52 protein-coding genes, 1 pseudogene and 1 riboswitch (1 of these 54 only partly in view) are annotated in these 56,706 nt (G+C 63.2%); of the genes and pseudogenes, 28 read left to right on the top strand and 25 right to left on the bottom strand.

The genetic code is table 11. The features are described from left to right. Window positions 1–332, top strand: a pseudogene (locus B9A19_RS12415) (IS4 family transposase); the annotation flags it as partial. Window positions 333–389: 57 nt separating this feature from the next. On the opposite strand, the gene B9A19_RS12420 reads toward B9A19_RS12415, so the two are convergent. From B9A19_RS12420 to B9A19_RS12430, 3 genes are all read right to left on the bottom strand, one after another. Continuing rightward, on the bottom strand, window positions 390–1,931 hold the full coding sequence (locus B9A19_RS12420) for a patatin-like phospholipase family protein (protein WP_084091123.1): 1,542 nt from the start codon (window positions 1,929–1,931) through the stop codon (window positions 390–392). A gap of 77 nt (window positions 1,932–2,008) precedes the next feature. Continuing rightward, window positions 2,009–2,911, bottom strand: a complete 903-nt coding sequence (locus B9A19_RS12425; protein ID WP_084091124.1) for an LpxL/LpxP family acyltransferase — start codon at window positions 2,909–2,911, stop codon at window positions 2,009–2,011. Beyond that, window positions 2,908–3,786: a lysophospholipid acyltransferase family protein gene (locus B9A19_RS12430; RefSeq protein WP_084091125.1), complete on the bottom strand. Its 879-nt coding sequence runs from the start codon at window positions 3,784–3,786 to the stop codon at window positions 2,908–2,910. The genes B9A19_RS12425 and B9A19_RS12430 overlap by 4 nt, the downstream gene beginning before the upstream one ends. A 78-nt stretch (window positions 3,787–3,864) precedes the next feature. Here B9A19_RS12430 and metK point away from each other — a divergent pair, with 78 nt between their 5' ends. Beyond that, a complete protein-coding gene (gene metK / locus B9A19_RS12435) occupies window positions 3,865–5,034 on the top strand; it encodes a methionine adenosyltransferase (protein ID WP_084091126.1) in 1,170 nt (389 codons plus the stop codon). Between the two features lie 57 nt (window positions 5,035–5,091). Further along, window positions 5,092–5,418 carry a rhodanese-like domain-containing protein gene (locus B9A19_RS12440; protein ID WP_084091127.1) on the top strand — a complete coding sequence of 109 codons (327 nt, stop codon included), beginning with the start codon at window positions 5,092–5,094 and terminating at the stop codon, window positions 5,416–5,418. Here B9A19_RS12440 and speD read toward each other — a convergent pair. The 5 genes from speD to B9A19_RS12460 form a co-directional block, all read right to left on the bottom strand. Then, window positions 5,412–5,789: an adenosylmethionine decarboxylase gene (speD, locus tag B9A19_RS23070; protein WP_139798816.1), complete on the bottom strand. Its 378-nt coding sequence runs from the start codon at window positions 5,787–5,789 to the stop codon at window positions 5,412–5,414. The genes B9A19_RS12440 and speD overlap by 7 nt on opposite strands. A gap of 16 nt (window positions 5,790–5,805) precedes the next feature. Next, window positions 5,806–5,970 (bottom strand): hypothetical protein, encoded by a 165-nt coding sequence (locus B9A19_RS23075; protein ID WP_176216912.1) that lies wholly within the window; start codon window positions 5,968–5,970, stop codon window positions 5,806–5,808. Beyond that, the gene (locus B9A19_RS12450; protein WP_084091129.1) at window positions 5,970–7,424 is read right to left on the bottom strand and encodes a DUF4178 domain-containing protein; all 1,455 of its coding nucleotides are present in this window, start codon (window positions 7,422–7,424) and stop codon (window positions 5,970–5,972) included. Before B9A19_RS12450 ends, B9A19_RS23075 begins: the two co-directional genes overlap by 1 nt. Before the next feature lie 6 nt (window positions 7,425–7,430). Next, window positions 7,431–8,480 carry an SPFH domain-containing protein gene (locus tag B9A19_RS12455; protein ID WP_084091130.1) on the bottom strand — a complete coding sequence of 350 codons (1,050 nt, stop codon included), beginning with the start codon at window positions 8,478–8,480 and terminating at the stop codon, window positions 7,431–7,433. A gap of 94 nt (window positions 8,481–8,574) precedes the next feature. Then, the gene (locus tag B9A19_RS12460; RefSeq protein ID WP_084091131.1) at window positions 8,575–8,964 is read right to left on the bottom strand and encodes a DUF350 domain-containing protein; all 390 of its coding nucleotides are present in this window, start codon (window positions 8,962–8,964) and stop codon (window positions 8,575–8,577) included. A gap of 66 nt (window positions 8,965–9,030) precedes the next feature. Between B9A19_RS12460 and B9A19_RS12465 the strand changes: the two genes are divergently transcribed. Both B9A19_RS12465 and B9A19_RS12470 read left to right on the top strand, forming a co-directional pair. Beyond that, the gene (locus B9A19_RS12465; protein ID WP_084091132.1) at window positions 9,031–10,539 is read left to right on the top strand and encodes a polyamine aminopropyltransferase; all 1,509 of its coding nucleotides are present in this window, start codon (window positions 9,031–9,033) and stop codon (window positions 10,537–10,539) included. Further along, window positions 10,536–12,119, top strand: coding sequence for an NAD(P)-binding protein (locus B9A19_RS12470; protein WP_084091133.1), 1,584 nt, complete (start codon window positions 10,536–10,538; stop codon window positions 12,117–12,119). Before B9A19_RS12465 ends, B9A19_RS12470 begins: the two co-directional genes overlap by 4 nt. A gap of 46 nt (window positions 12,120–12,165) precedes the next feature. Here B9A19_RS12470 and B9A19_RS12475 read toward each other — a convergent pair whose 3' ends face one another. Next, window positions 12,166–12,777, bottom strand: a complete 612-nt coding sequence (locus tag B9A19_RS12475; RefSeq protein ID WP_176216913.1) for a lipid-binding SYLF domain-containing protein — start codon at window positions 12,775–12,777, stop codon at window positions 12,166–12,168. A gap of 176 nt (window positions 12,778–12,953) precedes the next feature. On the opposite strand from B9A19_RS12475, the gene paeA reads away from it, so the two are divergent. The 3 genes from paeA (at window position 12,954) to metF (ending at window position 16,825) form a co-directional block, all read left to right on the top strand. After that, complete coding sequence (paeA, locus tag B9A19_RS12480; RefSeq protein ID WP_084091135.1) at window positions 12,954–14,261, top strand: polyamine export protein PaeA; 1,308 nt, start codon at window positions 12,954–12,956, stop codon at window positions 14,259–14,261. A 38-nt stretch (window positions 14,262–14,299) separates the two neighbouring features. Next, window positions 14,300–14,401: riboswitch (S-adenosyl-L-homocysteine riboswitch) on the top strand. A gap of 67 nt (window positions 14,402–14,468) precedes the next feature. Then, window positions 14,469–15,869: an adenosylhomocysteinase gene (gene ahcY, locus B9A19_RS12485; protein ID WP_444541716.1), complete on the top strand. Its 1,401-nt coding sequence runs from the start codon at window positions 14,469–14,471 to the stop codon at window positions 15,867–15,869. A 125-nt stretch (window positions 15,870–15,994) separates the two neighbouring features. Further along, window positions 15,995–16,825: a methylenetetrahydrofolate reductase [NAD(P)H] gene (metF, locus tag B9A19_RS12490; protein ID WP_084091136.1), complete on the top strand. Its 831-nt coding sequence runs from the start codon at window positions 15,995–15,997 to the stop codon at window positions 16,823–16,825. A gap of 201 nt (window positions 16,826–17,026) precedes the next feature. Here metF and B9A19_RS12495 read toward each other — a convergent pair whose 3' ends face one another. Continuing rightward, window positions 17,027–17,809, bottom strand: coding sequence for an AraC family transcriptional regulator (locus B9A19_RS12495; RefSeq protein WP_084091137.1), 783 nt, complete (start codon window positions 17,807–17,809; stop codon window positions 17,027–17,029). An 89-nt stretch (window positions 17,810–17,898) separates the two neighbouring features. On the opposite strand from B9A19_RS12495, the gene B9A19_RS12500 reads away from it, so the two are divergent. Further along, complete coding sequence (locus B9A19_RS12500) at window positions 17,899–18,792, top strand: DMT family transporter (protein WP_084091226.1); 894 nt, start codon at window positions 17,899–17,901, stop codon at window positions 18,790–18,792. Between the two features lie 63 nt (window positions 18,793–18,855). Here the strand turns inward: B9A19_RS12500 and B9A19_RS12505 are convergent, their stop codons facing one another. The 5 genes from B9A19_RS12505 to B9A19_RS12525 form a co-directional block, all read right to left on the bottom strand. After that, a complete protein-coding gene (locus B9A19_RS12505; RefSeq protein ID WP_176216914.1) occupies window positions 18,856–19,368 on the bottom strand; it encodes an outer membrane lipoprotein in 513 nt (170 codons plus the stop codon). A 73-nt stretch (window positions 19,369–19,441) separates the two neighbouring features. Next, window positions 19,442–20,035, bottom strand: a complete 594-nt coding sequence (locus B9A19_RS12510) for a 2OG-Fe(II) oxygenase (protein WP_084091138.1) — start codon at window positions 20,033–20,035, stop codon at window positions 19,442–19,444. Beyond that, complete coding sequence (locus tag B9A19_RS12515) at window positions 20,025–22,040, bottom strand: site-specific recombinase (RefSeq protein WP_084091139.1); 2,016 nt, start codon at window positions 22,038–22,040, stop codon at window positions 20,025–20,027. Before B9A19_RS12515 ends, B9A19_RS12510 begins: the two co-directional genes overlap by 11 nt. A 179-nt stretch (window positions 22,041–22,219) precedes the next feature. After that, window positions 22,220–22,678, bottom strand: a complete 459-nt coding sequence (locus tag B9A19_RS12520) for an ExbD/TolR family protein (protein WP_084091140.1) — start codon at window positions 22,676–22,678, stop codon at window positions 22,220–22,222. Window position 22,679: 1 nt separating this feature from the next. After that, window positions 22,680–23,411: a MotA/TolQ/ExbB proton channel family protein gene (locus tag B9A19_RS12525; RefSeq protein ID WP_084091141.1), complete on the bottom strand. Its 732-nt coding sequence runs from the start codon at window positions 23,409–23,411 to the stop codon at window positions 22,680–22,682. A 410-nt stretch (window positions 23,412–23,821) separates the two neighbouring features. Between B9A19_RS12525 and B9A19_RS12530 the strand changes: the two genes are divergently transcribed. The 4 genes from B9A19_RS12530 (at window position 23,822) to B9A19_RS12545 (ending at window position 27,001) form a co-directional block, all read left to right on the top strand. Next, complete coding sequence (locus B9A19_RS12530) at window positions 23,822–24,127, top strand: antitoxin Xre/MbcA/ParS toxin-binding domain-containing protein (RefSeq protein ID WP_084091142.1); 306 nt, start codon at window positions 23,822–23,824, stop codon at window positions 24,125–24,127. Between the two features lie 56 nt (window positions 24,128–24,183). Then, on the top strand, window positions 24,184–24,462 hold the full coding sequence (locus tag B9A19_RS12535) for a hypothetical protein (RefSeq protein WP_084091143.1): 279 nt from the start codon (window positions 24,184–24,186) through the stop codon (window positions 24,460–24,462). Window positions 24,463–24,981: 519 nt separating this feature from the next. Then, window positions 24,982–26,592, top strand: a complete 1,611-nt coding sequence (locus B9A19_RS12540; protein WP_084091144.1) for a methyl-accepting chemotaxis protein — start codon at window positions 24,982–24,984, stop codon at window positions 26,590–26,592. Window positions 26,593–26,707: 115 nt separating this feature from the next. Then, entirely contained in the window at window positions 26,708–27,001 is a 294-nt protein-coding gene (locus tag B9A19_RS12545) for a cupin domain-containing protein (RefSeq protein ID WP_084091145.1), read from the top strand. A 5-nt stretch (window positions 27,002–27,006) separates the two neighbouring features. Here B9A19_RS12545 and B9A19_RS12550 read toward each other — a convergent pair whose 3' ends face one another. Beyond that, window positions 27,007–27,288, bottom strand: a complete 282-nt coding sequence (locus tag B9A19_RS12550) for a YkgJ family cysteine cluster protein (RefSeq protein WP_084091146.1) — start codon at window positions 27,286–27,288, stop codon at window positions 27,007–27,009. 239 nt (window positions 27,289–27,527) lie between these two features. Here B9A19_RS12550 and B9A19_RS12555 point away from each other — a divergent pair, with 239 nt between their 5' ends. The 7 genes from B9A19_RS12555 (at window position 27,528) to B9A19_RS12585 (ending at window position 38,250) form a co-directional block, all read left to right on the top strand. Continuing rightward, window positions 27,528–29,510, top strand: a complete 1,983-nt coding sequence (locus tag B9A19_RS12555; protein WP_176216915.1) for a DUF2298 domain-containing protein — start codon at window positions 27,528–27,530, stop codon at window positions 29,508–29,510. Between the two features lie 28 nt (window positions 29,511–29,538). Then, window positions 29,539–31,536, top strand: a complete 1,998-nt coding sequence (locus B9A19_RS12560; RefSeq protein WP_084091148.1) for a DUF2298 domain-containing protein — start codon at window positions 29,539–29,541, stop codon at window positions 31,534–31,536. Next, complete coding sequence (locus B9A19_RS12565; RefSeq protein ID WP_176216916.1) at window positions 31,533–31,931, top strand: GtrA family protein; 399 nt, start codon at window positions 31,533–31,535, stop codon at window positions 31,929–31,931. Before B9A19_RS12560 ends, B9A19_RS12565 begins: the two co-directional genes overlap by 4 nt. Window positions 31,932–31,935: 4 nt before the next feature. After that, window positions 31,936–32,871: a glycosyltransferase family 2 protein gene (locus B9A19_RS12570; RefSeq protein WP_139798817.1), complete on the top strand. Its 936-nt coding sequence runs from the start codon at window positions 31,936–31,938 to the stop codon at window positions 32,869–32,871. Window positions 32,872–32,884: 13 nt separating this feature from the next. Continuing rightward, entirely contained in the window at window positions 32,885–34,885 is a 2,001-nt protein-coding gene (locus tag B9A19_RS12575; RefSeq protein ID WP_084091149.1) for a hypothetical protein, read from the top strand. Between the two features lie 563 nt (window positions 34,886–35,448). After that, complete coding sequence (locus B9A19_RS12580) at window positions 35,449–36,528, top strand: acyltransferase family protein (RefSeq protein ID WP_084091150.1); 1,080 nt, start codon at window positions 35,449–35,451, stop codon at window positions 36,526–36,528. A 279-nt stretch (window positions 36,529–36,807) separates the two neighbouring features. After that, complete coding sequence (locus tag B9A19_RS12585; protein WP_176216917.1) at window positions 36,808–38,250, top strand: ArnT family glycosyltransferase; 1,443 nt, start codon at window positions 36,808–36,810, stop codon at window positions 38,248–38,250. Window positions 38,251–38,467: 217 nt separating this feature from the next. Here the strand turns inward: B9A19_RS12585 and B9A19_RS12590 are convergent, their stop codons facing one another. The 5 genes from B9A19_RS12590 to B9A19_RS12610 form a co-directional block, all read right to left on the bottom strand. Next, window positions 38,468–39,799, bottom strand: a complete 1,332-nt coding sequence (locus B9A19_RS12590) for an NAD(P)/FAD-dependent oxidoreductase (RefSeq protein ID WP_084091152.1) — start codon at window positions 39,797–39,799, stop codon at window positions 38,468–38,470. Continuing rightward, window positions 39,796–40,800, bottom strand: a complete 1,005-nt coding sequence (locus tag B9A19_RS12595; RefSeq protein ID WP_084091153.1) for a lysylphosphatidylglycerol synthase transmembrane domain-containing protein — start codon at window positions 40,798–40,800, stop codon at window positions 39,796–39,798. The genes B9A19_RS12590 and B9A19_RS12595 overlap by 4 nt, the downstream gene beginning before the upstream one ends. 40 nt (window positions 40,801–40,840) lie before the next feature. Then, on the bottom strand, window positions 40,841–41,827 hold the full coding sequence (locus B9A19_RS12600; protein WP_245804339.1) for a glycosyltransferase family 2 protein: 987 nt from the start codon (window positions 41,825–41,827) through the stop codon (window positions 40,841–40,843). A 192-nt stretch (window positions 41,828–42,019) separates the two neighbouring features. Continuing rightward, window positions 42,020–42,436: a GtrA family protein gene (locus tag B9A19_RS12605; protein WP_084091154.1), complete on the bottom strand. Its 417-nt coding sequence runs from the start codon at window positions 42,434–42,436 to the stop codon at window positions 42,020–42,022. 163 nt (window positions 42,437–42,599) lie between these two features. Next, window positions 42,600–42,992, bottom strand: a complete 393-nt coding sequence (locus B9A19_RS12610) for a YidB family protein (protein WP_084091155.1) — start codon at window positions 42,990–42,992, stop codon at window positions 42,600–42,602. A 266-nt stretch (window positions 42,993–43,258) separates the two neighbouring features. Between B9A19_RS12610 and B9A19_RS12615 the strand changes: the two genes are divergently transcribed. After that, complete coding sequence (locus tag B9A19_RS12615) at window positions 43,259–43,801, top strand: hypothetical protein (protein ID WP_084091156.1); 543 nt, start codon at window positions 43,259–43,261, stop codon at window positions 43,799–43,801. A 130-nt stretch (window positions 43,802–43,931) separates the two neighbouring features. Here B9A19_RS12615 and B9A19_RS12620 read toward each other — a convergent pair whose 3' ends face one another. Together B9A19_RS12620 and B9A19_RS12625 are read right to left on the bottom strand one after the other, a co-directional pair. Then, a complete protein-coding gene (locus tag B9A19_RS12620; RefSeq protein WP_176216918.1) occupies window positions 43,932–45,998 on the bottom strand; it encodes a putative bifunctional diguanylate cyclase/phosphodiesterase in 2,067 nt (688 codons plus the stop codon). Continuing rightward, window positions 45,995–47,020: an HDOD domain-containing protein gene (locus B9A19_RS12625; protein ID WP_084091158.1), complete on the bottom strand. Its 1,026-nt coding sequence runs from the start codon at window positions 47,018–47,020 to the stop codon at window positions 45,995–45,997. Before B9A19_RS12625 ends, B9A19_RS12620 begins: the two co-directional genes overlap by 4 nt. 228 nt (window positions 47,021–47,248) lie before the next feature. Between B9A19_RS12625 and B9A19_RS12630 the strand changes: the two genes are divergently transcribed. The 7 genes from B9A19_RS12630 (at window position 47,249) to B9A19_RS12660 (ending at window position 54,538) form a co-directional block, all read left to right on the top strand. Then, on the top strand, window positions 47,249–48,847 hold the full coding sequence (locus B9A19_RS12630; protein WP_084091159.1) for an ABC transporter substrate-binding protein: 1,599 nt from the start codon (window positions 47,249–47,251) through the stop codon (window positions 48,845–48,847). 185 nt (window positions 48,848–49,032) lie between these two features. Further along, window positions 49,033–50,043, top strand: a complete 1,011-nt coding sequence (locus B9A19_RS12635) for an ABC transporter permease subunit (RefSeq protein WP_084091160.1) — start codon at window positions 49,033–49,035, stop codon at window positions 50,041–50,043. A gap of 3 nt (window positions 50,044–50,046) precedes the next feature. Continuing rightward, window positions 50,047–50,940 (top strand): ABC transporter permease subunit, encoded by an 894-nt coding sequence (locus B9A19_RS12640; protein ID WP_084091161.1) that lies wholly within the window; start codon window positions 50,047–50,049, stop codon window positions 50,938–50,940. 4 nt (window positions 50,941–50,944) lie between these two features. Beyond that, complete coding sequence (locus B9A19_RS12645; protein WP_084091162.1) at window positions 50,945–51,916, top strand: ABC transporter ATP-binding protein; 972 nt, start codon at window positions 50,945–50,947, stop codon at window positions 51,914–51,916. Continuing rightward, window positions 51,909–52,913, top strand: coding sequence for a peptide ABC transporter ATP-binding protein (locus tag B9A19_RS12650; RefSeq protein ID WP_084091163.1), 1,005 nt, complete (start codon window positions 51,909–51,911; stop codon window positions 52,911–52,913). The genes B9A19_RS12645 and B9A19_RS12650 overlap by 8 nt, the downstream gene beginning before the upstream one ends. A 46-nt stretch (window positions 52,914–52,959) precedes the next feature. After that, window positions 52,960–53,853: a pseudouridine synthase gene (locus B9A19_RS12655; protein WP_084091164.1), complete on the top strand. Its 894-nt coding sequence runs from the start codon at window positions 52,960–52,962 to the stop codon at window positions 53,851–53,853. A gap of 187 nt (window positions 53,854–54,040) precedes the next feature. Further along, window positions 54,041–54,538 (top strand): YfbM family protein, encoded by a 498-nt coding sequence (locus B9A19_RS12660; RefSeq protein ID WP_084091165.1) that lies wholly within the window; start codon window positions 54,041–54,043, stop codon window positions 54,536–54,538. Window positions 54,539–54,573: 35 nt separating this feature from the next. Here B9A19_RS12660 and B9A19_RS12665 read toward each other — a convergent pair whose 3' ends face one another. Beyond that, on the bottom strand, window positions 54,574–55,860 hold the full coding sequence (locus B9A19_RS12665; protein ID WP_084091166.1) for an anaerobic sulfatase maturase: 1,287 nt from the start codon (window positions 55,858–55,860) through the stop codon (window positions 54,574–54,576). 9 nt (window positions 55,861–55,869) lie between these two features. After that, window positions 55,870–56,706, bottom strand: the 3' portion of a protein-coding gene (locus tag B9A19_RS12670; protein ID WP_139798818.1) for a YkgJ family cysteine cluster protein. It continues 78 nt past the right edge of the window; the window shows 837 of its 915 coding nt (coding positions 79–915); its start codon lies off the right edge, out of view; the stop codon is at window positions 55,870–55,872.

Raw genomic sequence — 56,706 nt, forward strand, 5'->3', positions numbered from 1 at the left:
TGTTGCGCAGCAAGCAACCGGCCTTGGTGCGTCAGGAGTTGTGGGGCGTGTTGATTGCCTACACCTTGTTGCGACGGCTGATGCGTCTGATGGCGGAGCAGCTGCAGGTGGCCCCGCAGCGAATCGGCTTTCATGTTGCAGCGATGGCGATCATCGATCTACTGCGCTTTGCGCCCTTGGAGTCTGCTGGAAACCTGCCTAAACGACTGGCATTGCTCTTTGAACAGGCACGGTTATTCGTGCTGCCGCCTCGGCGCGAGGGGCGGACTTATCCTCGAGTGGTCAAACGGCGTTCGGCGAAATACCCAAACAAAAATGCCAGTCAGGCTTAACTGACTGGCATTACGGCATGGCCGGGTTTTTTGTTGCTACGCCAGTGCTTGCCTCCCTCAAACCGCTTCAGGATCGGCTTCCTTGCGTGTGCCATCTGCCGCAGCGGCAGGCGGCCTGGCTGCTGCCGGCTGGCGTGCGGTGGCCGTCTTGGCGCGGGCGGGTTTGGCTGCCGGGGTCTTGGGAGCTGCGGGCTTTGCCGCCGCCGGTTTTGCGGCGGTGGGTCTCGGGGCCGGCTTGACTGCAGCCGATGGCTGCGCAGCGGCGGTGGCCGCAACCGGCTTCGCCGCTGCAGTACTGGCACTTACAGTCTTGCCAGCCGCTGCCTTGGGTGCAGCCGCCTTCGGCGCCGCAGCTTTCGCCGCCACCGGTTTGGCTGCTGCGGGTTTTGCCGCAGCAGGTTTGGCGGCCACGGCTTGCGCTGCCGGCGCGGGCCGGACTGCGGCACCAGGTTGGGGCTTGGCCGGCGACCTGGCCGCGTCGGCCGGGCCGACCACGTCGGCAGTTACCCAGCCTTCCGGCAACGGCTGCACCGAGGGGTCGTAGCTGATGTCCAAGCGCTGGGCATGCTCCTGCGCGAACTTGAGGCCGACATCGAAGCCGATGCGGAACAGCGTGTGCATATTGGAATACGACCAGTCGAACATCTGCTGCCAGCGCTCGGCCGGCAGGTCCTTGCTCAGCAACGGTACCTTCAGCAGCGCGCGTTTGGCGCTACCGTCCGGCTTGCGGTTGTGCACCAGCTCGAACAGCTTGAGGTCATCGCGGGCGATTTCGGTCAGCGGGGTGATGATGGACATCACCCATGCGTCGTACAGGCTGGTCGGCGCACGCAGCAATTGCTCGGCGCCCAGCACGTCGAACACGATCAGCGTATCGACATCGCTGCACGGGCCATGATCGGCCAGCAGCGCCTTGAAGTTGAGCGTGTCGATGGCGGCGCCCTCGATGTAGCGCTCGATCTTGCCGTCCTTGCCCGGCAGCTCGGTCGGCGGGTACAGGAAGGGGAAGGACAGCGCGGCGCGGAAATGCGTGGCATCGACATCCTTGCCGTGCCAGATGGTCATTTCGTGGCGATCAAGGTTGTAGGCATTCAGGTAGAAATGACCATTGAAGTCGCGCATCCTGGCGAAATCGACCACCTCTTCGACAAAGGGCACATGCGCGCAGAGGCCCAGGCTATCGGCGCTCAGGTCACTCGGCGTGGCAATGGCCCACATCAGTTGCTGCCAGTCGCTCCAGATGCGAAAGCCCGGGCTGATGGCATGCAATTGCTCGACCAGCTGCGCATAGGGCGATGCATTGAGCTGCTGGCGGAACAGGTCGGCCAGCACGCCGGGCTTGTTGAATATCTTGTAGTTGATCGGGTAGGCGTTGTAGATCGGATCGGCCACGCCCATCTGCACGATGTTGGCGAGCGCTTCGATCGGCGTGCCGCCCTTGGGTGCGGCATAGAGCAGGCCGATCAACGCGCCGGCGCCGGAGGTGGAAATCACGTCGAAGTCGACCTTCTGGCGCAGCATGGCCGCCAGCGCGCCAGCCATCAGCGGCATGTTCGGGGCGCCACCGCCGATCACCAGCGCCTTCTTGTGTTGCGACATCGCATGATCCTTGTTGTTTGCACTGCAACAAGAATAGCCACGCTTGCATGAAATTCCAGTGAAACACGGCCTTGGCGTCAGTAGAACGGCGCTTCGCCCTCCGGCCGTGTCTTGAAACGGCGGTGCAGCCAGTAATACTGGCTGGGAAATGCGCGCACCTGCGCTTCGATAAAGGCATTCATGCGCGCGGTATCCACCACGTCATCCCCGGCAGGAAAATCCTGCCACGCCGGATAGAAGCGGCAGACAAAGCGATTGCCCTCCAGGGTCGTGATCATGGGCACCACCGCCGCCCCGGACAAACGTGCCAGCTTGCCCATGGCTGGCACCGTGGCCGTCGGCACGCCAAAGAACGGCACAAAGATCGATTCGCGCGGCCCCAGATCCTGGTCGGGCAGGTAATAGAACGAGATATCATCGCGCAGCGCCTTGACGATGGGGCGGATGCCATCGTTGCGGCGCACCAGCAGCGTCTGGCCAAAGCGGCTGCGCCCGGCCAGCAACAGCTCGTCGAACGGGTTCTCATGCGAGGCCGAATACATGCTGCAACCCCACACATCGTGGCTCAAGCGGATACCCCCGGCATCCAGCCCGAGAAAATGCGGCGCCAGCAAGATGACGGGCTGCTTGCCGTGCACCGCCTTGTAGTGCTCGTAACCCTCGTAATGCACCAGCTTTTCCAGACTGCGCGCACTACCGAACCACAACTTGCCGTAACTCAGCACACAGCTGACCAGCTCGCGATAATGCCGGCGCAACAGGCTGCGATGGGCCGCGTCATCAAGCCCGGGAAAGCAGATGCGCATATTCACCAGCCCGATCTGGCGACGGCGCTTGACCAGCAGATACAACAACTCGCCACAGAGCGCTGCAACCGTGCGCAGCACCGGCATGGGCAGCCAGGCCAGCACGCGGAACGGCAACGCCAGCAGCCGCGCGCGCCAACTGAGTACCGGCGCGGGTAGCAACGCGCGCGTCATGTGCGCAGCTCCGGCGCCGCCGGTGCACCCGCTGGCTGTTTATAACGGTTGTAGCTCCACAGATATTGCGTGGGTGCCAACCGGATCAGGTTTTCGATCTGCGCGTTCATCCGTGCGGCATCAGCTGCCGCATCGCCGTCGAACTCGCACTGCATGGGCAACACATGCAGGCGATAGCCCCGCCCCCAGCCCAGACGTTCGGCAAAACAGAACAGCACGGTGGCATTGAACTGGCGCGCCAGCCTCGGCAACAAGGTCATGGTGTAGGCCGGCCGCTCGAAGAACGGCGCCCAGACGCCATCGCCGCCGCCCGGCGCCTGATCGGGTAGCAGATAGACGGTCTGACCGGCCTTGAGCGTTTTGAGCAACAGGCGTACACCCTTGGCGTTGGCCGGTGCGGCCAATCCCTTCTCGCGGTCGCGCGAGGCCAGCATCAAGGGCTCCAGCGATTTGATCTTGGGCGGGCGATATAACGCAGCCAGCTGCCGGTCGATGCTCATGCTGATGTGGATGCCGCAGGCTTCGATGCCCCCCAGATGCGGCGATACGAAGATGATGGGCTCGGGTCGCGCCAGCGCCGCCTCGACATGCTCCCAACCCCGCCGCTCGGTCACCAGATCGGCCACGCGCTGCGCCGGGCGCAGCCAGTGCACCGGCATTTCCAGCGCCGCCTTGCCCAGCTCGGACACACTGCGCCGCAACAACCGGTTATAATCTACGCCATTTTTAGCAAGTTTCGACTGCCCGAGGTTCTCGGCCAGGCGCCGGCGATAGGCTGGGTCCAGCACCCAGGCCAGCCAGCCCAGCAAGGTGCCCAGTGCGTGGTACAGCCACAGCGGCAACCAGGCCAGCGGTCGAAGCAAGCGAACAAGCATGTTGTATCCATGAATAGGCAGCAGGCAGGATTTTATCGGCTTTGCGCCCGTCAAGACACTTAGGAGCCCCGCGCGCCCATGAAAGAATTCCTGTTTACCTCCGAATCGGTTTCCGAAGGCCATCCGGACAAGGTTGCCGACCAGATTTCCGATTCCATTCTCGACGCCATCCTGAGTCAGGACAAAAATGCGCGCGTGGCGGCCGAGACCCTGGTCAATACCGGTCTGGTGGTGCTGGCGGGTGAAATCACCACCACAGCCAATATCGACTACATCCAGATCGCGCGCGACACCATCAAGCGCATTGGCTACGACCACAGCGACATCGGCTTCGACTACAAGACCTGCGCCGTGCTGGTGGCCTATGACAAGCAAAGTCCGGACATCGCTCAGGGCGTGGACGAAGGCGCGGGGCTGGATCTGGATCAGGGTGCGGGCGACCAGGGCCTGATGTTCGGCTATGCCTGCGACGAAACCCCGCAACTGATGCCGGCCGCGATCTACTACGCGCACCGCCTGATGCAGCGCCAGTCCGAACTGCGCAAGGACGGCCGCCTGCCGTGGCTGCGCCCCGACGCCAAGTCGCAAGTCACGCTGCGCTACGACGCCGAAACCGGCAAGGTGCTGGAAGTCGACACCATCGTGCTGTCCACCCAGCACCACCCGGATGTGTCGCACGCACAATTGTCCGAAGCCGTGATTGAAGAAATCATCAAGCCGGTGCTGCCGGCCGAATGGCTGAAGAACCCGAAGTATCTGGTCAACCCGACCGGTCGCTTCGTCATCGGCGGCCCGATGGGCGATTGCGGTCTTACCGGCCGCAAGATCATCGTCGATACCTACGGCGGTGCTGCACCGCACGGCGGCGGCGCGTTCTCGGGCAAGGACCCGTCCAAGGTCGACCGCTCGGCGGCCTACGCTGGCCGCTATGTCGCCAAGAACATCGTGGCTGCCGGTATTGCCAAGCAATGTCTGGTACAAGTGTCCTACGCGATCGGTGTATCGAAGCCGGTGTCGATCATGGTCGATACCTGGGGTACCTCGAAGCTGACCAACGAGCAGATCGTCGGCCTGATCGAGCGCCATTTCGACCTGCGCCCGAAGGGCATCGTGCAGATGCTGGACCTGCTGCGCCCGGTGTACACCCGCACCGCGTCGTACGGCCACTTCGGCCGCGAAGAGCCGGATTTCAGCTGGGAACGCACCGACAAGGCCGAAGCACTGCGCGCCGACGCGGCCAAGCTGTAAGAGCCGCATGCAACGATACGGGGTGGCTTGCCACCCCGTTTTTCATGGAAAACAGCAATGCAACAACTGAACCCCAACGATCTGGCCGCCTGGCTGGCCGATGACAGTCGCGCAAAACCCGTGCTGCTGGACGTGCGCGAAAGCTGGGAAATCGCCCAGTGCCAGCTGCCCGGCATCACGCACATCCCGATGAATGAAATTCCGGTGCGCCAGCAGGAGCTGGACCCGGACGCGCCGACGGTGGTGATCTGTCATCACGGCATGCGCAGCTATCAGGTGGCGATGTTCCTGGAGCGTAACAACGGCTTTGCGCAGTTGTTCAATCTGGCCGGCGGCGTGGCCGCATGGGCCGATCAGGTCGACCCGGCTTTTCCGCGTTATTGACCGGAAACGGTGTCCAGCCCGCGCGCTACATCACGCAGCGCGTGTGAGGTCGGTGCCAGTGCGGCCAGCAGGTGCTCGGCCGCACGCTCGGGCCGCGCATGGCCGCACATGAAGATGTCCAGCGCCGCGTAGCCGTGCTCGGGCCAGGTGTGGATGCTGATGTGTGATTCCATCAGCAGCAACACCCCGGTCACGCCCTGGCCGACGCCAAAGGCATGAAAGTGCGCAAATAGTGCCGTGGCACCTGCTGCTGCCGCTGCGCCACGCAAGACCTCCTCGATGCCGGCTGCATCACTCAAGCGTTCCGGCGCAATACCGTGCGCGTCCAGCAACAAATGCCGCCCGCAGGCGGCATGTACGACCTCGTTCACGCACACACTCCCGCGCTCACTTGTGCCCGCCGCCGTAAGACCAACCGCTGCCGCCGCTGTGATAGCCGCTGCTGCCCCAGCCACGACCGGCGCTGCCGTGGGCTCCCGTCTGAAAACCGTTGATGCCGGTGGAAACCAGCACCACCACGATGGCATAAATGACGTAAAAAAAACGCGACATTAATCCTTGAACTCCCCTGAAGCCGGCCACCACAGCAAAAAGCCGGCAATCAGCGTGACGAAGAAGATGCCGTCCCCGTCGTCGGATGCCAACCACAGCGGCACGTTGATCAGCAGCAGCACCACGATAGCGACGATGCAAGCCACTTTCAGCGACTCGCTTGTGCCGGATTCTGCCGGCTGCGGCATGCTGCCCTGCGCCTTGCCGAACCACTGGCCGATCTGCTGCGCCGGCACCGGTTTGGCCAGCGACCAGCCGGCCTCGCTGCTGGTGCTTTCCTTGGTCAGCTTGCCCATGGGGCCGGTGTAGTCGGCAATGTGCGTGACATCACCCACCTTGGCACGCCAGTTGAACGCGCCAACGGCGTAGTTGACCACGGCGGCGTAGTTGTACAGATTCTTGTAGTCCTGCTGGCGATAGCTGGCCTCCAGCGCGGTAAAGCGCTCGGGCCATTCGTCCAGCACCATCACGCGCTCCCAGCCCTCGGCGGTTTCGACCAGCCACTGGAAGCCACGATTGACGTTGTACAGCAGGTATTCAGTCCACTGCGATGACGGGTCGTCGCGCTCGCTGCAGCGCAGCACACCGATCACGCTCCACGTCAGCCCGTCGATCTTGCCCTCGTCCCCCGGCGACAGCGTGGTGCGCACGCGCTCCAGCTGTGTGACCTTCTGCAGCACCTCGGCCTTGTCGCCGGTGCAATCGACCTGCGCCTGGCATTGCGGACAGATGATCTGGGTGGCGCGGCCAGCCTGATACTTGAGCGGCCCGCCGCAGCTGGGACAATCGAGCACATTGCTGCGCCCCGGCATGCGCCCGGCGGTCTCGGCGATCTTGTCCGGCTCGCGCGTGAGCTGGCACTGCATGCCTTCCAGCGTGACCGCCTCGCCCAGATAGAGTTTGGCCGGGCCATCCGAGTAATCCAGCGTCAGGAACTGCTTGCCGCTGCGCGCGTCGGCCACGCGCGCCTGCCAGCCCTCGCCGACACGGAACGGCAGTTCGCCCTCGCCACCGGTACAGCGCGCTGTGCGCACATCGCAGAAGATGAAGCTGCGGCCATCACGGTTGTAACGTACCTCGGGCCGCAGCGATTCGAACGCCGGCGCGTCCGGCGCCGGGCCGAGGTCGCTGGTCATCACGTACTGGCCCGATGCATCGGCCAGCCAGGCGGCACTGCCGTCGTCGAACCAGACGTACCACTCGTTCCACAGCCCGTCCTCGTAGCGCAACTGGATACGGCCGACCACGCTGAAGTGGCGGCCCTGCCAGTTGCCCGACGTGCCGATCTGGATGCGGCTGTAGTCCTCCAGCACCGCACTCATCTTGCCCTGATCGCGCACGCTGTCCGCATCGCGCAGCAAGGTGCTCTGGCAATAACTGCAAACCGCCATCACCGATGCGGCAGAACGGAATACGACCTCGGCGCCACAGGCAGGGCAAGGGGTACGATACATGCAGGATTAACCGATCAGTTTCTTGAGGACTTCCGCCTTGGCGGTATCGAAATCAGCCTGCGTGATCAGGCCCTGATCCAGCAAACCCTTGAGCTGCGCCAGCTTGGCCTGCAGCGGGTCGGCCGCTGCCGGCGCTGCTGCCGCCGCCACACCAGCAGCGGCCACGACCGGCGCGGCCTGCTGTACCTGCGGGTTGACCACACCCTGCATCGCGTTGCCCATCACCTGGCCAAAACCCACGCCGGCAGCCAGCCCGGCGCCCAGACCGGCCAGGCCGCCTTCGTTCTGCGCAGCCAGCGGGATCGCCTGTGCGGTCTGGTACTGGGTGAACTTCTGCATGTCGCCCACCATGCCCATGCTGATCCGGGTATCGATGGCTTTTTGCAGTTCTTCCGGCAGCGAGATGTTCTCGACCGCGAAGTTGTCCAGTGCCAGGCCATACTTGGCAAAGGTCGGTGCCAGCACTTCGCTGATCTTTTCCGCCATCAGGCCCTGGTTGCCCGCCATGTCGAGGAAGGGCACGCCCGAGCCACCGATGGCAGTGGTCATCGATGACACCACCAGATTGCGCAGTTGCTGCTCCAGGTCATCGCGCGTGTAGATATCGCGCGTACCGCTGATTTCGCTGAAGAACAGCTTGGGGTCGACCAGCTTGTACGAATACACGCCGAAAGCGCGCAGGCGCACCATGCCGAAGTCGGCATCACGCACGGTGATCGGTTGCGGCGTACCCCACTTGCGGCCCAGCTGCACTCGGGTGCTGAAGAAGTACACATCGCTCTTGAAGGGGGACTCGAACAGCTTGTCCCAGTTCTTCAGGTAGGTGAGCACCGGCAGCGTTTGCGTGGTGAGCTTGTGCATGCCGGGGCCGAACACGTCGGCCACCTGGCCTTCGTTGATGAACACCGCCAGTTGCGACTCGCGCACCGTCAGGCTGCCGCCGTTCTGGATTTCCATCCCTTCCATGGGGAAGCGCCACGACAGCACGCCATCGCCGTCCTCGTTCCACTGCAGGACGTCTATAAACTGCTTCTTGATGAATGAACCGAGACCCATGACTACACTCCTGAGGTCAGTTGGGAAGAAATAAAGCGCGGCCAGAAAAGCCCTGCTGGCTGTGTTGCGCGCGCGGGTATTGTCAGCGCCCCATCTAGGACAGGCAGGCCGCGTTGGCGATCCCGACCACCAGCGCAACGGTGCCGATCAGCGCGCCCATGGCGACGTTGTTCTGCTCCAGCGCTTCGTTCATGCCGCGTATCACGTGCGACAACACCAGATAAGCCAGCAACTGCACCACCATGGCGCCGCCCGCCCACGCCAGAAAGGGCAGATAGCTGGCATGGTAAATGGCCGTAGCCGCCAATGTCAGCGTAAAGCCCAGCAGTGCGCCGCCAAAGCTGAGCGCGGCAGCCACCTTGCCCTGCCGGATCAGGCCCAGCTCATCGATGGGGGTGACCTTGCAATACACCACGGCAAACACCGCCAGCAGTGCAAAGATGGTCATCAGGTAGATCAGATAGGCGTAGAGCTGTTGTAACATGCCGCAGTCCTTGCGATATGTGGCGTAATCGCCGTCAATATTAAGTCAGATTCTACCGGAGCGCATTTGGATCGCATTCTTGTCCTGTCGGTATTTGTGGTGGCGTCGTGCGGATTGGCGTACGAGCTGATTGCCGGCGCACTCACCAGCTACCTGCTGGGCGATTCGGTGTTGCAGTTTTCCAGCATCATCGGCTGCTATCTGTTTGCCATGGGCGTGGGCTCGCACCTTTCCAAGTATGTGAAGGAAGAGCGCACGCTGGCGGCCTTTGTCGAGATCGAACTGCTGGTCGGCCTGATCGGCGGGCTGTCGGCCACCGTGCTGTTTCTGGTGTTTGCGTGGGCTTCGGCGCCGTTCCGCAGCGTGATGTATGCGCTGGTGTTCTGCATCGGCGTGCTGGTGGGCATGGAAATCCCGCTGGTGATGCGGGTGATGAACGCACGCCAGGCCGAATTCAAGGAGCTGGTCAGCCGCGTGCTGACCTTCGATTATCTGGGCGCGCTGGCGGTGTCGCTGCTGTTCCCGCTGGTGCTGGCGCCCAAGCTGGGCATGGCGCGCACCGGGCTGTTGTTCGGCGTGCTCAATGCTGCGGTTGCCATGTGGACCTGCTGGGCCTTCCGCCGCGACATCCCGCAGCTGGCCGGCAAGCTGGGCCGCGCCGGGCTGGTGCTGCTGGCGCTGCTGACTGCGTTTGCCTTCTCGGACAAGCTGACCACCTTGGCCGAAAAGGGCCTGTTCGGCGACGACGTGATCCATGCCGAAACCACGCGCTACCAGCGCATGGTGGTAACACGCTGGCATGACGACCTGCGCCTGTACCTGAACGGCAACCTGCAGTTCTCCAGCCGCGACGAGCACCGCTATCACGAGGCACTGGTACACCCGGTGCTGGCCAGCCTGCCGTGGGCCAAGCGCGTGCTGGTGCTGGGCGGCGGCGATGGGCTGGCACTGCGCGAAATCCTGCGTTACCCGAATATCGAGCATGTGACCCTGGTTGATCTCGACCCCGCCATGACCACGCTGTTTTCCACGGCGCCCATGCTGACCGCGCTGAACAAGGGCTCGCTCAAGGACAAGCGCGCCACGGTGGTGAATGCCGATGCAGCGCAATGGCTGGAGGGCAACGCCGAGACCTTCGACGCCATCATCATCGACTTCCCCGACCCGACCAACTTCGCGCTGGGCAAGCTGTATTCGGTGCCGATGTACCGGCTGGTGCAGCGCCACCTGGCCGAGCACGGGCTGGCGGTGGTGCAATCGACGTCACCCTACTTTGCGCCCAAGAGCTATTGGTGCATCGACGCCACCCTGCGCGAGGTGGGCTTCAATACCTGGCCCTACCACGCCTATGTGCCATCGTTCGGCGAGTGGGGCTTCATCCTGTTCAGCAAGACGCCCAATTACCAGCCGCCCGAGCACTACGCCTTGCCGATGCGCTTTCTGGATGCCGACAGCACACGGCTGATGTTCCAGTTCCCGGCCGACATGCGGCGGGTGCAAGTGGAGCCGAACCGGCTCAACTCGCAATCGCTGGTGCATTACTTCGAAGAAGACTGGCATAACGTGCTGCGATGAAGCGCCGCGACTTCCTGCTGCTTTCGGCCGGCATGCTGGCCGGCTGTACCCTGCCACCCCGGCTGGCCATCCACCGCTACGCCCCCGGCATGGCAGAAGGCCACGCGCTGCGCGACCGCAAGGCGCTGCCGGCACCATCGGCCGAGCTGCACACCGATGTGCTGATACTGGGCAGCGGCATCGCGGGCCTCACGGCTGGCTGGCGGCTGGCGCAGCAGGGCTACCAGGACTTTCTGCTGCTGAGCGGCCCCGAGCCCCATGGCAACGCCAGCGCTGCGCATCTGGCCGGCACCGATTGCCCGCGTGGTGCGCACTACCTGCCCATACCCGGCATGGCCGCCACGCAGGTACGCGAGCTGCTGGCCGAGATGGGGGTGATCGAGCGCGGCGCCGGCACGCCAGCGCCCTATTACGACGAACGCTCTCTGGTGCACGCGCCCGAAGAGCGGCTGTATCAAAACGGCCAGTGGCACAGCGGTCTGCTGCAGCCGGGCAATGCGGACGAGAACGCGCAGATCAAGCGCTTCTTTGCGCTGGTGGATCAGCTCAAGCAAAAGCGCGGCAGCGATGGCAAACGGATATTCGAAATCCCCAGCGCGCTCGCCTCGCAAGACCCGCAATGGCGCGCGCTGGACCGCATCACCTTCGATGCCTGGCTGGACCGCGAGGGTTATACCTCACCGCAACTGCGCTGGTATCTGGACTACGCCTGCCGCGATGATTTCGGCGCAACCTCGGCACGCACCTCGGCGTGGGCCGGCCTGCATTACTTCTGCAGCCGCGACGGTCGCGCCGCCAATGCCGACAACGACGCGGTGCTGACCTGGCCGGGCGGGCTGAATCCGCTGGCGCGCTACATGCAGCAACGCATCGGCGCCGCGCGCGCCTTGCCGGGGTTGGCGGCCAGGGTGAGCGAGCGCCAGGGCAAGGTCGAGACGCTGGTGTGGCAGCCGCAGCAGCAACGCATGTTGCGCATCCACGCGCGCCGGGTGATCTGCGCGATGCCGCTGCATGTGGCCATCCACGTGGTCGAGGGCATGGGCGCGCTCGGCTTTGACGCCCAAACCCATATGCCGCCCCATGCGCCATGGCTGGTGAGCAATTTCGCTTTTGACCACTTTCCATCCGAGGCGCATGGCGTGCCGCTGGCATGGGACAACGTGGTGTACGGCAGCCGCAGCCTGGGTTACGTGGTAGCCACACACCAGTTGATCCGTGCCGCACGGCCCGAGCAAACGGTATTCACCGCCTATCACGCGCTGGCCGACAACACGCCCGAGGCGGCGCGCCGCTGGCTGCAACAGGCCAGTGATGACGATCTCTATCAACTTGCCGCCACCGATCTGGCCGCCGTGTATGGCTGGAAGCTGTGGCAGAACGCGGCACAGGTGGAAATCACCGTACGCGGCCATGCCATGGCATCGCCCACGCCGGGCTTTTTATCCAATACCGGGCTGGCGGCGCTGCGTGCCTGCGATGGCCCCATCCAGTTTGCCCACAGCGATCTATCGGGCTTTTCCATCTTTGAGGAGGCCGCCTGGTGGGGCGATGCCGCTGCGCGGCGCATCCTGCGGGCATAAAAAGGGGCGCCATGCGCCCCTTTTCATCCTCAAGCAGCGCTAGCGGTCAATCGGCACCGTTGAGGCGCTTTTCCTTGAAATACTTGGTGCCGGCCACCGTCACCTCGGCGGTCAGGCCGTTCTCGGTAAACTGGTAGGCATAGATTTCCGGCGCAATCAGCGCGGCGCCGCTCAGGCCGGCGCCCGAGTCGCCCAGCTTGGCAGCAGCGGTGGCGTCACCCGAGAACGCCCAGCCCGACGTTACGAACTTGTTGTAGGCCTTCTCGCTCATGAACACCAGCACCAGCCGGCTTTCCTTGGCACCAAGGCCCAGACCGGCCTTGATTTGTGCCATGCTCATAAAGGTTTCCTTGCCGTGGCGGATGGCTTCACCTTCACCACCGCCGGCACCGGCAAACACGAACTGCACGCCACCGGTGCGGAATACCGCATAGCCGGCGGCCTTTTCGATGCCGGCCTTGGCTTCCGGGTGCGCAGCGTAGAGTTCTTCCAGCGTGCGCCTGGTGTTTTCACGGATGATGGCGCGGCGCTCGCTCGGGCTTTTCTGGGCTTGCTGTTCGGTCTTGCCGTTGTTCGACTGCGGTGCATCGACCGCCATTGCCGGTACGGCAAGGGCAAGCGACAAAAGACCGGCGATCAGGGTTTGATTGGCAAACATGCGTAAGCTCCTTTGTGTAGGGCAGTGAACCCGTGGACCTAGGTTAGTCCTCATGAGCCAGCGTTTGATCCGTCAAAATGACGGGCGGTTACGGTAAAAATAACTGCCAGCTTTCGCCGGACAAACGGTGATGCATGGATAGCCGATAGTGGCAGTAGCTTGTATCGGGAGTAGACATGAGTCCGGGCCAGACCTTGTTGGCACTGTTGTTGCTGGTGTTGGCCAGCGCGTTTTTCTCGATTGCCGAAATCTCGCTGGCGGCTGCGCGCAAATTCAAGCTGCATGCGCTGGCCGAGCAGGGCAACGCCAACGCCGCGCGCGTGCTGGCGCTGCAGGAAAAGCCGGGTGACTTCTTCACCGTGGTGCAGGTGGCCGTGAATGCAGTGGCCATCCTCGGCGGCATTGTCGGCGAGGCGGGTTTTACCCCCGCCGTCACGCAGACCTTGCTGGCAGCGGGGCTGACCGAACCGCTGGCGGGCCGGCTGGGCTTTCTGGTGGCCTTCCTGCTCACCATCACGCTGTTCATCCAGTTTGCCGACCTGATTCCCAAGCGGCTGGGCCTGTTGATGCCCGAACGCATGGCACTGCTGGTGGTGCGGCCCATGCTGCTGTGTGCGTTGTTGCTGCGACCGCTGGTGTGGCTGTTCGACGGCATTGCCAATCTGTGCTTCCGCCTGTTCGGCCTGCCGGCCAGCCGCAGCGACGCCATCACCTCGGAGGAAATCGTCGCCATGGTCGATGCCGGCACCGTGGCCGGCACCGTGCTCAAGGAGGAGCACCGGGTGATCGAGAACCTGTTCGAGCTGGGCGAGCGCTGGGTGACTTCGGCCATGACACCACGTGATCAGGTGGTGTTCTTCGCGCTGACCGAGGCGCCCGAGGCCATTCGCGCCAAGATCGTGGCCGAACCGCACAGCAAATACCTGCTGTGCGAGGCCGGCATCGACAGCGCCTTTGCCTATCTCGATGCCAAGCACCTGCTGCAGCTACTGCTGGGCGAGCCGCAGGCAGACTTGCTGACAGACCTGCGCCGGCTGGCCGTGCAGCCCTTGCTGGCGGTACCCGATACGCTATCGCTATCCGAATTGCTGGAACGCTTCAAGGAAAGCGGTGAGGACTTCGCGCTGATCGTCAACGAATATGCGCTGGTGGTCGGCGTGATCACGCTGGGTGACGTTACCGGGCAATTGATGGGCGGCCTGCTGGCGCCACTGGAAGACGAGCAGATCGTGCAGCGCGATGCCAGCTCGTGGCTGATCGACGGCATCACGCCCATCGAGGACGTGATGCGCGCGCTGAGTCTGGATGCGCTCCCGGACGAGGAAATGTACGAGACGCTGGCCGGCTTTTTGATGGTGCAACTCAAGCGCATGCCGCGCAAGGCAGAGGCCATTGATTGCGCCGGCTATCGCTTCGAGGTGGTCGATATCGACCATCACCGCATCGACCAGATCCTGGTAACCCGGCTGCCGGTTGGCGGCTGACTCGGCAAAGTGTCGTCAATGGCTTTATAATCCCGCCCACTTCCGAGGAGCGCTGCGAGGCTGCGATCTACCGATCGCCCCCAGGCTCGGATTTCCTGCGACGGCCCACACGGCTGGCGCTTCAACGGCGCTCATCTTTCAACCCGTGCCGGGCGCGGGATGACGGGTGAGCCGCATCCCCCCGGCCACATGCTAAGGACATGCACTGTGGCTGAATTCAACGATTATCACGTTGCCGATATTTCCCTTGCCGCCTGGGGCCGCAAGGAACTGAACATCGCCGAAACCGAAATGCCGGGCCTGATGGCCGTGCGCGACGAATACGGTGCACGCCAGCCGCTGAAGGGCGCGCGCATTGCCGGCTCGCTGCACATGACCATCCAGACCGGCGTGCTGATTGAGGCACTGCAGGCACTGGGCGCCGAGGTGCGCTGGGTATCGTGCAACATCTTCTCGACGCAGGATCATGCCGCTGCGGCCATCGCTGCGGCCGGCACGCCGGTATTCGCCTACAAGGGTGAATCGCTGGAAGAGTATTGGGAATTCACCCACCGCATCTTCGATTTCGGCAACGGCGAATATGCCAACATGATCCTGGACGACGGCGGCGATGCCACGCTGCTGCTGCATCTGGGCGCACGTGCCGAGCAGGACATCAGCCTGGTCGGCCAGCCGACCAACGAAGAAGAAACCGTGCTGTACGCCGCCATCAAGGCGCAGATCGCCAAAGACCCGAAGTGGTATTCCACCCGTCTGGCCGCGATCAAGGGCGTAACCGAGGAAACCACTACCGGCGTGCACCGCCTGTACCAGATGCACGAGCAGGGCAAGCTGGCCTTCCCGGCCATCAACGTCAACGACTCGGTGACCAAGTCCAAGTTCGACAACCTGTACGGCTGCCGCGAATCGCTGGTGGACGGCATCAAGCGCGCCACCGACGTGATGATCGCCGGCAAGGTTGCCGTGGTGCTGGGCTATGGCGATGTGGGCAAGGGTTGTGCGCAATCGCTGCGCGGCCTGGGCGCCACCGTGTGGGTGACTGAAATCGACCCGATCTGCGCGCTGCAAGCGGCCATGGAAGGCTATCGCGTGGTGCTGATGGAAGAAATCGCCGATCAGGCCGACATCTTCGTCACCACCACCGGCAACGTCGGCGTGATCACGCACGATCACATGAAGCGCATGCGCCACAACGCCATCGTCTGCAACATCGGCCACTTTGATTCGGAAATCGAAGTCGCCAGCCTGCGCCAGTACAACTGGGACAACATCAAGCCGCAGGTTGACCACATCGAATTCCCTGACGGCAAGCGCATCATCCTGCTGGCCGAAGGCCGTCTGGTGAACCTGGGCTGCGGCACTGGCCACCCGAGCTTCGTGATGTCCAACTCGTTTGCCAACCAGGTACTGGCGCAGATCGAGCTGTTCACCAAGCTGGAGCAATACCCGGTCGGCGTATACGTGCTGCCCAAGCACCTGGACGAAATGGTGGCCCGCCTGCACCTGAAGAAAATCGGCGCCAAGCTGACCACGCTGAGCGACGAGCAAGCCGCATATATCGGCGTCTCCAAGGACGGCCCGTACAAGCCGGCACACTACCGCTATTGATCGCCGCCCTGCCCCGGCCAGCCGGGGCATGAGCACGATTCATGCTGCACTGAGTACGGCCGGCCACGCACCCGCGTGCCGGCTGTTACCATCATTCAATCCAACGCATTTCAAGGGCACGCTGCATGAGCGCTCCTACTTTCAGTTTTGAATTCTTCCCGCCCAAGACCCCCGAGGGCGCGGAAAAACTGCGCATCACGCGCCAGCAGCTGGCCCAGTTCAAACCGCAGTTTTTCTCGGTGACCTTCGGCGCCGGCGGCACCACGCAGGAAGGTACGCTGAATGCCGTGCTCGATATCCGCAAGGACGGCCTTGCCGCTGCGCCGCACCTGTCGTGCATCGGCAGCTCGCGCGCCAGCATTGCCGAGATCCTGCAGCGCTACCGTGACCACGGCATCCGCCATATCGTGGCGCTGCGCGGCGATATCCCCAGCGGCATGGTTGACGTAGGCGAATTCCGCTACGCCAACGAGCTGGTGGCCTTCATCCGCGAGCAGCATGGCGACTGGTTCCATATCGAAGTGGCCGCCTACCCCGAATACCACCCGCAATCGCAGAATGCCGAGGCAGACCTGCGCAACTTCGTGAACAAGGTGAATGCCGGCGCCGATTCGGCCATCACGCAGTATTTCTTCAATGCCGATGCCTATTTCCACTTCGTGAATGAAGTGCAGGCGCGCGGGGTGAACATCCCCATCGTGCCGGGCATCATGCCGATCCAGAACTTTGCGCAGCTGGCGCGTTTCTCGGATATCTGCGGTGCCGAAATCCCGCGCTGGCTGCGGCTGCGGCTCGCGTCGTTCGGCGACGATACAGCGTCGATCCGCGCCTTCGGCCTCGATTTCGTTACCGAGCTGTCGGACCGCCTGCTGCAGAACGGCGCGCCGGGTCTGCATTTCTACACGCTCAATGCCGCTGGCGCGGTATCGACGGTGTGGCAGCGCCTGGGGTTGTGAGCGCCTGGCCATCGAACCTGCCGCTGTAAATACACCGGCATCAAGAACCCGGCCAAGCCGGGTTCTCGCATGTTTGGGCAAGCGAACCCGCTGCGCTCCCCACTGAATCGATCCCACGCCCCCGCCCTCGCCGCCGCGAGGGAGCCTCGCTGATGCTCGTCAGCGGCTGATTCATCGTGCAATTGGGCGCAAGGCCGCTCCTCATGCGCGCAGGCCGGCGCGGTATTGCTCCGGCGTACAGCCAGCCTGGCGCAGGAACATCGCGCTGAATGCCGAGGCCGTACTGTAGCCAAGGTCAAAAGCGATCTGCTGTATGGTGCGGCCCGACTCCAGCGCGCTGATGGCATGCAGCAAGCGCTGCCGTTGCCGCCAGTCACCCAGGCTCATGCCCAGCTCGCGCTGACAGTAGCGTGCCAGCGTGCGCTCGGTCATGCCCAGCTCCGCCGCCAGTTCATGCTGGGTACGGGTATCGGCCGGGTCATCCTGCAGCCGTTGCAGCAGCCTGGTCAGCACCGGCGAGCTCGGCAGCGGCAGGAAATGCGTTTCGACCGGCGCCAGCGCGAGCTGATCGACCAGCACCTGCGCCAGCCGCAAATCGGCGTCGCTCTTGGGTATGGCCACATCGCGCACGGCAAAGTCATCCAGCAACGCGCGCAGCAGCGGGCTGATCGCCAGGGTGCACGCCTTGGCCGGCAAGGCGCCGCACAGCTCGCGCGCCAGATAGACCGAACGATAGACCAGCGCCTGCGCGTTGTAGCTGCTGTGCGATGCGTTGGGCGGTATCCACACCGCGTAGTGTGGCGGCGACAGAAAGCGCTGGCCGTCGATCTCCAGCTGCATCACACCGCGCGCCACGTAGTTGAGCTGGCCCCAGTCGTGGCTGTGCGCCGCATAATGCGTATCGGCAGGGAATTCGTCGTAGCGGAAATAGACCGGGCAGGGCAACAGCACCTTGATGCCCAGATCGTGCAAGTGATGACGCATCGTCCGTTTTGAATGGCAGCTTGTCCGGAATTCACTATATGCCGCATTACGGACAGATTGAAAATACCGGCATTCCGCAGGAGTTGCGCATGCCTTCCCTCTTTCCCTTGCTGGCCGTGCTGATCTGGTCTGGCAACACCATCGTCAACAAGCTGGCGTCCACCCGCATCGGCCCGGCCGAGATCGGCTTTTATCGCTGGCTGCTGGCCGGGCTACTGTTCACCCCGTTCATGCTGCCGGTGGTGTGGCGCAACCGCGCCGCCATCCGCCCGCAACTGGGCAAGCTGGCGGTACTGGGGACACTGGGCATGGCGGTCTATCAAAGCCTGGCCTACTACGCGGCGCACATGATCAATGCCAGCCATATGGGCATCATTCTGGCGCTGATGCCGCTGATGACCATGCTGCTGTCCAGCATCGTGCTGCGCCAGCCGGCCGGCACACCCATGCTGCTGGGCGGCGTACTGTCCTTGCTGGGCGTACTGATCGTGATTTCGCAGGGCGATCTGGCGGCCTTGCTGGCGCACGGCATCGGCACGGGTGATGCAATGATGCTGGTCGCCACCCTGGCCTATGGCATTTACAGCGTGCTGCTCAAGCGCTGGCAGGTGCCACTGCCGGCCTTGCAGATGACCTATGTGCAGATCGTGTTTGCCATCTTGCTGCTGCTGCCGCTGTATCTGCTGACCCCACGCGTGGGCGTCACGGCGGCCAGCCTGCCACTGATCGCCTATGCCGGCGTGCTGGCATCAATGGCGGCGCCGCTGGCCTGGATGCGCGGCGTGACCCTGCTCGGGCCGGCGCGCACCACGCTGTACTTCAACCTGCTGCCACCGCTGACCGCCTTGCTGGCCGCGCTGGTGCTGCACGAGCCGCTGCCCGCATCGCTGTGGCTGGGCGGTGCGCTGACGCTGGCCGGGGTCTACTGGGCCGAACGCGGCAAGCTGGCGGCACCACCAGTGGTGGCCAGCAAGCCGGCCTGAAGCGGAAGCACCAAAGAAAAACGCCGGCAGCTGCCGGCGTTTTTGCGTGTCTTGAGTTCAAACTCAGAACGTCGTGACGGTATTGCTGGTCTTCTTGGCCGGCGGGGTATCGCCATCGCAACGTGCTGCCGGGGCCACACGGCTGGAGCGGCCGTTGGAAATCACGTCCACGCACTGGCCAAGCTGGAACTGCACGTCGGCCTCCTGCACCACCACCACGCGCTGGCCGTTGCTCAGCCGTACGGTCAGCTCCAGTGCATCCGAGCTGTTCACGTTCTTTTCAATGGTGTTGCCGATGATGCCGCCGATGATGGCGCCCAGAATGCCGCTGACGATCTGGCCGTTACCACCACCGATATTGCCGCCGGCTGCCACGCCGCCGATCACGCCGCCCGCTGCGGCGCCCACGCCGGATGGGTTCTGCATCTTCACGCTGCGCACATTGTCGACCACGCCGGACTGCACGGTAGCCAGCTGGCGCATCTGGTCCTTGCTGTAGACGTTGGCCGAGTCGCTGGCGCAGCCAGCCAGCATGGCGCCCAGCAGCAGCGCCGGGATCAGGCTGGTTATCTTCATGATCTTGCTCCGAAAACCCACGAGGGGATACGATCATGCTACGCCGCTGAACCGGCGAAAGCAGTAAATAAAGTCACAGTTTGCGGCGGCGGAACCAGCCGGTCAGCGACCAGCGCTCGCGCCTTGCGGGCAACACCTCGTGCTCGAAGCGATCGGACATGAACACCACCAGCTTGCCAGCCTCGGGCTGGATGTCCTGATGACTGCCGTCGTCCAGATACAGGCGCAACTGGCCGCCGTGCTCGGGCTGCCAGTCCGGGTTCAGGTACAGCACGATGGTGACCACGCGCGTGTCCTGATTGCGGTGCTGATCGATATGCCGCGCATAAAAACTGCCCTCCGGATAGACAGCCAGATGGCATTCGAGTTCGACCAGGCCCAGATAAAGATCGCGGTTGAGCATTTCGCGCACCGCTTCCAGCCGCATCAGGGCCAGCTGGTCGGCGGCGTCTTCCTTGTCCAGCCACAGCACTTCATCACTGCGGATGGCCGCGTTGAGCTGGTGCAGCCCTTCCCGGCCGATGCCGGCACGACTGAAACCCTCGCGCCGCTCGCGTGCATGCGCCAGCAGCGCGGCTGCTTCGGCTTCGGACAGAAAACCCGGTAGTGCAATCCAGCCCTGCCCGGCCAGTGCATCGGCAATCGCGGTGTACAGGTCAGCGTGCATCCTGCTTTTCCCCCTCGGCCACCGGCTGCGGCGGCACAAAGAAATCACCCGGCCGGCTCAGGAAGTGGCGGAACAGCTTGCCGGCAAGCGGTCGCGCGTTGACCAGGCTCAGCCGCCGCGCACGCAGCGCCACCCACAGCGCCAGCGAGAAACTCACCAGCAGGTTGGTCAGGCCGATCAGCGCAATGCCGGCCACCGACACCAGCACCACCTGCCAATCCAGTCCAAAGTTGTAGGTAACTTCTGAGTAGGATAGATAAGCAGAAGAAAAAGTTATATGCCGGATGTCGATTGGCAGCCCCAGCAGCACGCCTATGGTGCCGATCACGCCCAGCATCATGCCGAAATAGAAGTTGCCGGCCAGCGCGCCCAGGTTGTTTTCGATATAGCGCGCGATGCGGAAGGTGCGCGCCTCGCCCGCCAGCTTGTTCAGCCACGGCAGCGCGGCAATGCGTTGCGGAATCTGGTTGTAGATGGCCTTGTTGTCGTAGTAACCCGAGATCAACCCGGACAGGAACAGGCACACGCCGGCAATGGCGGCATGGAACAGCGCGAGACTGGCCACCGGGTTGAGGTCATGCAGCAGGTGGTCGGCCTTGTCGGCGTCGATCACCGGCGTGCCCACGCCGTATTTCCATGCCAGCGCGATCAGCAGTGCCACCGGCATGGCCACCACCACGTTGCCGAGGATGGCGACAAACTGCGTGCGCCCCACTTTCACGATCAGCTCGGTCAGGGTATCGAGCTGCACCGATTTCTTGCCCTGCCGGGTGGTCTGGTGGATGGCGCCGGCAATGCGTGCCGCCGTCATCGCCGGCTGCTTGGTGGCCACCGTGCAATGCAGCATGTGGATCAGCATGAAGCCGAACGCATAATTGAGGCCGAAGGCGAGTGCTTCCAGCAGCATGGGCAGGTGTGCCTTGCCGATCAACAGTTTGAACAGCGCCATAAAGCCGACTACGAAGCCCGCGCCGGCTGCCGAGCGGAACATGGCCCCCCACTCGGCACGCGTATCGGCAATGTAGTGCTCGCCGGTATGGCTGGCGTGCTCGGTGACCTGCAACGCCAGCAGCTCGGTGTTTTCGGCAAACACATCGCGCAGCGCATAGCGGCGATTCTCGGCGCGTACAAAGGTCAGCGCCGCATCGATCATCAGGTCGGCTTTTTCCGGCGACGAGGCCGGATCGAGCAGCAGCAGCACGGTGCGCAAGCGCTCGATATGCTGGCTGATACGCAGCAAGTGATAAGTCAGGCTGACCGACACGCCGTTGCGCGCTGCACTCTTGCGCACGCGGCTGACAAAGGCCTCGCACTGATCCAGCAGCACCAGGATGGGTTTGACGTCCTCATCCGGCAGGCGCTTTTCGATCATGTCCTGCCGGTAGCCCTCGATATAAGCCAGCGTTTCGACGTTCTGGCGCACGAAGGGCGATTCAAAGCGGTCGCCATCCGGGTGGTTCTGGATGATCTCCGGCTCGACACCGATGGCCGACAACCGGCACGACAGCACTTGCGCGGCCTCCAGCGCCTGCAAGCGGGTCTGGTTGATGCTGTCCTGATCGGTTTCCTCGCCCATGTGCAGCGAGCGGCCCAGATCCAGCCAGACCTCGCGCGGAATCGCCTCCAGCCACACATAGTCGTTCTTGCGGTGGAACATCGCGCCAAACAGGTCTTTGAGCGATGCCGGATTGAATACCGGCGGCAGCAGGCGGTGGCCGATGCGCTTGACCAGCGCGCTGAAAAAGCTCTCGTTCGAGAATACGCCGGTATCGGTATACAGGCTGACCTGCCGGCGCGTGGCCAGCAGGTGCAGCAAGTGGGCGCGCAGCGCAGCGCGATACTCGACATGCGCTTCGAGCAGATAGGTAAGCGCCTGCACACCATTGATGGCGGCCTGGGCATCGTTGACGTCACGGGGGCGGATCGCGTCGATCAAATCGCGCAGCAGCTCGAATGCACGCGTTTCGCTGCTGGTGGTTGTCATGTCGCGCAGAATGGCTTCCATGGCAGTTCCTCTCTGTGGGCAGGCGGGCTTGCACCTTGCAAGCAGGGCCGGCATTGGCGGCAAGCATGCCGCAAGCCGGCAGGAGCGTCGAGGCAAGAATGCCAACGGGAATAAACAACAGGCCGCTTTGCGGGCGGCCTGTTGTCTATTCGGCATGATGCATGCCGCGGCAGAGTCTATCAGTGTGGCGCCGCAGGCGTGCCCGTGGTCAAGCCGGTCATCTGGCCGGACGGATCGGTGACGAAACCGATGCGGCCCAGGCCATCGCGCTGCGCCATGGCCATGGTCTGTGCCACCAGCTCGTAGCGCGCATTGCGGTCGGCCGACAGATGCAGCTCGGGCTGCGGCTGCTGCGGAGCCGCCGTCTTGAAGCGTGCTTCCAGATCGGCCTCGCTGATCTGCTTGCCGTCCAGCCAGCGCTGGCCGTTGGCATCGATGGCCACATTGAGCACCAGCGGTTTCTTCTGATCGGGCGGCGAGGCCGCGGCGCGCGGCAGATCAAGCTTGATCTGGTTGGACAGCACCGGCATGGTGATCATGAAGATGATCAGCAGCACCAGCATGACGTCGACCAGCGGCGTCATGTTGATTTCATTCATCACGTCATCGCCGTCGTCGTCGAGCGTGCCGAAAGCCATCTCAGCGCCCCCCGACCACGTTCAGTGCCGGCGCCGGCGTGCTGCCATGGCTGCCGACGCGCGCACCGGTGACAAAGTAGGCGTGCAGGTCGTGCGCAAAGCGGTTGAGCTGTGCCAGCACGGACTTGTTGCCACGACTGATGGCGTTGTACCCCAGCACGGCCGGGATGGCGACCGCCAGACCGAAGGCGGTCATGATCAGCGCCTCGCCCACCGGGCCAGCCACCTTGTCGATGCCGGCCTGGCCGGAGACGCCGATGCTGACCAGTGCGTGATAAATGCCCCAGACGGTACCGAACAGCCCCACGAACGGCGCGGTGGAGCCCACCGAAGCCAGTATGGCCATACCGGACACCATGACCTGCGATGCATCGTCGATGGCGCGGCGCAGGTTGCTGGTCACCCAGTCGCTGACATTCAGCGCACCGTGCAGATCACTCTTGTTCTGCGCGTGGTGGGCCACCGAATCGGCACCTTCTTCCGCCAGACTGCGGAAGGGATTGTCGTGGCGGGTATCGCCCAGCGTGGCAAGACCGGCGGCAAAGTCGCGCTGGTGCCAGAAATCGTGGCTGGCGGCGCGCGCCTGCTTGCGCAGCTTTACCAGGCGCACAGCCTTGAGCACGATCACGCACCACGAGGCAATGGACATCAGCATCAGCAACACGGCCACCCCACGGGTCACCACATCGCCCTGTGCCCACATCGCCGCAATACCGTAAGGATTTTGTTCCATGTCTGATCGTCCAGCTGCGCCAGGCGCATTTCAATGAAAATAAAACCGGCAGTTTAATGCGAATCGTTATCAATTAACAAGTCCGACACGCGTACAAACCCGCGCTGAAACAATGCATTGCATCGCCGCGCAAAGCAAGGCACCTGCTTGCTCCCGCCTTGGGGAACACTGCCCAAACGTCATTTGCCGGGCAGCCCCACCGCCGCAGACTGTCCGTCGGCAGCACCGATGGGGGGTTGCAGACGCCAACGCCCCCCAGCCCGGTCAACGATCTACGCCGGTTGTTTGCCGACCACCGGCAGGCCGGCCGCCTGTGGTTTTTGCGCGGCAGGACCATAATTGGAAGACGGGGGCCGCAGCGTGTTCCGGCATGGTGGCCGGCGCTGCTCCCGGCAGCACCGAGATCGTCAATGGCACATCACCTGAAAATCCTCCGTATCGCCCAGGAACTGGACGAGCAACTGGCCGATCAACCCGAGCTGCGCGCCGAGCTGATGATGCTCGCCGAGAACGCGCCGCACGAGCTGTTGCCGTGGCTGAACGTGGTCGAGCACGCCGAAAGCGTGCTGGGCGACCTGCACAGCGCCGTGGCCTGGTTCCGCAACCCGGAAAGCACGCTGAACGGCGCCACGCCAGCCAGCCTGTTGTACCAGCCGGATGGTGTGGAGCTGGCGCAAACAATCCTTACAAAAATGCAGCAAAAAAAGCGATTTTAGGCGGATAATGTCAGCAAGCCCTTTTGCCTGATCGCCAACCAAGGCCTGCGACCGCAATGAAATTCACATGGCCAGCCGAAGTCAAACCCACCGACCACCCGTCGGTGCTGTTCCGCACCGAGCCGGAAGCGCCTGCGGCTGCGCCGCCGCCAGCCGATGACTGGCAAGCGCTCAAGCAACAGGAAGAACAGGCCAACCAGCAGCGCATTGCCCGCCAGGCCGCCCGCCGCCAGGCGCTGCTCCTGATCCAGCAGCGCGCCGAGGCGCTGCACATGCCGGCAGACGAACTGCTGGACTGGCTGCGCCAGCAGCTTGAGCCCGCCTCCGACAGCTGATCCCCTCCGGTCGTCAGCAAGCTGGTTTGGTGCCGCTGGCGAACCTGCCCCCGCCGTGCAGACTGACTGAAAGCTGCTTGCTCCCCTGGTGCCCGGCTGCGCCTGAACCATGCCGTGCCGCCCGTTGGCAAAGCGCTGCTGCATAGCGCGGAGACACCGGCTACGGGTATTCCCTAGGGCCTGTTAACACTTATTTCGCGCTTGCGCTGGGCCGCAAAGAGGTCAGCTACAAGGCACGCAACGCAGGCAATAACCGGTTATTGCCAAGGCGCGTAACGCCGTAGATGGCCTCTTTGCGGCCCAGCCCTGCGGGTTCGGGGTTTTTCGGGCGGTTCGCTGCGTTGCAAACCGCTTGCGGTACCCGTACCGCGGCGCGTTCTGCGCCTTGCGCTCCATCCCGAACTACCCCGAACGCAAGCGCGAAATAAGTGTTAACAGGCCCTAGCGCAGGTGTTGGGTGCATGGCGAGGCGCGTACTGGCAAAATGCATTAGATATTTCTAATGCAAAGGATTGCCTTGTGAAGCTGTCAACCCGTCTTGGCCTTGTTGTTGGCTGTACCGTGCTGGGCCTGATCATCATTGCCGCCGTGGCGCTGGGTTCGCTACGCACCACGATGCTCGATCAGCACCGCTCGGAAATCCGCCTGTTGCTGCAACTGGCCGCCAACGAGGTGAAGTACTTCAAGGCGGAGGCCGACGCCGGCAGGCTCAGTCAACAAGAGGCGCAAGACCGGGCCAAGGCCGCCGTCGCCGCCTTGCGTGAAGGCGATGACTATTTATTCGTGCGCCTGCCCGACAGCACCGTACTGGTGCACCCCGACCCGCGCAAGCAAGGCAAGAAAGACCCCGGCTCCAAGCTGCCCGACGGCCGCACCAGCATGCAAGCCTATCTGGATGCGCTGTCTACCAGCGATTTCGGCTTTGTCGAGCTGACCACCAAGCGCCCTAATGGCAATGTCGAAGTCCCCAAGCTCAACGGTTTGATCCGCGTACAGGGCTGGGACTGGATCATCGGCTACGGCGTGTTCATGGACGATGTGGACAACACCTTCCGCCACTACGCACTGACCTTTTTGCTGATCGGCGCCGTCATTGTCGCCGCTGTGATTGCGCTGACGGTGCTGATCTCGCGCAGCATCTTCCGCCAGCTGGGCGGCGAGCCGGCCTATGCAGCCGAAGTGGCCATCGCGATTGCCGACGGCGATCTGGGCCGGCGCGTCGAGGGGCAGGCGCCGCCCGGCAGCCTGCTCGATGCCATGACCCGCATGCAGACCAGCCTGCGGCAGATGATTACCGGCATCCAGCAAGGGGCCAGCCAGCTGGGCGATTCGGCACACAGCCTGCTGGGCCGCATGGAGCAGATCGACAGCGCCGCCCGCCAGTCGGCCGATGCCACCTCATCCACCGCTGCCGCTATCGAGCAGATGTCGGTCAGCGTCACGCATATTTCATCCAACGCGCGCGAGAGCGAACACAATTCGCTGCGCTCGACCGAGCTGGCCGGCAACGGTGCCGACCTGGTGGCGCAGGCATCGCATGAAATCCAGCGTATCTCGGGTGACGTGGCGCAGGCCTCGCAACAGATCGAAGGCCTGGTCGAGCGGTCGCGCGAGATCAGCGGCATCGTCGGCGTGATCAAGGAAATTGCCGACCAGACCAATCTGCTGGCGCTGAACGCCGCCATCGAAGCCGCCCGCGCCGGCGAACAAGGGCGCGGCTTTGCCGTGGTGGCCGATGAAGTCCGCAAGCTGGCCGAACGCACCGGCCAGGCCACCGGCCAGATTGCCGAAATGATCCAGGGCATACAGACCGACACCGGCTCGGTGGTGGCCAGCATGCAGGCCATCACCCCGCAAGTGGCCGAAGGCGTGGCCAAGGCCGGCCAGGCGGCAGACGCGCTGCGCGAGATCAACAGCGGCACGCTCGATACCCTGGGCAAGATCCGCGACGTGGCCATGGCCACCTCGGAGCAGAGTCAGGCCAGCGCCGCCGTTGCGGCCAATGTCGAACGCATCGCCCACATGGTGGAAAACGCCGCCGACTCGGTCCGCGCCGCCAATCAGGACGTACGCGCGCTGGAACAACTGGCCAGCGAGCTGCGCGCTTCGGTAACGCGGTTCAGGCTGTAGGCCGCAGCTATCCAGCGGGCAGCCGCCATCTGCGGCGGCCCGTCATCAAGCATCCGGCATTGAGCTTCACAGGTGGGCTGGCATAATCGGTCTACCCCAAAGCGAGCGGATCAAGATGCCCCTCATCAAGCTCCAGTCACAGGCGGCCAGCCTTGCGCCATGGCAATCGCGCGTGCTGGCCACGGCTGGCGATGCCAATCTCAAGGTGCTGCGCATGGATGGCAGCCCCTATCCGGAAGAAATACACGACTATCCAGAGTCGCTGCTGGTCATTGAAGGGCAGTTGAATCTGACGCTGGGCGCGGAGGCGATTACGGTGCGCGCGGGCGAGTTGTTTGTGGTGCCGGTCGGCACGGCGCACGCCGTTGCGGCGGGCAGCCATGGCGTACTGGTGATTATGGATCGATAAGTACCCTATTCCCTCGCAGGCCGGGTCAGCGCCTCAAGCCGGGTCAACCACACCATCGCCGCCGGTGCATCGTCCCCACACATCTCGCGCTCGGGCTGCAGCCCGCCACACACGGCGGGACGGCGCGGGTCGCCGAATATCTTGCAGCGCAGTTCGTCGTCGAGTTGCACGCACGGCACACCGGCCGGCTTGCCATCCGGCATGCCGGGTATGGGGCTGGAAATCGACGGGGCGATACAGCAGGCGCCGCAGTGCGGGCGGCAGGAAAGGGTGGTTTGATGCAACATGGGCGCGATTGAACGCGAACTGGCTCACAGCGGCAAGTTGCTTTTACGTGCATCCGACCACCGGCACGATGACCCTTGCGGCCGGATGTAGTAAGCTCGACGCTTACAACGAAAAAACCGTCCGCTCGTCGAGCGCAAACACGGTACGATCACACCGGGCGCGGCACAGGCCGTAGCCGGGGAATCGAGAACACCGGACCATCCACCAAGCGATGGCCGGGTTCGATGGAGGAGTGGAAGTGAACGCAATCTACCTCGCACTGACGGTAGCGATTTTGTTCGTCAATTCGGCTGGTCTGGCTCAATTGTTCCAGCGCTGGTTCGGCGACCGTCACATAGCCCGTATCGTCGGCATCTTTGCCATCTGCACGCCATTGTTCTTTATCGAGCACATGGTGGGCCTTGGCAAGCTGGGCTGGCTGTGGCCCATCACCACGCTGGCGGCAGCCGCGCTGCTGCGCAGCAAGCTGCTTGATCTTTCCTTCTGGAAAGCCGAGCTGCCCTTCATCATTCCCTTCGTGTGGGCGCTGGCCTGGCGTTTCGCCTATCCGGACATCGACGCCGCCACCGAACACCTGACCGACCTGTATTTCGTCAGCAACTATGCGGCTGGCGATACCCTGCCGCCGCCAGATCTGTGGCTGCCGGGCTTCAAGTTCAATATCTACTACAGCTTCCTGCCCTACTGCGCGGCGCTGCTGGGCCGCTGGCTGGGCGTGGGCGCCGGCATGGCGATGAACCTCAGCGATGTGTTCATCTTCGGCCTGCTGGGCAGTCTCGCGTGGAGTGTGGCCAGCCGTTTCGTGGCCAATCGCTGGTTCAAGATCATCATCGTGGTGGCCGTGATTGCCGGCGGCACCGGCCTGTCGCCGGTGTTGCCCAAGCTGTTCCCGGGCAACCCGGTGGCGCAGATGTGGGGCAACACGCGTTTTGCCGGCATGTTCGATCAGGACATCCAGACCGAATTCGGCCAGCACCTGTTCCCCAAGCTGACGCCGGAAACCGCGCCGGTGCCTGGCTTCGAGCCGCGTGACCTGCCGCTGGAAACGCTGTCGTACTATCTGTATCTGGGTGACTTCCACCCGCCGCTGGGCAGCTTTGCGCTGGTGTTCCTGACCCTGGCGCTGTTCGCCCGGCTGGAGCGTCGCGAGGATGAGGCCAGGCTGGACGAGCGCCCGCTGATTTTCGCCATCGGCGCCAGCACAGTGCTGCCGCTGGCGCTCAATGTATGGGTATTGCCGGTGCAGGGCCTCTTGGTGTTGGGCTGGCTGCTGTACCGCTGGCGCGGCAAGCACGCGCTGCAATGGCCGTGGCTGATTGCCGGCGGCGCGAGCGTGATGGTGCTGATTTATCCGTATTTCAGCGAATACGTGCCCAATGTGTTGTCCACGCCCATCGTGCTGACCGATGCACTCGATCGCACGCCGCTGCGCCAGGGTCTGGGCTACTGGTGGCCGGTGCTGTGGCTGTTCGTGCTGACCATCGCGCAAGGGCCGAAGCAGCGACTGGCCTGGTGGTCGGCCTGGTTCGTGGCGCTGATCTGGCTGCTGGCCGAGTTCGTCACCATTGATGACCCGATGGGCGGGCGCTACCAGCGCTTCAATACCGTGCTCAAGTGGTGGTCGTGGCTGTACCCGGTGGCCATGCTGTGGCTGCTGTCGCTCAACCTGATGTCAAGGCAGCTGTGGGTGCGCTGCATGGCGCTGGTGCCGGCACTGGCCGTATCGCTGTACCTGATTCCGCAGGCCTACCACTGGAAGAGCACGCCGCGTATCCACGCCGGCCGCCTGCAGGGTGATGGCTGGCTGCGTGATGACGAAGGCAACCGCGCCATCCTCAACTGGTTGCGCGGCTCGCCGCGCGGTCTGGTGCTGGAAGGCTTCGATCGTGGTTCGTACAGCCCGCAAACCGGTTTTGCGCTCCATGCCAACCAGCCATCCGTACTGGGCTGGCCTGACCACATCAACCTGTGGCGCAACAACCCGTCCTTTGTCGGCCAGCGTGCCGATGCGCTGCGCGCGCTGTATCAGGGCCAGCTGCCCGATGCACGTGAATGGCTGAAAACACAGAACGTGCGCTACATGGTGTGGAGCAGCTTTGACATCGCACGCGCGCCGCAGGCACTGCCGCAGCTGCAGACGCAACTGGCGCCGGACTACGTGTGGATTCCGCTGTACGGCACGCTGCCGGGGCAGTACGGCATCTTCAAGCGCGTCAACTAACCACGCCCCAGCCTGACCAGAGATCGACATGTCCGCCATCTACTACGCCTTTACGCTGGGGCTGATCCTGCTGCACTTTGCGGCGGTATCGGCTTTCCTGTCGCGCTGGATTGCCTCGTTCCACGTGGCACGCGCAGCCGGCATCCTCATCTTTACGCTGAGCTGCTTCTTCCTTGAGCACTTGCATGGCTGGGGCCAGCTGAGCTGGCTGTGGCCGATCTCCAGCGCCGCCTCTGCCGTGGTGCTGTGGCAGAACCGCACCCGCCTGAAAGACAGCGGCTTTGTGCGCGCCGAGCTGGTGTTCTGGGTTTTTGTGGCCTACGGCCTGTTCTGGAAATGGATCTTCCCGGCGGTCTACCCGACCTCGGAGCGCGTGACCGACCTGTTCTTCATCGGCAACTACATGCCGGGCGCTACGCTGCCGCCGCCGGACCACTGGTTCCCGCAGCGCGTGTTCGATTATTACTACGCGTTCCAGCACTATGGTGCTGCGCTGATGGGGCGGATTTTCAACCTCAAGCCGGGTCTGGCCTACAACTTTGCCATGCCGCTCTTGATGGGCATGACCGTGGCGCTGACCTGGGATTTCGGCAGCCGTTTCATCAAGCACACCGGCTGGAAGGTGCTGCTGGTGGCCACCTTGATGATAGGCGGCACCGGCGCCACGCCGTTCGTGCACCTGGTGCACCAGGGTGACTACAGCACTTGGGGCGAAGCCAACAACCGCATGTGGGGCAGTGCGCGCTTTATCGGCCTGTACGACCATGATCAGGCCAACACACCATTCGCCGCCAAATATTTCCCCAAGACCGAAGCACCGGGCACCGAAGCGTCCGAGCTGCCGATGGAAGCATTCGGCTACCAGTACTTCCTTGGCGACTATCACCCGCCGCTGGCCGGCTTCTTCCTCTTGGCGCTGGCGATTGCGCTGATTGCCATGCTGGAAACCGGCGTGGGGCTGTCACGCGTGAATACCGCGATGTTGGCCTTTACCGTGCCGGCCACCATTTGTTCGAACACCTGGGTGTTCCCGCTGCAGGCCATCCTCGTCGCCGGCTGGGCCATCTGGCGCGGTGACCGCAAGCGCAGCGATGGCCCGCACACCGACTGGCCGGCGTTGTTTGCCGGCGGTCTGGCCGCTTTCGTGCTGCTCTACCCCTTCCTGTCCTTCTTTGCCGTGAAATCGCTGGCCACGCCGATCAAGCTGGTGCCGATGTCCGACCACTCGCCGTGGCGCCCTTTCCTGGCGCAACACTGGCCCATGCTGCTGATGATAGGCATAGGTCTGTGGCGCAAGGAAACGCGTCGCTTGGCCACCTTCTTCGCCATTGCTTTCGGCCTGTGCTTCTTCATTTCGGAAATGGTCTTTGTTGACGACCCGTCCGGCGGCAAGTTCGAGCGCACCAATACCACCATGAAATGGTGGGGCTGGATCTGGACCGGCGTGCTGATCTCGCTGGGTAGCCTGCTGCTGGGCTCCGCCTCGCGCGCAGTACGCTGGGTGGTGGGCATTGCGCTGGGCATCACCTGCTATTACGTGGTCGATGTGGCCAACTACATGTGGTATTCGAAGAACCCGGCCGACTACGGCAAGCTCTACGCCAGCAGCAGCTACACCAACGACCCGACCATGCGCGACATGTTCCAGTACCTCACCAACGCACCCGATGGGCTGGTGATGGAAAACATGGAAACCGACGCCTTCAACGATGGCGTAATCCTGAGCACCTTCACGCTCAAGCCGTCGGTGCTGGGTTGGCCGTCGCACCTGATGACCTGGCACGGCAGCGTGCCCGAGGCATGGATCGCGCGCGATGCCATGCGCAATTTCTACAACGGCACCCTGCCCGATGCCCGCACCTGGCTGATTGCGCATGACGTGCGCTATGTGGCGTGGAAAGCCAAGGAGTCGGCCAATATCGCCGCGTGGACCAAGTGGCAGCAAGAACTGGCACCCAGCTACACCTGGGTGAACTTCAGCCCGGCCGGCCAGCCGCCGGTGGGCTTCTGGGTGCGCAAGCGGTGACCACGCTGGCCCGCCCCGCCCTGCACCAGTTCGCGCGCTACGCAATTACCGGCGGCGCGGCGGCGGCCATTGAATACGGGCTGTATTTCACGCTGCTCTACCTGCTGGGGCGCGATACGCTGCACGTGCAGATTGCCCACAGCACCGGCTTCATTGCCGGTGCGCTGTGGGTATTTGCGGTCAACCGTTTCTGGACCTTCCGCTCCAGCGGCGCGGTGCACAAGCAGGCGGCCGGCTATCTGGCCTTGCTGGCGTTCAACTTCGTCGCCACCAATGCCTTGCTCTATCTGCTGAGCCACCACCTCGGTCTGTGGCCGGAGCTGGCCAAGGTGCTGGTCACCGGCCTGATGGTGGCGTGGAATTTTCCGATCTACAAGTACGTGATCTACAGGTGATGCCATGGGCCGCTTGATATCCATCGTCATGCCCGTTTACCACGAAGGCCCGCATATCGAGGCCAGCGTGCGCACCGTGCACGCCTTGCTGAACGAGCATGCCATCGAGCACGAATTCGTGCTGATCGACGACGGCTCGCGCGACAACAGCTGGGAAGCGCTGCAGCAGCTGTCGCACGATCTGCCGGGCATCCATGCGCTGCGGCTGTCGCGCAATTTCGGCAAGGAGGCTGCGCTGTGCGCCGGGCTGGAGCGCGCCGGCGGCGACGCGGTCGTGGTAATGGATTCCGACTTGCAACACCCGCCGTCCTGCATCCCCGAAATGGTGAAGCTGTGGCGCGAGGGCTGGGATGTGGTCGAGGGCGTCAAGGCCTCGCGCGGGCGCGAAAGCGGCACCTACAAGCTGGGCGCGCACGCGTTCTACAAGCTGTTCCACAAGCTGTCCGGCTTTGATCTGCGCGGCGCATCCGACTTCAAGCTGATGGACCGCCGTGCGGTCGAGGCGTGGCAATCGCTGAAAGAACGCGACACCTTTTTCCGCGGCATGTCGGCTTGGGTGGGTTTCAAGCGCTACCGGCTGCCGTTCGAGGTGGCACCGCGTACCGAGGGCGTCACCAAGTGGTCGCCGTGGAAGCTGGGCAAGCTGTTCATTTCCGCCATCACCTCGTTCTCGGCACTGCCGCTGCAGATGGTGACGGTGCTGGGCGGGCTGTTCTTCGTCGCCTCGCTCGCCATCGCACTGCAGACGCTCTACATGAAGTTTTCCGGCCATGCCTTCAGCGGCTTTACCACGGTGATTCTGCTGCAGCTCATCATCGGCAGCTCGCTGATGTTCAGCCTCGGCATCATCGGCACCTATCTGGCGCGCATCTACGACGAAGTGAAGGGCCGCCCGCGCTACCTCGTCAGCGAAGAAGCGCACTCCTCCTCCACCGACTGACCCGGAGCCCGCCATGTCGGCCCTGTTGTACCTGCTGATCGTGTTCATCCTGGGCGACCGCCTGCTGCGCGCCGCCTTTCCGTGGCTGCTGGACATCCCGCAGCGGCAGAGCGTATTCGGCCCGGCCATCCGCCTGCCGCAATGGCTGATCCGCGTGCCGGCTGCCTGGCTGCTGGGCGCGCTGGTGATGAACTGGACCACCTTCTTTGCCTGCGACCTGACCCGCAGCATGCGCACCGGCGCCTACATGGTGCTGGCACTGGGCGTGGTGGCGGCCGGCGCCATCGTCTGGGCCGAGCGCGATGCATGGCGTGCGTGGCGCAACAAGCTGCTGGCCGCAGTGCAAGCGCTGCGCAGCATCGAGGGCCTGTATCTGCTGGGCGCACTGCTGATGTCCAGCTTCATCGCCTTCTACACCCTGATGGTGAAGGACGGCGCGCTGTTCGTCGGCAGCACGGTGTGGAGTGACTTCGGCCCGCACCTGGCGATGATCCGTTCGTTCTCGTTCGGCGACAATTTCCCGCCGCAATACCCGCACTACCCGGATGGCACCATCCGCTATCACTTCCTGTTCCAGTTCCTGGCGGCCACGCTGGAGGCCTTGGGCTTTCGCATCGACTGGGCGTTCAATATCCCCAGCATCCTGTCGCTGGTCAGCCTGTTCCTGCTGCTGTACGTGCTGGCGGTCGCCATCGTCGGCTCGCGGCTGGCCGGCGTGCTGACCGGCGTACTGTTCATTTTCCGCAGCTCCTTCGCGTTTTTCAGCTTTGCCAAGGATCACCTCAACGGCGATCTGTGGGATGCGCTGTGGAATGTCTCGCTGCATATCGGCAAGACCGAGCACGAAAGCTGGGGCCTGTGGGCGCAGAACGTTTACGCCAACCAGCGCCACTTTGCCTTCTCGATTTCCATCCTGGTGCTGGTGCTGCTGGCGCTGTTGCCGCTGCTGCAGCAACGCATGGCCGCCAGCAACAAGGCCACCGACATCGGCGGCCGCATCGCTGCCACCTTTGGCGGGCTGGACAACTGGCTGGTGGGCGACTGGCGCCGCGCCATCACCCTGGGCGTGCTGCTGGGCGCGATCGGCTTCTGGAACGGCGCGGTGGTCATCACCACGCTGATCGTGCTGTTCGTGCTGGCACTGGCCTGCGCGCGCCGGCTGGAGTTCCTCGTCATCGCGGTGATTGCCGTGGTGATGTCGGTGCTGCAATCCAAGCTGTTCATCGGCGGCGGCGCGTCGGCCGTGCACCCCACCCTGTACTTCGGCTTCTTGGCCGAGTTCAAGACCTGGCCGGGTATCACCGCCTTCAATCTGGAACTGCTGGGCATTTTTCTGCCGCTGCTGCTGGTGGCCATTTGCGGTGCGCCGCGCGGCACGCGCTGGCTGGCACTGGCGCTGGTCTCGCCCTATGTGTTTGCCACCTTCGTGTCGCTGACTACCGACATCAACGCCAATCACAAATTCATCATGATCGGCGTGATGCTGGCCAATGTGTACATTGCCGCGCTGCTGGCGCGCTTTTTGCGCAGCGGCGACGGGGCGCTCAAGGCGCTGGCGCTGATCTTCGTGGCGCTGCTGACCATCACCGGCCTGGTTGACCTCAAGACCTTGTACAACATGAACAAGGGCAATGTACTCGTGCCGATGAACGATCCGGTGGTGGACTGGATACGCCAGAATACCAAGCCCAAGGACGTGTTCCTCACCGACATGTCGGTGCTGCACGCGGCGCAATTTGCCGGCCGCCCCATCTACAACGGCTGGCCCTACTATGCCTGGTCGGCCGGGTATGACACCGATACGCGCGGCCGCTGGCAAAAGCAGATGTACAGCACCACCAGCGCCGACGAGCTGCGCCTGATCGCGCGCGGCGAGCATATCGACTACATCATCGTCGACGATGCCAACCGCAACTCGCGCGAGTATCCGACCAACGAGTTGCTGATCGGCCAGACCTTCCCGCTGGTGTTCAGCAGCCCCAAGGACAATACGCGCATCTACAAGGTCAACTAGGGCCTGTTAACACTTATTTCGCGCTTGCGCTGGGCCGCAAAGAGGTCAGCTACAAGGCACGCAACGCAGGCAATAACCGGTTATTGCCAAGGCGCGTAACGCCGTAGATGGCCTCTTTGCGGCCCAGCCCTGCGGGTTCGGGGTATTTCGGGCGGTTCGCTGCGTTGCAAACCGCTTGCGGTACCCGTACCGCGGCACGCTCTGCGCCTTGCGCTCCATCCCGAACTACCCCGAACGCAAGCGTGAAATAAGTGTTAACAGGCCCTAGTCACGGCTTGCATGGCGCTGGGTACTCCCGCCCCCGCCCAGCAAAAACACCGGCCCCGGCCGGTGTTTTTTTATTGCCGCCCGTGTATTCACTGCCGCAAAAGAACAATCATATATTATTGATTTTTAATATATTTTTGCAAAATTGACACACCATTGGTGTATGTACCGCGCCGTTGTGTATGCAGGCAGATACATTTTGATATTCTGCCTGCACGGGTGATTCAACTCAGTCCAGAGCAAGCATTTGTCGCCCGTCGAGTCAGGCTTATAAAGCCGGCCGATACGAGGAGACGATGATGAGAAACGCGCAGTTCGATCTGATGCTGGCCATCGGCATCATTTTTGTATTGATGGGCCACAGCCACCAGCCGGCCTTTTTGTTCTACCCGGCCTATTCCTTCCACATGGGCTTGTTCTTCTTCATTTCCGGCTATTTCTTCAAGCCGCAGTCCACGCTGGCCGGCAAATGGCAGTTTTTGCGCCGCAAGGCACAAACGCAGCTGTTGCCCTATTACGCGCTGCTACTGCTGTTTGGCGTGATCACGCTGTTGCTGCGCCATGTCGGCATCAATGTCGGCAGCGACATGAATGCAGATAGCCTGCTGTGGGGCCCGTTCGGCCGTGCCGACCAGTTCAACCTGTATCTGTCCGCGTGGTTCCTGCTCACGCTGTTTCTGGTCAATGTAGCGGCCGGTGCACTCTATAGCGGCCAGCGCCAGGCTGACCTGTTCATCCTGGCCGGCGGTACCGTGCTGCTGTATTTCATGCTGGATCTGGGCAAGCAGAACGTGGGCGACTGGCGCTTGCAGGCGATACGCAGCAGCTTTGGCTTCTTCTTTTTCGGCCTGGGTTATTTCTTCCGCCTGTACGAAGCGCAAATCAAGCCGCTACTGCTGCGCCCGGCCGCAGTGATCTGCCTGTTCGTGTTGACCAATATGCTGATCGTGCATTTTGGCAACATCGGCTACAGCATCCTCCTGGGCAATATCGGCAACGATCTGGTGTGGGTGCCCATCGTCGGCACGCTGGCCATCATCCTGCAGGTATACGTGCTGGCTCACCATCTGGCGCAAGTCAGCAGCGAGCAATCGTGGCTATTGCTGATCGGCCGCAACACCTTTGCGATCATGATCTGGCACTTTGCCGCCTTTTTGCTGCTCAACGTCATGCTGCACCTGTTGGGCCTGGTACGTTTTGACGACCTGTCCAACGTCTATTTCCGCTACGAAGCCGACCGAACCTGGATGCTCTACCTGCTGGCCGGCCTGTTCGGGCCGATTGCGCTGGCGCAGGGCTATCGCCGCGTGCTGCCGCTGCTGCGGCAGTACGTGCGCGATACGGCCACACAGGCGCTGGCCAAAGAGGCGTCCTGATCCGGCGGCCATTTGCGCGGGCAGTGTTGTAAAACCGCTGCCCGACCACGGGCGCCCATACACAGCAGCAGAACGCAGATCATTGTTTTTATGTAACAAAATCACCCGACCTGCATACGCCAGCCTATTTATGCAAGCCGGTTGCTGGGCAGTGACGCACTTACTATTTCACCCGCGGGTAAACACTTATATTCATCCGGCATGCTGGCGCCAGAGACGCGCCGACAGCAGAAAACAAGAACAGGCCGCCCAAACGGCGGCCGCCAAGAGGAGATCAACATGTTGCACAGCGGTATCCGGCGGGTGATACCCCCGCTGCTTTTGCGCGAGCCGGTACTCGGTTTTGCCGTCATCTGGACCATCGTCATCTGGCTGGCCTATGGCGGCGGCACGCCATACATGGACGGCGCCATCGACTTCGTGAAGGTGATGGATTATCACAGCGGCGGCTTTGATCAGCTGTTCGCCCACTGGATGTCTGACCACCCGCCCCTCAAGGTCTGGCTCAGCTCGATGAGCTTTCATCTGTTCGGCGTGACCGCCCGCAGCTACAGCTTTCCCGGTGCGGTGTTCTTTGCCATCGGCGTGATTGCCTTCCACCAATTGCTGGTAAAAATCGCCGACGTGCGCACCGCCCGCATCGGCGCGCTGCTGCTGGCCTGCGATCCGCTGTTCAACTCGATCGCGCAATTCACCATGACCGACCTGATGGTGGCTGCGCTGTCGCTGACCTCGTTTGCCGCCTACGCGCACCAGCGCTGGCGCATCTGGCTGGCCGCCATGATCGGTGCGGTGATGGCCAAGGAAACCGCTGCGCTGCTGCCGGCCGCCTTCATCCTGCAATGGCTGCTGGGCTGGCTGGTGGCCCGCCACGCCGGTGCGCCGCGCCCCGAATGGCGCAAGCTGCTGCTACCCATCGCCGCGCTGGGCACGCTGGCGGCATGGATAGTATCGTTGAAACTGCAAGGCCGCCCGGAATGGAGCGACTGGATTTTTGCCCCCACCGGCAATCAGCTGGGCGCTTTTGGCACCATCATGGCCAATATCCGTACCGGCGAGCTGTGGAACGACTACGCGGTACAAAACTGGTTGCACTTGTTCGTGCTCAATTTCCAGTGGGTATACACGCTGGCAGCGCTGTTCCTGATCAGCGGCAGCCTGTGGCACTGGTTCCACCGCAAGGACGACGAAGCCGCCGTCACTCCGGCGCTGTTCGCCACGCCGTGGCCGGCCATGCTGCTGTTCGGCAGCGGTTATGCGCTGCTGGTGCTCACCTTCCAGACCTACACCATCACCCGCTATGTCACGCCGGCCGCCGTGCTGCTGCTGGTGCCGGCCACCATGGCCATTTCACGCTGGCTCGATCGCAGCGGCGCATTGAGGCCCCTGCTGCTGAGCCTCGGGGTAGCGCTGATGGTGGTACGCATGTTCTGGTCGGTCGACCCGGTCTCGATCCGCATCTGGGGTCGCGAAATGGTGATGGGCCAGACCCTGTATGGCGTGAACCGCCAGCTGGCGGGCAACGACGGGCTGACCTACAACATGCAGTTCCAGCGCATCATCGCCGGTCGCACCCGCTTGCTGGACGAAGCTCGCCAGTCCACCGGCCCGGTGCGCGCGCCCGATTGCAACTGGGTCTTCCCCGATCCGCGCAACGACAAGCAGGTGACCGCCATCCTGGGCTATATCCCGCCCGGCACCGACCCGACCTGCCAGCCTTGAGGGTCTGATCGCCCGGATTGGCAAGCCACCGGCATCCAGCATCCGGCCAGGCCGGGTGCTTGCCGGCAACAGCAAGCGATGCACCGACGCTTGCCCTCACCACCGCGAGGGGGTCTCGCCGACTATCGTTCATGGCACGGGCTGCGCCTTGCTTTGCAGGCTACCCCTCACGCCAGACAGGCCGACGCAATGTCGGCCTTTTGCCTGCCAGCGGGAATCAACCGGCCAGCGTTTGCGCCAGCTTCTGGCCCAGCTTGCGGCCTTCGCGGATCGCGTAATTGGTGCCACGGTCTTCCGGGTAGATCTGCGCCATCGAGCACAGGTACAACCCCGGCTTCGGGCCTTGCTCGGCCGGGATCAGCGAGCTGTAGCGCTTTTCCACTACCGGCTGCGACCAGCGCGCCTTCCACACATTGTGGCGGATGATCCACTCGCGCTGGAAGGCAGGGAACATCTTCTGGATATGCGGCAGCGCGTAGTCCAGCACCTCGTCCGGGCTCATGGCATACATCGCCTCGGTATGCGGCAGGTATTTGGACAGATAGACGATATGGCGGCCGCCATAGGTCTCGGCGTGCTCGAAGTTGGTGTGCTCGATCACCGCCACGAAGGGGAAGGTCGGGTCGTTGACGTTGAGCCAGTAGGTCTTGGACAAGCTCTGCTTGAGTTCCAGCACCAGGCAGACATTGGCGAGATAGTTGATGCGGTTGAGCTTGGCCAGATATTCCGGCTCGGCCCAGTCCTTCACCATGTCGGCAATCAGCGGCAATGCCGGCGTGGCGATCACGTTCTCGGCCTGCAACACGCCTTGCGGGGTGTGCACTTGCCACACGCCATCAACCTGCTCGAACTTGTTCACCGGGCTGTTGCGCACGATCACGCCACCCAGCGCCTCGAACCTGGCGGCCAGCGCATCGGCCAGCGCCACGAAGCCGCCCTTGAAATAGGCCAGGCGCTCTTCACCGCCCTTGCCGCGCGAACCGCCGCGCAGCTTGAGTTTGTTCCAGAACCATACGGCCGAGATCTGGTCGGCCACCGGGCCGAACTTGCCCTTGAGCAGCGGCTCCCACACCACCTTGTAGACCTTCTCGCCGCCCAGCTCGGTCAGCCATTCGGATGCGGTCTTGTTTTCCAGCTCCATCCAGTTCTCGACCTTGCGCGCGCGCAGCGCCAAGAGGCCGAGACGGATGCGGTCGAAAAACGGCAGCGGGGTGAACTTGAGCAAGTCCATCGGCGTGGACAGCTTGAAGAAGTTGTTGGCGAAATACACCCCGGTATTGGTCGGGTTGATCGCCACGCGCTCGTTCAGGCCCAGCTCGTCGATCAGGCCCATCACGGCCAGATCGTTGGTAAACCAGTGGTGATAGAAGCGGTCGAGCTTTTCGTCGCCCACGTCGAAGGCGGCGGCAAGGCCGCCCAGCTCGTTCTCGGCCTCCAGCACCGTGACGGCAATGCCCTTCTTGGCCAGTTCATACGCCGCCGACAGGCCGGAGAAGCCGCCGCCGATCACGGCCACGCGGGTGCTGGAAGGAAGTGCGTTCTGAGTCATGATTGCGGGTCCGTCTGTAGTTCGGCGTTGGATTTCGGTGAACGATGGGTAATCAGGTAGAGCCCGCCCGCGATGGTGGGCGGCAGCCACAACAGTGCATGCACCAGCAAGGCAAACGCAGTCGCAGCCTCGACACTGTTGGTGTGCCAGACCGTCATCGCCAGCCTGACCGGGAAATCAAAGGTGCCCACATAGCCCGGCGTGCTCGGGATCAGCGTGGCCAGCGTGCCCACCGGCAAGGCCAGCCAGCCCAGTATCGGCGTCACGACGGCGGGCAGGGCCAGCGCGGCGCAATAAAACAGCGTGCCTTCGGCCAGCCATGCCGCCAGCGACCAGCCCAGCAGCTTCAGCATGGTCGCACCTTTGGCAAGCTGTGCCAGCGTGCCCAAGCCCTTGTCTGCCTCTTGCTGCAATCTGGCGCCGACGGCCGGCGCAAAGCGGCTGACCAGTTTGACGCCAAGGCGCACCAGCGGTGCAAAAGCCTGCGGGAACAGCAAAGCGACCAGAATGATCAGCGCTGCAGCAAACAGAAAACCGACGCCAAAGCGTGCAAACGTGGCGGCATTGAGCTGGAAAGCCAGCAGCGCGCCGCCCAGCATCACGATGACCATCAGCAGATCGAGCAGGCGCTCGACAAACAGGGTGGCCAGCACCGTGCCCGAAGTAGTGCCAAGGCGACGGTTGAACGCGAACGCGCGCATCACGTCGCCGGCGCGGAAAGGCAACACATTGTTGGCGGCAAAGCTCGCCAGAAACGGCCCTGCACAGGCAAGACGCGTCAGCTGCGGCGCATCGTGCTGCAGCATGGTATGCCAGCGCGAAATGCGGCAGGCATAGCCCACCGTGAAGGCGAGCAAGGCGGCGGCTATCCAGCCCGGGCGGGCTTGTGCCAGTGTATTGCCCAGCTCGTGCCAGTCGAGGTTGCGCGCAATCAGCCAGCAGAACAACGCTGCCAGCACGGCGCCGATGATCAGGCGTAGCCAGGATTTCTTGTTTTTCATGACGGACTCACACGCGACCGGCCCGGATGGGCCGATCTCGTCATTTGCGATCGACGACCGGGCTGCGGCTGAACTGAGGTGCATGGTCACCCGGGTAACCGATGTATTCCTGCACCACGTAGAGCGGGCGACGCTTCACTTCACTGTAAATGCGGCCGATGTATTCACCCAGAATGCCCACACACACCAGCTGCACGCCGCCAATGAACAGTACGGCGATCATCAGCGCGGTCCAGCCTTCCACCCACACATTGGTGAACACGCGCAGGAACAGCGCATACAGGATGCCGAACAGCGACAGGCTGGCAGCCGCCATGCCAAGGCCGATGGACATCTGCAGCGGCTTGCTGGAGAAGGACATGATGCCGTCAGTGGCAAACTTGAGCATCTTGCGCAGCGGGTACTTGGTCTCGCCGGCAAAGCGCTCGGCGCGGCGGTACGGCAGGGCGGTCTGCTTGAAGCCGGCCCAGCTGACCATGCCGCGCACAAAGCGGTCGCGCTCGGGCATGGCGCGGATCACGTCGACCACGTTGCGGCTCATCAGGCGGAAGTCGCCGGTATCAAGCGGGATGGGCACATCGGAGAGTTTATTGAGCAGGCGATAGAAGCTGCGTGCAGTGGCGCGTTTGAAGGCGGTCTCGCCCGGGCGCTCGGTACGCACGCCGTAGACCACGTCGTAGCCCTCGCGCCATTTGGCGATCATTTCACTCACGACTTCGGGCGGGTCTTGCAGGTCGGCGTCGATCAGCACCACGGCGTCGCCACGCGCGGCGTCGATTCCGGCAGAGACGGCGATCTGGTGACCGAAGTTGCGCGCAAAACCGACGATGCGGACATTGGCATTGCTGGCGGCCTCTGCCTTGAGCAAGGCACGCGTGCCGTCACGGCTGCCGTCGTCGACGAAAATCAGCTCGACATCCAGATCGGTCAAGGTGGCGCTGAAGGCGTTCAGGCGCTTGATCGTTTCCTGGATGACTTCCTCTTCGTTGTAACACGGTACAACGATGGATAGCAGTGGGTGTTTCAATTCCTCATCCTCTTCCGGGTACGAGGATGGCGCCGGCCAGTGAGTGCCGCGCGCAGCGCTGGCCCCCCGATCTCGTTCTCCACCCTCGATTGCTTTTTTTGTAGTTGTCAGCCATCCCCTTACAAGGATGCCGCGTTGCATTGATACCACATTCACACGCAGTCGACCAGCACCGGCCAACGGCAGGCGCAATCAGCGCTCGGCAGCAGCCTCGCCCTGCGTCGGGTGCTCCTTGAACGCCCACAGGCGGCTGCCCGCAAAGTGCCATACAAAGCAGATGCCGGTGGTAATGAACTGCGCCACAAAATAGTTGCGCTTCATGAAGGGGTAGCCGGTGAGCAGCGACATCAACAGGTAGTTGAGCACCCAGCCCACGGCCAGCACGGCGTAATAGCGCGTGGCGGCATGCAGGTGTGATTTGCTGCTCTCGAAGGTAAAGATGTAATTGAGAACGTAATTGGCAATCGAGCCCAGCAAAAAGCCGACCGCAGACGAACCCGGTTCGCTCGCGCCCAGATAGCGCACACCGATGAACAATGTCAGATACTGGATGCCGGTGCCGACGAGCCCCACCGAAGCAGCCTTGATGATTTGCCTGCGCCAACTCATGCGCCTGTGCCCTGAAGTAATGATTGGCTGCGCCGCGGCAAAGGGCCGCGCATCAAGCCAGCAAGGAGCAGACCATAGCAAGCAGCGGCAGGCGATGCAAACCCGCGCGCCGGGCGACGTCACGCCGCGCCACACTGAAGCTGTGGCGCGGCTCACAACAGGCTCAACCGAACAGGTTTTTAAGCCCGCCCAGCAACTCGTTTACATCGCCACCCTCGGTCGGCAGGGTCCCGTTGGGGGTGAGCTGATCAACCAGCTGCGGCAACACGCCGGAGAGCTGGCTGGCAGCCTGCTGCGGATCGACGCCCAGTTTTTGCGCAATCCCGGCCAGTGCATCGCTGCCCAGCACGCCTTGCAGCTGATCGGCCGAAACCGGCAGATTCTGCCCGGTCGAGACCCAGGACTGCACCAGCTCGCCCAGCCCGCCTTGCTGGAAGGCATTGACCAGCCCGCCCAGCCCGCCATGCTGTTCGACCAGTTGCGACACTGCCCCCAGCATGCCCTGCTGCCCGTTGTCCTGCCCCAGCAATCCACCCAGTTGATCCAGCAAACTCATGGTCAGTTTCCTTGTGCTTGCAGCGGAACCGATTCCGCTGCCCAGCACTCAATGTAGCGGTAGCAGATGGCGCTTGCGTGTCAGCCAGCCGGGCGGTTTTCGGAGCACGACAGGCATCAACGTGCTGATGTCATAAGCGGTTGACACGGCAAACCAATCGTCACACAGCGCGAACCAAGCCTCACAGACAGCCCCCAAGGCCGGTGCAATGCTGGAATCGTTGGTAGGGCAAAGGTGCCCACCGCTCGTTACCCCGGAGATCGACCATGAAAGCACTGCGCAACATTCTGCTGGCCTTGACCACAACAGGCCTGATGCTGACCGGCACCGCATTCGCTGCCGACGCATCCGCCCCGGCCCACAAGCCGGCGCACCACGCTCACCATGCCAAGAAGCACGCTTCCGAGCCGCAAAAGGCGCAGGCCAAGAAGCACCACAAGAAGGCATCGGCCGCACAAAAGGCCCAAGCCAAGAAGCATCACAAGAAGGCTTCCGCTGCCCAGAAGGCCCAAGCGAAGAAGCATCACCACAAGGCATCGGCTGCACAGAAGGCGCAGGCCAAGAAGCATCACCACAAGGCTTCGGCTGCACAAAAGGCTCAAGCCAAGAAGCATCACCACAAGGCTTCGGCTGCACAAAAAGCGCAAGCCAAGAAGCATCACCACAAGGCTTCGGCTGCACAAAAGGCACAAGCCAAGAAGCATCATCACAAGGCTTCGGCTGCGCAAAAGGCACAAGCCAAGAAGCACAAGCATCACAAGGCGCATGCTCAAAAGGCGCAAGCCAAGAAGCATCGCAAGCACAAGTAATCGTCGCCCCTCCGGGCCGGTTGCAACAGAAAACCCCGCTTGTGCGGGGTTTTTTAATTGCTGCGTGTATCGCGCATCTTGCCGCCGGGCATATTGCCCGCAAAACGCCATCATTCTTGACCTTGCAGCCTCACAGCGGATTCTTCACCGCCAGCAAGCTGGTGAACTGCATCTCCGGCAGCGGCGGGTGGAAATGGAAGCCCTGCGCCAGCTGGCAACCCAATCCGCGCAAAAAGTCGGCCTGCTCGGCAGTTTCCACGCCCTCGGCAATCACGCCCAGCCCCAGGTTGTCGGCGATGTCGATGATGGAGCGCACGATGGCCTCATCCCGCCGCGTGCCCGGCACGTTGCGAATGAATGAACGGTCGATTTTCAGATAGTCGATCGAAAACTGCTGCAGATAGGCCAGGTTGGAATAGCCAGTGCCAAAATCATCCAGCGCAAAGCTGCAGCCGGCCTCGCGCAAGGTGGAGAGCATGGCTTCCAGCCGTTCGTTGTTGCGCATCAGCACGGTTTCGGTCATTTCGATTTCCAGCCGCCCCGGCGGAATGCCGTGCTGGGCCAGCAGCTGGGTGACCGTTTCGGCAAACAGCGGCCGGAACTGCAGGCCGGACACATTGATGGCCAGCCGCTGGATATACAGCCCGGCTTCGTCCCACGCGCGCAGCTGACGCAGCGCCTCTTCCACCACCCAGGCGCCGATGGGCACGATCAGGCCGGTTTCTTCGGCAAAAGGGATGAAATCGGCCGGTGATACGTAACCCTTGACCGGGTGCTTCCAGCGCAGCAGCGCCTCGGCACCGACGATATGGCCCGACGCCAGATTGAGCTGCGGCTGGTAGAACAGCTCGAACTCATGCCGTTCCAGCGCAAAGCGCAAATCGGTTTCCAGCTTGAGGCGCTCCAGCGAGCGCCGGTTCATCTCATGCGAGTAAAACAGGTGCGCATGGTTGCCCTGCTTGGCACGGTACATCGCGACCGAAGCCTGGTTGATCAGCTTCTCGGCATCCAGCCCGTCGTCCGGATAGACACTGATGCCGATATTGGCCAGCAAGGCCACCTCGGTGGCGACGCCGTGGAAGTCGATCATGAAGGGTTCATCGATGCGGCGCAGGATACGTTCGGCCACGATGACGGCATCCTCGCGCTGCTGGATATCGAACAGCGCAATGTAGAACTCGTCGCCACCAAAGCGCGATATCACGTCCTCTTCGCGCAGGCATTCCTTGATGCGCGCGGCGATTTCAGCCAGCAGCCGGTCTGCCGCAGCGTGGCCAAATGAATCGTTTACGTCCTTGAAGCCAGCGATATTGAAGCACAGTATGGCGCCGTGGCGATGATAGCGGCGCGCCTCGGCCAGCGCCTGCTCGATCAGGATGAACAGCAGCGCCCGGTTGGGCATGGCGGTCAGCGTGTCGTAGTAGGCCAGCCGGTGGATTTGCGCCTCGGCCGCCACGCGCTCGGTCTGGTCGTTGAACACCGCCAGATAGTGGGTGAGCTGGCCACGCTCGTTGCTCACCGCCGTCACGTTGAGGCGCACCGGATACTGGTCACCACTGGCACGGGTATCAACCAGCTCGCCCTCCCAATGGCCGACAGTGGCCAGCGCCGCGTCCAGCTCGGCCTTGGCGCGCGCATTCAATGCGTCTTCACGCAGGAAGCGCGGCGTTTTGCCCACCGCCTCGCTGGCGCGATAGCCGGTGATGAATTCGTAGGCCTGGTTGACGATGACGATCTGCAGCCGGGCATCGATCACCGCCACCGCGTCGTTGGCCTGCTCGAAAATCATGCCGTACAGGCGGTTTTTTTCTTCGGCGGCCAGCCGCTCGGTGATGTCGCGCAGATAGCCGATCATGTAGATCGGCCGGCCTTCGGCATCGCGCGTCAGCGACAGGTGCACATTGGCCCAGAAAGCATCGCCGTTCTTGCGCCGGCGCAGCACTTCCATCTCGCCACGCCCCTGCTGCATCACGGTATTGAGCAGCTCGGCCTCGCGCTCGCTCTCGTTGGCGTACAGCACCAGGATGTGCTTGCCGATGATCTCTTCCGGCGTGTAGCCAAACAGCCGCTCGGCGCCCCGGCTCCAGCCGGTGATATAGCCATCGAGGTCGAGCGTAAGCAGCGATGCCTCCAGCGACCCCAGCAATGTCTGCGGCAAGTGGATATCGCCAGGCAGATCGTCGGGCGCCAGCATCATGCGGCCACCATGGTGAAAAGCTGCCGGGTCCAGAACGCAGCCCCCACCTCGCATTCCAGCCAGTCGCGCCATGCGCTGCCGCCCGGCCAGTCGGTAAAGTCATCGGTGATGCCGTGCTCGAGCCGGTTCAGCCGCGTCAATGCTTCACCCAGCTCGCCACTGTTGTCGATCAGCGCACGGCTGACCTGCTCGGGCAAGGGCAGCGGCGCAATCAAATCGGCCAACGGGATGCCGAACAAACAATCCAGACAGGACAGCATGCCGGTAAAGAACGCACTGTCCGGCGCACAACTGCCCAGCCAGCCCCTGCCTGCCCACAGCTCCAACCGGCGCGCACGCAGCGCAGCCACCACCAGCAGGGGCGGCATGGCCTCGCCGGGGCCGAATTGCTCGGCATACATCAGGAGCTGCAACCAGCGCTGCAACTGGCGCCGCCCCAGCAGGGTGATGGCCTGGCGCAGGCTGCCTGCCTTGGCATTGCCACTGATGGCCACCGAGTTGACCAGCTTGAGCATGCTCACGGTCAATTGCGGCGCCTTGGCAAATACCGCCTCCAGATCCTGGCTGTCGGCATCACGGGCGATCAGGCCCAGCAATTCGAGCAATACCGGCTGCGTGGGCTGCGGCTTGCTGCCGCGCGCGCTGGCCACGGTCGGCCACGCGCCACAGCACCAGGCATTGGCCGGCAGCGCGGAAAATGCCGCCAGGCTGTGTACATCGGCAACAAACTGCTGCATGCCGGCTGGCCCGGGCTGCTCGGACTCTGCTTGCCACACGGCATGGGGCGGCAATGGCTCGGTCTGCGCATTGCACAGCGCAAGGAGATTGCCGGCCACCGGTTCGGGCGGCAGCAGTCCGGCCGGATAGAGCAGCGGCAGATCGCGCAGCAGATATTCCCCCGCTATCCGCTCGGTGGTCAGCGGCAACACTGCCGGGTCGACATGCAGGCGCAAGCCCACCCAACGACGGTCAGAACACCAGACGGGCTCCAGCAGTGGACGAACAGGAAGTTTGGGCGGCATCGTCAACAGGAAAGAAAATCTCTACAAATACCCTAGCCAGCGCCGCTTACAACAGCAAGTGCTGAATGGCAGATGCAGACTTGCGCCGCCTGTCGGCCAAGCGCTACACGAAGCTGTTCTTGCGCTAACCATCGATAAAGTCAGGGTTATTCCCGATAACCCCGCAATGCAGCAACACCTAGCATTCGCGCCAATAACGCCCTTCATGCGTGCAATTTGGAGACACCCATGCGATTTGCTCCACGCCAACTGGCACTTGCCCTGGCCATTACCCTGGCCGCCGGTACTGCTGCCGCAGCAGGCAAGACCCTGATTTTCTGCTCTGAAGGCAGCCCGGCCGGCTTCGATCCGGCGCGCTACACCACCAGCACCGACTTCGATGCCAGTGCCGAAACTGTCTTCAACCGCCTGAGCGAATTCGAACCGGGCAGCACCAAGGTACGCCCCGGTCTGGCCGAAAAGTGGAGCGTCAGCGCCGATGGCCTGACCTACACCTTCAACCTGCGCAAGGGCGTGAAGTTTCACACCACTGCTTACTTCAAGCCGACACGCGACTTCAACGCCGACGACGCGGTGTTCACACTGCAACGCCTGATCGACAAGAACCTGCCGTTCAACAAGGCCGCGCCAGCCGAATACAGCTACGCCACCGACATGGGGCTGGATACCAATATCGTCGCGGTGAGCAAGCTTGATCCGTACACGGTGCAGGTCAAGCTCAAGGCCGTGGATGCGGCCTTCATCCAGAACCTGGCGATGTCGTTCGCGTCGGTGCAATCGGCCGAATACGCCGAGCAACTGCTCAAGGCCGGCAAGGCCAACATGATCAACGTCGAGCCGGTCGGCACCGGCCCCTTTGTGTTCAAGAGCTACCAGAAGGATGCCGCGATCCGCTTCGAGGCCAACCCGGGCTACTGGCGCAAGGACGAAGTGAAGCTGGACAAGCTGATCTTCGCCATCACGCCGGATGCCTCGGTGCGCTACCAGAAGCTGCAGAAGAACGAGTGCCAGGTCATGGCCTACCCGCGCCCGGCCGACCTCAAGGCCATGCAGGCCAACCCGCAACTGGCCGTGGCCAGCCAGGCGGGGTTCAACGAAGGCTGGATTGCCTATAACGTGAAGCACAAGCCGCTGGACAAGCTGGAAGTGCGCCAGGCACTGGACATGGCGATCAACAAGAAAGCCATCATCGACGCGGTGTATCAAGGTGCCGGCCAACTGGCCACCAACCCGATGCCGCCCACGCAGTGGTCGTTCAACAAGACGCTGAAGGATGCACCACTCGACGTCGCCAAGGCCAAGTCGCTGCTGGCCAAGGCCGGTGTGGGCAATGGCTTTGAAATCACGCTGTGGGCCATGCCGGTACAACGCCCCTACAACCCCAACGCCAAGCTGATGGCCGAAATGATCCAGGCCGACTGGGCCAAGATCGGCGTGAAAGCCAAGATCGTCACCTATGAGTGGGGCGAGTACATCAAGCGTTCCAAGGGCGGCGAACACGATGCCATGACCATAGGCTGGACCGGCGACAACGGCGACCCGGATAACTGGCTGGGCGTGAACCTGGGTTGCGAGGCCGTCGGCGGCAACAACTACTCGCAGTGGTGCGACAAGAAGTTCGACGATCTGGTGGTGAAAGCCCGCTCGCTGAGCAACCAGGCCGAGCGCACCAAGCTGTATGAACAAGCGCAAGTGGTGTTCAAGGAGCAGGTGCCGTTCACGCCGATCGCGCACTCCACCGTCTATGTGCCGATGCGCAAGGAAGTGACCGGCTACAAGATCAGCCCGTTCGGCCTGACCTCGTTCTACGGGGTTGGCCTGAAGTAAACGTGCCGGTAACCGCTCTGGTTGCCGCGCGCCCAAATACGGCCCGCGTTATGCTCGCGGGCCGTTGTCATTGCTGCCGTGCCACACGGCAGCTTCCCGACAGCCTGTTTCAAACCTAGATTTAAATCCTGACCCCGCAAGGGGATGGCCACCAGCGCTGCCGGGCAGCGCAGGGAGACATAACCATGTTCACTTTCATCCTGCGGCGGCTGGCCGTGGTGATACCGACCTTTCTCGGCATCACCGTACTGGCCTTCGCGCTGATCCACCTGATTCCGGGCGACCCGGTGCTGGTCATGGTGGGCGAGCGCAAGCTAGACCCCGAGTTCTACAAGGCCGCAATGACGCGGCTGGGGCTGGATCAACCACTCTACCTGCAATACTGGCATTACCTGACCGGCATGCTGCACGGCAATCTGGGTGAATCCATCGTTACGCACGAGCCGGTGCTGAGCGAATTCCTCAAGCTGTTCCCCGCCACGCTGGAGCTGTCGATCTGCGCGATGATCTTTGCCACCGTGTTTGGCCTGGCGGCCGGCGTGATCGCCGCCACGCGGCGCGGCACGGTGCTGGACCATGGCGTGATGGGCGCCGCGCTCACCGGCTATTCGATGCCGATTTTCTGGTGGGGGCTGATCCTCATCATCGTGTTCTCGGTCAATCTGGGCTGGACGCCGGTTTCCGGCCGCATCGATCTGGAATTCGACATCGCCCCGCGCACCGGGCTGATGCTGATCGACACCCTGCTGGCGCACGATCTGGATGCCTTTAAATCCGCCGTCATGCATCTGATCCTGCCCTCCATCGTGCTGGGCACCATTCCGCTGGCGGTGATCGCGCGCATGACGCGCTCGGCCATGCTGGAAGTGCTGCGCGAGGACTATATCCGCACCGCGCGCGCCAAGGGCCTGTCGCCCGTACGCATCGTGCTGGTGCACGCATTGCGCAATGCGCTGATGCCGGTGGTCACCGTGATCGGCCTGCAAGTAGGCACCATGCTGGCCGGCGCAGTGCTGACCGAAACCATTTTCTCGTGGCCGGGCATCGGCAAATGGCTGATCGATTCGATCTCGCGCCGCGATTATCCGGTGGTGCAAGGCGGCATCCTGCTGGTCGCCACGCTCATCATTCTCGTCAACCTGCTGGTGGATGTGCTGTACGGCGTCATCAACCCGCGCATCCGCCACGCGAGGTAAGCCATGGCTGACAACACCCTGCCTACTCCGGCCTATCCGTCGCCACTGAAAGAATTCTGGCTGTCGTTCAAGGTCAATAAAGGCGCCACCGTGGCGCTGGTCTATTTCGTGCTGCTGGTGCTGGCCGCGCTGCTGGCGCCGTGGATCGCCCCGCACGCCCCGGCCGAGCAATACCGCGATGCCTTGCTGTCGCCCCCGCCCTGGGCAGGCGGCAACGCCTGGCGCTTCGTGCTGGGCACCGACGAGGTCGGCCGCGACATCCTCAGCCGCCTGCTGCACGGCGCAAGGCTGTCGCTGATGATCGGCTTTACCTCGGTGCTGCTGTCGCTGATTCCCGGCGTGGTGCTGGGGCTGGTGGCCGCGTTTTACCCCGGCAAGATCGGCACCGCCATCATGCGGCTGATGGACATCATGATGGCGCTGCCGTCCTTGCTGCTGGCCATTGCCATCGTGGCCGTACTCGGCCCGGGGCTGGGCAATACGGTATTGGCCATCGCCATCGTCGGCCTGCCGTCCTATGTGCGGCTGGCACGCGCGTCGGCCATGACCGAGCTGAACCGCGATTACGTGATTGCCAGCCGGCTGGCCGGTGCCGGCCAGCTGCGCTTGATGTTCGATACCGTGCTGCCCAACTGCATGGCGCCGCTGATCGTGCAGGCCACGCTGGGCTTTTCGTCGGCCATCCTCGACGCCGCCGCGCTGGGTTTTCTGGGTCTGGGCGCACCGCCACCGATGCCCGAGTGGGGCACCATGCTGGCCACCGCACGCGATTACATCCAGAGCGCGTGGTGGGTGGTGACCATGCCGGGTCTGGCCATCCTGATCACCGTGCTGGCGCTCAACCTGATGGGCGACGGCCTGCGCGATGCGCTCGACCCCAAGCTGAAGAAGGGCTGAGACCATGAGCCTGTTGCAAATTGAAAACCTGAGCGTGCAGTTCGGCGCCTTCCGTGCGGTCAACAACGTGAGCCTGACGGTGAACCGGGGCGAGATCCTTGGCATCGTCGGCGAATCGGGCTCGGGCAAGAGCGTGAGCATGCTGGCGCTGATGGGGCTGATCGACGCTCCCGGCGTGGTGACGGCCGACGCACTGCAGTTCGACGGGCAAGACCTGCTGCACGCCAGACCGGCGCAAAAGCGCAAGCTGATCGGCAAGGACGTGGCGATGATCTTCCAGGATGCGCTGTCCAGCCTCAACCCGGCCTTCACCATCGGCGCGCAGCTGGTGGAAACGCTCAAGCTGCACCTGGGTCTGTCCGGCGCGGCTGCGCGCAACCGCGCGCTGGAGCTGCTGGAACTGGTCGAGATACCCGACGCGCGCGCGCGGCTGGCGGCCTACCCGCACCAGCTGTCGGGCGGCATGAGCCAGCGCGTGATGATCGCCATGGCCATTGCCTGCAATCCCAAACTGCTGATCGCCGACGAACCGACCACCGCCCTCGACGTCACCGTACAGGCACAGATCATGGACCTGCTGGTGTCGCTGCAAAAGCAGCACGACATGGGCCTGATCCTGATCACCCACGACCTGGCCGTGGTGGCCGAGGTCGCCCAGCGCGTGGCGGTCATGTATGCCGGCGAGGTGGTGGAAACCAGCCCGGTGCCGGACATTTTCAGCACCCCGCGCCACCCGTATACGCAGGCACTGCTGGCATCGATCCCCGAGCACAGCAAGGGCGCCAGCCGGCTGGCCACCCTGCCCGGTGTGGTGCCGGGCCAGTACGACCGCCCGGCCGGCTGCCTGCTCAGCCCGCGCTGCCCCTATGTGCAGCCGCGCTGCCATACCGAACACCCGCCGCTGCAGGCCACGCCGCAAGGCACGGCGCGTTGCTTTTATGCGCTGAACGATGCCGGGAGCCCCACACATGGCTGATACCCAGACCAACAACACCGCACCGGTGATGATCGCGCGCGAACTGTCGCGCCACTACACCGTATCGCGCGGCTTTCTGCGCGGCCATGCCGACGTCAAGGCGCTCAACAATGTGTCATTCGAGCTGCAAGCCGGCAAGACGCTGGCCGTGGTGGGCGAATCCGGCTCGGGCAAATCGACGCTGGCGCGCCAGCTCACCTTGATCGAGCAGCCCTCGGGCGGCAGCCTGCAGATAGGCGGCGTGGAAATTGCCAATGCAGACCAATCCCAGCTGAAGGCGCTGCGCCCGCAAGTGCAGATGGTGTTCCAGAGCCCGTATGCCTCGCTCAACCCGCGCAAGCAGATCGGCGCCATGCTGGCCGAGCCACTCAAGCTCAACACCAGCCTTGATGCCGCTGCGCGCGAGGAAAAAGTCCGCGCGATGATGGCCAAGGTCGGCCTGCGCCCCGAGCACTATCACCGCTATCCGCACATGTTCTCGGGCGGCCAGCGCCAGCGCATTGCCATTGCCCGCGCCATGATGCTGCAGCCGCGCATCGTGATTGCCGACGAACCCACCTCGGCGCTCGATGTATCGATCCAGGCGCAAATCCTCAACCTGTTCATGGACTTGCAACAGGAGCTGGGCACCGCCTATGTGTTCATCAGCCATAATCTGGCTGTGGTAGAGCACGTGGCGGACGACGTGATGGTGATGTATTTCGGCAGCACGGTGGAATACGGCAGCAAGCAGGCCGTGTTTGCCAAGCCGTTGCACCCGTACACGCGCGCGCTGATGTCGGCCACGCCGGCCATCCATGCCAAGGATCGCGGCGCCAAGATCAAGCTGGAGGGCGAGTTGCCCTCACCACTCAACCCGCCGTCCGGCTGCGCCTTCCATGGCCGCTGCCCGTATGCGGCCGAACGCTGCAAGAGCGAGGTGCCGCAGTTGCGGCCGTTCGATGGCCAGCTGGTGGCCTGCCACCGGGTCGAGGAAATTACCGCGCGGCCGGACTGACTCACCGGCAGGCAGGTACACTGCACGATTGCATCCGGCCACGCCCATGACCCAACGCCGCCCACCCAGAAAACCTGCTGCCCCGCCGTCCACCGCCAAGGCGCTCAATGGCAGCGCTGCGCCGCTGGCCGCCAGGGCGCGCCCCAAGGCGGCCACTCCGGCCGCTGCGCCAAGCGGCAGCCGCGTGATGCTGGGGCGGGCGCTGTCCAAGCTGGGGTTTTGCTCGCGCACGCAGGCCGAGGTCCTGGTGGCCGCCGGCAAGGTCAGCGTGAACGGCAAGGTGGAGCACGACCTGAACCGCTGGGTGGACACCACGCAAGACAAGCTGGCCGTGGCTGGGCAGACCGTACAGCAACAGGCATTCGTCTACCTGATGCTGAACAAGCCGCGCGGCCTCGTTACCACCGCCGAAGACGAACGCGGCCGCGATACCGTCTACCAGTGTTTTGCCGATGCAAAGCTGCCGTGGCTGGGGCCGGTGGGCCGGCTGGATCAGGCCAGCGAGGGTCTGCTGCTGTTCAGCAACGATACGCGCTGGGCGGCGGCCCTCACCGACCCGGCCAGCCATCTGGACAAGACCTACCACGTGCAGATCGACCATGTGCCGGATGATGCCCTGCTGAACAAGCTGCGCGCCGGTGTGATCGAAGACGGCGAACGGCTGGCCGCCAAGCAGGCAACACTGCTGCGCAGTGGCGAGAAAAACGCCTGGCTGGAAATCGTGCTCGATGAAGGCCGCAACCGGCATATCCGCCGCCTGCTGGCCGCGCACGGCATTGCCACCCTGCGGCTGATGCGCGTGCGCATCGGCACTCTACAGCTGGGCGAGCTGGCCAAGGGGGCCTGGCGCATGCTGACCCCGGCCGAGGTTGCCGCGCTGCGCGTGGGCAAGGCCGCCAGCCAGCCAGCGCTGTCAACGCGCCGCAAGCCGTCGCGTTAAGCTGCTTACCGGTGCGCGCTTGCCGCTGGTAATGGCTTCATTTATCTCCCTCTTGCAATGAGCGTTCAAACGCCGGCCCTTGGCCGGCGTTTTTTTATGCCCGCGACAAAAGCCGCAAGATTTGCCTGATATATTCGGCACTCGCGCACGGATCGTTGCGCCAGGTGTAATCAACGGGAGTTTGCGCATGGGCATGGCTGCTTGCTTTGTTGCCGTAGATCCGGACTCGCTGCACAAGCTGCAGCAATCGCCGGCACTACTCGAAGGTTTTCTATACCCGGACGACGGCGACAGCGAACCGCCCAACTACATCGACGTCGACAAAGCATGGCACGGCATCCACTTCATGCTGACCGGCACGGACTATGGCGGCGCAGAGCCGCTATCGCTGGCCGTGCTGGGTGGCAAGGAAATCGGCGACGATGTGGGCTATGGCCCGGCGCGCGTGCTGGAACCGGCGCAGGTTCAAGCCGTTGCTGCCGCCCTGGCGACGATCAGCGAGCAGGATTTCCGCAGCCGCTTTGCGCCGCAAGCCATGGAGGCGGCGGATATCTATCCAGCCATCATCTGGGTGCGCGACGGGCAAGAAGCGCTGGACTACGTGGCCACATATTACGTGGAGCTGGCCAGCTTCTATGCTGCAGCTGCAGCGCGCGGGGACGGGGCCATCCTCTGGCTGTGCTGAGCACGCGATAGCGCGAGCCGGCCGCCCCTCGCCAGTCAACGTAGCCGCTGCATCACCGGCACCGCGTGGTCATAGAAATGCTTCCAGCCCTCGCACAGATAGCTCAAGTTGCCCTCGCCCGGCCGCGTCTTGAGCAAGCGGGTACGCGGGCATTCGCCGTAGCACAGCTTGAGGTGCGGGCAGCGGCGGCATTCGCCCGGCAGGCTGTTGAACTTGTCGAGGCCGAATTCCAGCTGGCGCAGCGAGAACACCATCTCGGACAGCGGCCGTTCGCCGATCTTGCCGATTTCGTATTCGGGGTAGACGTAGTGGTCGCATGAATAAACGCGGCCATCCTGCTCTACCGCCACATTCTTGCCGCAATAGGGACTGCTGGTGCACAGCATGGCCGGCTTGCCTTGCAGTTGCGCGATGGTGGTCTCGAACAGGTTGATGCGCACCTTGTTCAGGTCGCGCACGATCCATTCATCAAACACCGTGGCCAGAAAGCGGCCCCAGTCGGCCGAATCCACGCTCCAGTCGGTCACGATGGACAGCGGATGGCCCGGCTTGCTGCGCGGGCTGCCCACGGGCGCCAGCTGGGTCGATTCGACATGGCCCGGCGCCACCTGCTCAAACTGCGTGGGCTCGACGCAGGGGATGAACTGCATATAGCTCACGCCCAGCTCGTCGCGCAGGAAGCGGTATACCTCCAGCGGCTGCAGCGCGTTCTTGCGGTTGATCACGGTCAGCGTGCTGAACGGTACGCCGTATTTTTTCAGTACCTGCACGCCATTCATCACCGCATCAAAGCTGGATTTGCCGGCTTTGGTAGGGCGGTAGGCATCGTGCAACTCGCGCGGGCCGTCTATGCTCAGGCCAACCAGAAAACCAGCCTCGGCCAGAAACTCGCCCCATTCATCGTTGAGCAGGGTGCCGTTGGTTTGCAGGTCATTGGAGATGCGCCGGCCCGGCGGCGTGTGCCTGGCCTGCAGCGCCACGATACGGCGGAAGAAATCCACGCCAAGCAGAGTTGGCTCACCACCGTGCCAGGTGAACACGATTTCCTCGACATCCTGGCTGGCGATGTAATCGGCCACGAAGGTTTCCAGCAGGGCATCGCCGATGCGCTGGTTTTTCTGGTCCAGCAGCCCTTCCTTGCTCAGGTAGTAGCAGTAGTTGCAATCGAGGTTGCACGCAGAACCGACGGTCTTCACCGTGGCATGCATATAGCGGCTGACGCCCTGCCCCAGCTTGCCCTGGCCGGCATCGAGATAAGTCTGCAGTGCCTCGGGGCTGATATTGAGGCGTTTGGCGTGCTGCTGTGTTTCTACGCTGTACATGATGGCATCTCAGGCTGCCAGGCGTGGCAGCAGGGAGCGGCAGGCTTCGGCCATGCCGCGCAGTTGTTGGGTAAACGGCTTGTCCGCCGCTTGTTTACGTTGCAGTGCCGCAGCCAGTGCGGCATCGATCAGCGCCAGTTGCGCGCGCACGAATTGCGCACAGCGCGCCGGGCCATAAGCGGGATCGGCGGCCAGCAAGGCCAGCAGCGGCACCGGGGGGATCTGGTAAAAGCCGGCCTGCGGAATGCGCGCCCACAGTGCGACATCACGCAATGCATCAGTCAGCAACCGGTGCAGGGCATTGCCCCAGGCGGTCTTGTCGGCTGCCAGCGCGGCGCGGTGGCGCTGCAGATCATGCGCGTAGCCGACATCGGTCACCTGGGTGCCGTCGATCAGCAGCTGGCCAGCGCCCGCAGCGGCCGGGCTGATGCACGCAGCACGCGCGAAACCGGCGCTGCGACTGGCCAGCACCGCATGTTGCAGCCGGTCTGGCTGCAGCGCATCCAGCGGCACCACGTCGCAGGCCAGCGGCTTGCCGGCCGTGTGCAAGGTGCAGCGGCCATCGCCGCCCAGCGCCGGGCAGGTGCGCGTCGGATAGTCGGTGGCCAGCAGTGCAATCTGCAGCGCTGCGCCATTGGCAGCCGGGTATAGCAATTGTTCGAACAGCGCCTGCTGAGCGGCCACGTCGGCCACATCAGCAGCCACGCCCTCCACCGGCTGGCCGGCGCGCAAGGGCTGTACGCGGCGCAGGCCGAGCGTGATGATGAACTGCGCCTCGAAGCGCAGCGCTTCATCCAGGGTCAGCAACGGCGGCGTATTGCAGCACTGACCGCAGGCGGTGCACGC

The sequence above is a fragment of the Andreprevotia lacus DSM 23236 genome (assembly GCF_900176275.1).
Classification (GTDB): domain Bacteria; phylum Pseudomonadota; class Gammaproteobacteria; order Burkholderiales; family Chitinibacteraceae; genus Andreprevotia; species Andreprevotia lacus.

Excerpts from the sequence above, each read along its gene's own strand:
- B9A19_RS12420 (WP_084091123.1), bottom strand. The coding sequence starts at position 1,931 with ATGTCGCAACACAAGAAGGCGCTGGTGATCGGCGGTGGCGCCCCGAAC.
- B9A19_RS12425 (WP_084091124.1), bottom strand. The coding sequence starts at position 2,911 with ATGACGCGCGCGTTGCTACCCGCGCCGGTACTCAGTTGGCGCGCGCGG.
- B9A19_RS12430 (WP_084091125.1), bottom strand. The coding sequence starts at position 3,786 with ATGCTTGTTCGCTTGCTTCGACCGCTGGCCTGGTTGCCGCTGTGGCTG.
- metK (WP_084091126.1), top strand. The coding sequence starts at position 3,865 with ATGAAAGAATTCCTGTTTACCTCCGAATCGGTTTCCGAAGGCCATCCG.
- B9A19_RS12440 (WP_084091127.1), top strand. The coding sequence starts at position 5,092 with ATGCAACAACTGAACCCCAACGATCTGGCCGCCTGGCTGGCCGATGAC.
- B9A19_RS23075 (WP_176216912.1), bottom strand. The coding sequence starts at position 5,970 with ATGTCGCGTTTTTTTTACGTCATTTATGCCATCGTGGTGGTGCTGGTT.
- B9A19_RS12450 (WP_084091129.1), bottom strand. The coding sequence starts at position 7,424 with ATGTATCGTACCCCTTGCCCTGCCTGTGGCGCCGAGGTCGTATTCCGT.
- B9A19_RS12455 (WP_084091130.1), bottom strand. The coding sequence starts at position 8,480 with ATGGGTCTCGGTTCATTCATCAAGAAGCAGTTTATAGACGTCCTGCAG.
- B9A19_RS12460 (WP_084091131.1), bottom strand. The coding sequence starts at position 8,964 with ATGTTACAACAGCTCTACGCCTATCTGATCTACCTGATGACCATCTTT.
- B9A19_RS12470 (WP_084091133.1), top strand. The coding sequence starts at position 10,536 with ATGAAGCGCCGCGACTTCCTGCTGCTTTCGGCCGGCATGCTGGCCGGC.
- B9A19_RS12475 (WP_176216913.1), bottom strand. The coding sequence starts at position 12,777 with ATGTTTGCCAATCAAACCCTGATCGCCGGTCTTTTGTCGCTTGCCCTT.
- paeA (WP_084091135.1), top strand. The coding sequence starts at position 12,954 with ATGAGTCCGGGCCAGACCTTGTTGGCACTGTTGTTGCTGGTGTTGGCC.
- metF (WP_084091136.1), top strand. The coding sequence starts at position 15,995 with ATGAGCGCTCCTACTTTCAGTTTTGAATTCTTCCCGCCCAAGACCCCC.
- B9A19_RS12495 (WP_084091137.1), bottom strand. The coding sequence starts at position 17,809 with ATGCGTCATCACTTGCACGATCTGGGCATCAAGGTGCTGTTGCCCTGC.
- B9A19_RS12500 (WP_084091226.1), top strand. The coding sequence starts at position 17,899 with ATGCCTTCCCTCTTTCCCTTGCTGGCCGTGCTGATCTGGTCTGGCAAC.
- B9A19_RS12505 (WP_176216914.1), bottom strand. The coding sequence starts at position 19,368 with ATGAAGATAACCAGCCTGATCCCGGCGCTGCTGCTGGGCGCCATGCTG.
- B9A19_RS12510 (WP_084091138.1), bottom strand. The coding sequence starts at position 20,035 with ATGCACGCTGACCTGTACACCGCGATTGCCGATGCACTGGCCGGGCAG.
- B9A19_RS12515 (WP_084091139.1), bottom strand. The coding sequence starts at position 22,040 with ATGGAAGCCATTCTGCGCGACATGACAACCACCAGCAGCGAAACGCGT.
- B9A19_RS12520 (WP_084091140.1), bottom strand. The coding sequence starts at position 22,678 with ATGGCTTTCGGCACGCTCGACGACGACGGCGATGACGTGATGAATGAA.
- B9A19_RS12525 (WP_084091141.1), bottom strand. The coding sequence starts at position 23,411 with ATGGAACAAAATCCTTACGGTATTGCGGCGATGTGGGCACAGGGCGAT.
- B9A19_RS12530 (WP_084091142.1), top strand. The coding sequence starts at position 23,822 with ATGGCACATCACCTGAAAATCCTCCGTATCGCCCAGGAACTGGACGAG.
- B9A19_RS12535 (WP_084091143.1), top strand. The coding sequence starts at position 24,184 with ATGAAATTCACATGGCCAGCCGAAGTCAAACCCACCGACCACCCGTCG.
- B9A19_RS12545 (WP_084091145.1), top strand. The coding sequence starts at position 26,708 with ATGCCCCTCATCAAGCTCCAGTCACAGGCGGCCAGCCTTGCGCCATGG.
- B9A19_RS12550 (WP_084091146.1), bottom strand. The coding sequence starts at position 27,288 with ATGTTGCATCAAACCACCCTTTCCTGCCGCCCGCACTGCGGCGCCTGC.
- B9A19_RS12560 (WP_084091148.1), top strand. The coding sequence starts at position 29,539 with ATGTCCGCCATCTACTACGCCTTTACGCTGGGGCTGATCCTGCTGCAC.
- B9A19_RS12570 (WP_139798817.1), top strand. The coding sequence starts at position 31,936 with ATGGGCCGCTTGATATCCATCGTCATGCCCGTTTACCACGAAGGCCCG.
- B9A19_RS12575 (WP_084091149.1), top strand. The coding sequence starts at position 32,885 with ATGTCGGCCCTGTTGTACCTGCTGATCGTGTTCATCCTGGGCGACCGC.
- B9A19_RS12580 (WP_084091150.1), top strand. The coding sequence starts at position 35,449 with ATGATGAGAAACGCGCAGTTCGATCTGATGCTGGCCATCGGCATCATT.
- B9A19_RS12585 (WP_176216917.1), top strand. The coding sequence starts at position 36,808 with ATGTTGCACAGCGGTATCCGGCGGGTGATACCCCCGCTGCTTTTGCGC.
- B9A19_RS12590 (WP_084091152.1), bottom strand. The coding sequence starts at position 39,799 with ATGACTCAGAACGCACTTCCTTCCAGCACCCGCGTGGCCGTGATCGGC.
- B9A19_RS12595 (WP_084091153.1), bottom strand. The coding sequence starts at position 40,800 with ATGAAAAACAAGAAATCCTGGCTACGCCTGATCATCGGCGCCGTGCTG.
- B9A19_RS12605 (WP_084091154.1), bottom strand. The coding sequence starts at position 42,436 with ATGAGTTGGCGCAGGCAAATCATCAAGGCTGCTTCGGTGGGGCTCGTC.
- B9A19_RS12610 (WP_084091155.1), bottom strand. The coding sequence starts at position 42,992 with ATGAGTTTGCTGGATCAACTGGGTGGATTGCTGGGGCAGGACAACGGG.
- B9A19_RS12615 (WP_084091156.1), top strand. The coding sequence starts at position 43,259 with ATGAAAGCACTGCGCAACATTCTGCTGGCCTTGACCACAACAGGCCTG.
- B9A19_RS12620 (WP_176216918.1), bottom strand. The coding sequence starts at position 45,998 with ATGATGCTGGCGCCCGACGATCTGCCTGGCGATATCCACTTGCCGCAG.
- B9A19_RS12625 (WP_084091158.1), bottom strand. The coding sequence starts at position 47,020 with ATGCCGCCCAAACTTCCTGTTCGTCCACTGCTGGAGCCCGTCTGGTGT.
- B9A19_RS12630 (WP_084091159.1), top strand. The coding sequence starts at position 47,249 with ATGCGATTTGCTCCACGCCAACTGGCACTTGCCCTGGCCATTACCCTG.
- B9A19_RS12635 (WP_084091160.1), top strand. The coding sequence starts at position 49,033 with ATGTTCACTTTCATCCTGCGGCGGCTGGCCGTGGTGATACCGACCTTT.
- B9A19_RS12640 (WP_084091161.1), top strand. The coding sequence starts at position 50,047 with ATGGCTGACAACACCCTGCCTACTCCGGCCTATCCGTCGCCACTGAAA.
- B9A19_RS12645 (WP_084091162.1), top strand. The coding sequence starts at position 50,945 with ATGAGCCTGTTGCAAATTGAAAACCTGAGCGTGCAGTTCGGCGCCTTC.
- B9A19_RS12650 (WP_084091163.1), top strand. The coding sequence starts at position 51,909 with ATGGCTGATACCCAGACCAACAACACCGCACCGGTGATGATCGCGCGC.
- B9A19_RS12655 (WP_084091164.1), top strand. The coding sequence starts at position 52,960 with ATGACCCAACGCCGCCCACCCAGAAAACCTGCTGCCCCGCCGTCCACC.
- B9A19_RS12660 (WP_084091165.1), top strand. The coding sequence starts at position 54,041 with ATGGGCATGGCTGCTTGCTTTGTTGCCGTAGATCCGGACTCGCTGCAC.
- B9A19_RS12665 (WP_084091166.1), bottom strand. The coding sequence starts at position 55,860 with ATGTACAGCGTAGAAACACAGCAGCACGCCAAACGCCTCAATATCAGC.